We start from the raw sequence: 56,590 nt of genomic DNA, 5'->3' as shown, positions 1-56,590 counted from the left end.
CCAAACGGATAAAGCATGCTGAGGGTGAGATTGTGGCAAGGAGAGATGGTTCGGTAGAACAAAATACCCACAGTGCTGAGATAAACCGTCACTGTGAGCATTAGATTCATAATTGATATTGAAACTTTTACTCAATCAAGATGATTACAGGTAGCTGCAACAGTACTCTGCAATGGCTGTATTACGAATTTTAAAGCTGACATTTGCAGCAAGCTCAAACTGAGTTCCTTCGCTAAATTCTTGCCAAGTGGTCGTTTCTGGTAGTAACACCTCAAAACGGCCGCTAATCACTTCCATAATTTCGCCTTGTGAAGTCGAGAACTCATACTCTCCAGGCTGTACTACGCCTAAGGTTTGCTTACTACCATCGGCAAAAAATACGCTATGACTGGCAACTTTACCATCAAAGTAAATATTGGCTTTTTTAGATACTGACACTTGCTCGAGTAAACTCATTATTAATCCTCTTTAAATTGGCTTGAGGTGAATTTATATGCATATTTAATAATTTTCAATGCATTGTTTGTCGTGTGGATGTGCGTATTGAATATAAGTTGATGCTAACGTTCGGTTTATAACGTGTTTTCCACTATATCATTTTGTTTGAAATGGTCGGTATGGCTTGGCTGTCATTTAAAGTTATTAATCATTTTTCTATTTAAAAATAATTGGTTGGCAGCATTTCGGTGAACTTTTGATGAAAATAGTCTGCGTCGCTTTGTTTAGCTGAGATTCTTCTCCTATAGTTTTAGGGCAGATTTAATTTTGCAAAAAGTGAATGAATGGAATTAGAAGCGCGACAAGGAGTCTCACCATGGGTTTTACTCGTAAAATTCAGCTGATCAGTTTATTGATTGTCCTACTACCCCTCATATTTGCTACTGCGATAGTGACTTACATTGCTCGGGATGAGTTATTTGCCGAGGCTCAGTCTCGTTTAGTGGCAGTTCGCGAGATCAAGCAGCGACAGATTGTCGGTATGTTTCAGGACTTTTCAGATAACTTGCAGGCCGTCAGTGCGGTGATCGCCAGCCAAAAAAGCCTCGATACTATCTCCGATCTTGATGAGACCTTAAAGTCGTTAAATAAGTCTTTAGGGTTCTATGATCTGTTCATCATTCGGGATGATGGCACTGTGTTTTACACCGTCGCGAAGGAGTCGGATTTCGGCACCAATCTTCGCAATGGGCCTTATCATGATTCGGGATTAGCGCAGTTATTCAATAAGGCTTTGGGGTCTACTGGTACTGTATTACTGCAAGACTTCTCCGCATACGCCCCTTCAAATGGCCAACCGGCAGCATTTATTGGTCAGTCGATTCAATTCAATCAGCAAAGATTGGTGGTGGCGGCTCAAGTATCAATTGACCGCATCAACCGAGTTATGCAGATCCGCGAAGGTATGGGACAAAGTGGCGAGACCTATTTAATTGGCCCCAATAATCGCATGCGTTCTGATTCTTTTCTCGATCCCATTAATCGAACTGTTACGGCTTCGTTTGCGGGAACGGTAGCTCAGAATGGTGTTGATACGCTGGCGGTAAAGGAGGCGCTGGCTGGTAAATCGGGTGTGATGCAAGTGAATGACTATAAAAATAATCCCGTTTTATCCGCTTATTCTCCCGTTGTTGAACTTGGCTTACGTTGGGGCTTGATGGCTGAAATTGATGTGAGCGAAATCGCTGCGCCGGCCTATCGAATGCTATTTATCGGCTTATTTGTTTGCGTGGCGGCCTTAGTGCTGGCATTCGCTGCTGCTAAGTTAGTCACAGGATTTGTGTTGAAGCCACTCGGCGGTGAGCCTGAGGACATGTGCAATTTGACCAGCATGATCGCCTCTGGGGATCTCACCCATAATCTGCCCCATGTTCAAACGGATAATCATCTGATGAGCTGGTTGGCCCGGATGCAAACAAAGCTCAAAGAAATCATTAGTCAGCTGGTGGGCGTTGGACATGAACTCGAATCCGCCGCTGAACAAAATTCTGCCGCTATGACCCAAGCCGATTGCAGTATTCAGATGCAGGCGAAAGAAACCGATATGTTAGCAACCGCGGTCGAAGAAATGAGTTATGCCGCCGCGGAAATCAGCACTAATACGCTTAAATCCTCCGATGAAGTGTCAGCCTGTACCCATTCGAGTGAAATTCTTTCGCAAAATTTAGCCAGTACACGTAAAAGCTTGAAAGTGACCTTGAGCAGTTTTGCGACCATACATCAACAGGTGGGCAGCCTTGAGGCCGACAGTCAGAAAATCGGTTCGGTATTGGCTGTGATTAATGCGATTGCTGAACAAACGAATCTGCTGTCACTTAATGCGGCGATTGAAGCAGCGAGAGCTGGTGAACATGGTCGTGGCTTTGCCGTAGTTGCCGATGAGGTGCGCCAGTTAGCAGTTAAGGTTCAGTTGGCTACTCAGGATATTGGTCAAGTGTTAAAAGGCATTCAACAGCAATCTGGCGTGTTGGCGCTGCATAGTGTGACTTGTACAACTGAAGCCTCTAAAACCGCAGAAGATGCCGATGGCATGCAAGCCGCAGTGGATGACATCGCTTTACGTTTAGAAACCTTAAAGGCATTAATGATCCAAACCGCCACCGCCGCGGAGGAGCAAACAACGGTTTCGGCAACGATTGCACAGGGGATTGCTGGCTTGAGCGTGGCGGCGGAAGAAAATAGCGCGGCGATCAGCCAAGTGGCGGCGAGTACGCGCAGTTTGTTAGGGTTAGCGAATCAGCTTGGTTTAACAACGGCACAGTTTAAGGTGTAGGTATTTGCGCTGTATTTGCCGTGTTCAACCTTAGTTGATGCTGCAAATATGACTGAGCTGGATGTTACACATCCGCCAGAAATGGATTTCTGGCGGATATTTTTATTGAGACTTCAGTTGTTTATTCCATGAGAGAGCATTAACGCTTACGCCAAATTGTCATTTCGGAGATGGAATGTTGGAATTTACGTTTTGTCTCGCGGATGACGAAGGGAATCTCCTTCACTGCGACCAGCTCAAATTGGCCGATCAAGGTTTCGGTCAGGCCATCTAAGGTGGTGAAGTTCTCTCCTTTGACTTTAACGCCACCGAGCCATTTATCCTTCGGCGTATAATCCTCAAGCCAAGTGTATGGCGAAGCAATCACAAGGTATCCACCTTGATTAATCCGCTGGGCAATACTGGTTAAAAAGTGCTTAGGATCGTTCAGTCGGTCAATAAGGTTCGAGGCATATACTAAGTCATAACCTGTGTAGAGCGGCTTTAAATTACAGGCATCACCTTGCATAAAGTTGACCTTTTTCGCCTCAAGCTCATATCCAAGTTTCGCGAGACTCGCACTCTTAAATTCCTGTAAGTCGCCCTCAGTACGTATGGTGTAACGTTTTTCACCTTGTTCAGTCAGCGCATAGGCCTGTTGAATAAAGCGCGCCGAAAAGTCGATACCATCAACATGATCAAACACTTTTGCCAGTTCAAAACTCGCTCGACCTACGGAGCAGCCGATATCGAGGGCTTTGGCGGTATGGGTAAGTTGAATTTCACTGAGTGCTTGCTGCACGCCATTGACGCAGAAGTTAGCAACCCCGAAATATTCGGCACCATAGTGGAATTCAAGGTATTGGGAAATCAGTTCATCAGTTTCGTACACATTGACCTCGGCCATTTGGGCGGGATTTTGCGTGGATTCCACATAGCGGAAGCCTGCGTGTTGATAAAAATGTCGACGAAACGCATAGCGTGACGAAGCAATGGCTTCATTACCTGTGGAGATCCACGAGCCACCTTTGATGAGATTATGCTTACCATCGAAGGTGGGGGTAGAAAAATCATCATAGAGTGGATGCACGGCAAAACCGTTAAAGCCGTCGATTGCGGTTTCTGTCCATTGCCAAACATTACCGACAATATCGAAAAAGCCATTATGTTCGAAGCGATTCACTGGGCAAGAAGAGGCGTAATAAGCCAAAGCAATATTACCCGGCACTTCATGCCAATCGGGCGCATCGGCGGGTACATTCTCGCGTAAGATGTACCATTCTGCTTCCGTTAATAGGCGAATATTGCTTTGCTCTTGTTCGGTTTTCCAATTACAGAAGGCCTTAGCTTCGAGTTGATTCACTTCTACAGGCCAGTTTAATGGCAGCGGGATTTCTTCCGCTAAGTTACGTTGCCACCATTTATCTTGTTTTAAGCGCCAAAAACGCGGCATTTGAGCTTGAGTATAAGCGAGCCAAGCTTGACCTTCTTCATTCCAAAATTGGGGTGAGCGATAGCCGCCAGCTTCGACGAATGCGAGGTACTCTTGATTCGAGACTAAGAATTTAGAGGCCTTAAAGTCGACAACATTAAAGATTTTATGGCCGTATTCGTTGTCCCAGCCGTAGGTTTCATCTTGTTCAGTTTTACCTAAGGTCACTTTCTGCCCTTTTACTGCCAGTAAACTGTTGGCTTCGGCGGCGGTGAAGTCTTGGCACGCAGCCCAGAGGCTGTTGGGCGCGACATGTTCCAATGGCAGTTGGCGGATGATCACCGATGAGGTTTCTAAGTGAATTCGCTCATGTTCAATGCCCATCAAAATGATCCAAGCTGGGCTGTCTTGAGTGATCGGCAGCGTTAGAGGCATTTCATCAATCACGCGATTGACGACAGCATTAACTTGTTGGCGATAGCTGCGCACTTCTGCCACGTTCGGCCATGGGTAATGTTGCTCGTTCAGATCGTCCCAAGACATCTCATCGACACCAATGGCAAACATGGATTCGAAGTTGTCGTTTACCCGTTCGTCGAGAAATTTGCCGAGTTTGAGTTTGTTGATATAGAAAGTGGCCGTATGGCCAAAATAAAAGATCAACGGATGGCGCAGCGGCTCGGCTTTGAGGTAATAGGCGCTATCTTCTTGGATCAAATCAAACAGTGACTCGTACAGAGCCCATGTCTGATTAAAGTACTGCTTAAGCTCTAGACGCTTTCCTGCCTCAGTTTCACCAATTAGCTTAAGGGTTTGAGGGGGTTGCGTTATGGGCTTATCCATAGGCAAGTAAACTCCGTATTTATCGGCCTGCGGTGCAAGCATGGGAACATGAATCTATCGTGTGTGACTCTATACGCGATTACTGGGCTCAGGATCACTTTGTCAGCTTAATGTGTCGATTTGATTTACAAACTAACAGAAACACGAATTGAGTCCAATATCAGCCACTGGCGCTAAAACATCTTGGATATGACCTGTAGAGTTAAGATTATCTTACAAAGGAAGTGAGCACTGCGTTTTGTGATGCCAGCCTTTTTAGGATCAAAATTATTTTATCCCTGAAGAGTATTTTCTCTGTCGGGGTTAAGGCAGAATGATCCCGTCCGTAAAATTATTATGCAGGATATAACGGGATGACAATTAACGCATTATGGATACCCGCCTGGTACGAACTTGATCAATCGATCGTAGTAGGTGTGACTGAGGAGTTTGTCTTTCATAAGACTGTCGCAAACGAGGCGTTAACGTTTTACAGCGGTGCAAAGGGGAGCGATGCCGCTAAGGCAACGGGAACCATTTCGGCCATTAAACATAATGTCTTGGGGGACATTGAAAGTGTCGATGCACAGGGGCTCGATTATACGCTGGTATTGCAAGATGGACGGCGTTTGTTAGTCAATGCTGAGGAACATCCAGGATTGATTTATGAGTGGGTTGATGACAGTTGGCAGCCGTCAGATATGGTCATCACAGATTGGACGTTGGCAGTACAATTTGCGTCTTTATCACCATTGACGCCAATAAAGTAATTGAAGATTTATGGTTAAGTAACTAAATAGGTAAGTGCAGTTAGCGCTCGGGATCTGACGTTGACTGCACTTTTACTAGTTCTGCAAGTTGTTGGTATTCTTTTTTAATTTCTGCGACATATACATCGTGAAAATCCAGCTCATTAAACTCATCAAGGCAGAGCTGGTAACGGCGTAGCTGCTCAGCTTTTTCCTCGGCTGTATCCCATCTTTCCATTAGCATAGCGTTTGATTCCATTCATAAATTTAATTCCTTCTAAACTTCACATATTTTAACGACAGTTATTGCTATTTAACTGAGCAGGTTGGAAGTTTGTTGTATGCATTTATGCCGTTGGGCGTCATGCAATATAGAAATCTATTTTAAACAGAGGGTTGAGCTGAAATAGTCAGTTTTACCGTATGGTGATGGACTTTTCTCCTTATCTTATTCGGGACAAATGCTTACACAGGCGTCAGCCATAGCCTGATGGTGCTGCTATCTTGATGATTGGATTGTACCAGTGAGCATTTTGCTCTAGATTGATATTTCTTTGTTTTCATCTTCTGGCCTTGAGTCTTCTTTGCCCTTTGGAGCCGCGTAATGGCGAATATTCTGTTAGTTGCCAATCTCAACTGTGATCGGATTTTACTGCTTGATAAACCTTTAAAAACAGGTGGGCGTTTCCATTATCAAGATGGTGGACAAAGGCTCGGTGGCGGCGGGGCAAATACCGGATTAGGTTTAGTTTGGGCAGGGCATAGCGTCGCCTTGGTGAGTCAAGTTGGCCGTGATGACATGGGAGATTGGCTCATTGCAGAAGCCAGCACTCAAGGACTCGATTGCCGCTTAGTGCAGCGCCGAGCCGGTAACACTTGCGAAATGTTACTCGTGATGACGCCAGACGGTGAACGGACGATTATTCGGCCACAAAGACCCATATTTGAGTTATCAGTGCCGCCGAAATGGCAGCCATGGGATGCGTTATATTTTAATACTTCCGCTGAAGGCACTGTTAGTTGGGCAAAAACAGCTTTAGAACATTGCCTAGTGGTCGCGCAATTAGCCAAGGATGATAGGCAGAGACCTTGTCATATTTTGCTGGCCTCTATGAGCGATATGCAGGGGAGGTGTGAAGCGGCATTCTGGGAGTATGGTGTGAGTATTGCTGGCAATTCATTAGGTTATTTTATTGTCACCGATGGCATCAGTGGGGCTAAGGTTTACACGCACGATCAAGTGCAGCATGTTGCTGCTATCCCTGCCACTGTTGTTGATACCACGGGCGCTGGAGATGCCTATGCGGCGGGACTTATCCATAGTCTATGCACTGGTCAGTCGATTACCGAGGCGATGGCTGAAGGCGCTGTTTGGGCGGCATTTGCGGTGGCAACCGATAGTTCTATTCCGGGTGAGGCACTGAAACAGTATTTAGAGGCGAAGCAAATAGCATGATAAATCTGCGGATGAGCCGTTTGAGTCATCTTTCTGTCATACGGCCTTGCTAGAGTATGTCTTGTGGCGCATAGCTCTTGTCCCTTAACGTTTTCTTGTGCTTTTCTCCCATTTATTGGTTAGTATGTTTTTTGCCTCGTTTCCCCAACGAGGCATTTTTTTGCTCAAAATAAAGTTATTCCATCGCAGAACATTCATAAGGTTGAAATGTTGTGCGGCCATGGCGCAATTGCGTTAACATTTATTCAACTAAAATAGTTATCGTGACATTAAAATAATAAGCCACTCAAGGTGTTCTGTAGTCTTTGGAGTTGAGAATGGGCAATAACGCTTGGAATGATAAGAATAAATTTATTTGGTTGCTCTCTGTTCTGCTTTTGGTCGCCTTTTTAGTGACCAGTGGTATCAGTTACAAGGTGGCCCATGACTCACTGAGTCAACAAATCGAGAGTAATACCCTACCACTCACAAGTGACAATATTTACTCTGAAATTCAGCAGGATCTGCTGCGACCTATCTTTATTTCATCCTTGATGGCGCAGGATACCTTTGTTCGCGATTGGACATTAAGTCACGAGCAAGAGCCAGAAAAGCTGATACGTTACCTTAAGGAAATCCAAGAAAAATACGATACAGTCACCAGTTTTTTTGTGTCAGAAAAGAGCCGAAATTATTACCACTCCACGGGGATTTTAAAACAAATCCAAGATGTTGAGCCTGATGATGCTTGGTACTTTCGAGTGCGATCTTTACCCGAATCAGAGCATTATGAGGTTAATATTGATGCTGATACGGCGGACCGCAGTAAAACAACCGTTTTCGTGAACTATAAAGTTTTTGATTTTGAAGGCAAATTTATAGGCGTTACCGGAGTGGGTTTGGCGGTTGAAAAGGTTAAGTCCCTCATCGAACTTTATCAAAAACGTTATAACCGCCGAGTGTTCTTTACCGATAGGCAGGGCAATGTCACCTTGCATGGCGATGAATATGATGGAGCAGATTCGCTGCAAACCAGCTTAGGGCTTGAAAATTTATCGACGCGTATTTTAACGAGTCCAAGTGCGGCTTTTAGCTACCAGAGAAATGGCAAAACCGTTTATCTCAATAGCCGTCTAGTCCCCGAATTTAAGTGGTATTTGATTGTTGAGCAGGAAGATGCGCCACAGGAACGCGAGTTACTGAATACTTTTTGGGGCAACTTGGCGTTAAGCCTAATGGTGACTCTTGGGATTTTATTCATCTCTAACATGACCTTAGGTCGTTATCAACGCAAATTAGAAGTGATGGCGTCTACCGATAAGCTCACTGGCGCCGCTAACCGTCAGGTGTTTGATGGGTACTTTAGGCAGGCATTAGATAAAGCTAAGCTGACACAATCGCCGATTTCAATACTCTTGCTGGACATCGACCATTTTAAAAAAGTGAACGACAGCTATGGGCATGGGATTGGTGATTTAGTATTAAAAACCATGACGAATATGCTGCGTGGCGCGCTGCAGCAACAGGATATCTTATGTCGTTGGGGCGGTGAGGAGTTCTTGATTTTACTTCCGGGGATGGATTTAACCCGAGCGGCAGAACTGGCTGAACAGATCCGTGAGCTTATTTTTCAGCGGGAAATTAAAGTGAATGGCTTACACATTTCTATTACCGTTAGTATTGGCGTTGCTGAGCATCAGGCGCAAGAGCCTGCGGAAGATCTGATCAAGCGTGCCGATCTGGCCTTGTATCAGGCTAAAGAAGCCGGTCGAAATCAAGTGGTGTTAAATCATTCATAGATTTAGCCTCGTGCTTACTGGCGGCAAGATTGCGCCTACTTTTATGAGTTATTGAGCGAGTTGATTGTGTTACTGGCGTATCGCAGTTTACACTCTGGCGGTAATGCGAGATGGGTTATGGATTGGGAGTTGCAGATGTCAAAGTTGTTGATCAATAAGTTATCAGGATTGTACTTAGGAACCCATCTTCAAGACATGTCCGGTGTTGCTACTGGGATTGATGGCAAGCAAGCGGCTCAACAACTGCTAGTACATGTTAGCCATGTAGACGGGGACGCACAGGCCGATCCTAAACACCATGGCGGACTCGATCGCGTGTTACATCATTTTCCCCGCGAGCATTACGGCCAATATCGTCGTTGGGATTTAATCACTCAACTCGAAGATGCGCCCAGTATGGGAGAGAACATCAGTACCGTTGGGCTGAACGAAACCCAAGTTAATATTGGTGATATCTTACAAATTGGCGCCGTAACAGTGCAGATTACTCAGCCACGTTCACCTTGCTTTAAGTTGAATCTGCAATTTGGGCACAAAGAATTTGCCCTCGCCATGCAGCAGAGCCAATTATGTGGTTGGTTTTATAGAATCTTAACCCCAGGGATTATTCAGTTAAACGATAAGATTGAGTTGGTTGAGCGCCGCACGGACATCAGTGTTGCTGAGGCCATGTCACTCTATTTCTCGCCAACGTTTAATGCCAGTGCCTATGATCGTTTAGCTTCCTGCGAGGGATTAGCGCTGAGTTGGGTTAATAGCCTACAACGCCGTTTAGCATTACAGACAGTAGAAGATTGGCAAATGCGTTTATATGGGCCGAGCGGTAAATAAGTATTTATATTCATAATGATAAAACAGGGATGACCTTATGATTGAACCCGTTACAAAAAGTGATAAAGATTTTGGCTTACTGGTATACGCCTCAAGCTTTGTTGGATACCTAGTGCCGCTGGGCTCGATTCTTGGTCCTTTGATTATCTGGCTAATGAAGCGTGAAGAGTCCGCATTTGTCGATCAATGTGGCCGCAGTTGTTTGAACTTTAAATTGAGCCTGCTGATTTATGTAATCATCAGCGGCGTACTCGCTTTGGTCGGGATAGGTTTTATCTTTTTAGCCATACTCGGCATATTCGATTTGGTGTGCACTGTGCTGGCGATTATTAAGGCCAGTGAGGGTAAGGTATATAAATATCCATTAACGATTAAATTTATTGCTATGGATTAATCGCCTCTTTGAATTAAAGAAAAACGCCTTAGATGTTTCCATCTAAGGCGTTTTTTATGGTGTAAGTTTAAGGTTTTACACCTTAAACTTGGCCACTAAGGTATCTAAGCGGTGTGACAGTTGATTCAAGGCTAAACTCGCCTGTGCTGCCGCTTGTGCAGTATTGGCTGTACGCTGAGTAATATCGTTGATTTCTGTGACGTTACGGTTGATGTCCTCCACAACTGTGGATTGTTCTTCCGTTGCCGCAGCAACTTGGATGTTCATGTCGCTGATAAGACCAATGCGATCGCTAATACCAATCAACGATTTGCTGGCTTCATCGACGGCCACAACACCCTCGTGGGAGCGGGTACGACTCTGGGCCATCGCATTAACCGCGCGGCTGGCTTCCGATTGCAACTTGTCGATCATGCCTTGCACTTCATTGGTCGATGCTGCGGTGCGTGATGCTAAGTTACGTACTTCATCGGCGACGACAGCAAAACCGCGTCCAGCTTCACCGGCACGTGCCGCTTCAATTGCCGCGTTGAGGGCTAACAAGTTTGTCTGTTCAGAGATAGCGCGGATCACATCTAAAATCCCACCAATGGATTTAGTGTGAGTCGCGAGGGACTCAATCACTTCACCTACTTGGCCAACGTCCTTCGACAATTGGTTAATGGTATCGCGGGCACGGGTTACCACAACTTGGCCGCTGCTGGCTTCAGTATCAGCATCTCTTGCAGCAACCGCAGCTTGGGCGGCATTACTGGCAATTTCGTTAACCGTCGCGCCCATTTCATTAATGGCTGTTACCACCATCATAGTGCGATCTTTCTGCTCGTGGCTGTCTTCTAAGGTTTGCTGTGCCTGATTCGACACATCCTTAGCGGAGAAACCGAGCTGTTCGCTGGTTTGCGCCACTTCGATGACCGAATCTTGGATCTTGCTGATAAAGCTGTTAAATCCTTTAGCGAGCTGCGCAATTTCATCTTCACCATTGACGGGTAAGCGTTGGCGTAAGTCACCTTCACCTTCGCCTATGTCGCGGAACATAGCGGCAACTTGGGCTATGGGGCGGCTCACAGAGCCCGCAACAGCGATAGCGAGGACGATAAAACCCGCAGCAATAATCAGCGTCCAGATTAAGATCTGATAAGCGGCTTCGGTTAATAGCGCAAACACTTCGGCTTCTGGCACTTGTGCCACTAAATACCAATCCATAGATGCGATATAGCTACTGGCAACCAGCATGTTTTCGCCATTGATCTTGGTTTCGATAAGATTGAAATCGCCACGGTTGAGTAAGGCGCTTGAGTTTGCATCTTGATATAAGTTACCTAAGTTGCTCTTACCAATTTGACCCGTATCTGGGTGGAGTTTCACTTCACCTTTAGCATCAACTAAGTAAACAAATCCCGTTTCCTCAATCTTAAACGAGCTTAGTAAGCGCACCATATCATCGAGTGATTTAGCGAGCCCAACTAAGCCACGACCATTGGGTTGTTGGTAGTTGATGAAGAGTTTGACTTCGCCGTTGGCCTCAGTGAATACGTTCAACATACGTTCTTGGCCACTGTCGCGGTAACCAAAAAACCAGCCATCCTGCGCGGGGGTGAGCACGCGCAAAAATCCATCCTGAGTGTAATAGGCGGCAGTTTGTCTGTCGGCGTAGGAGGCTTGCGCTAGCTTATATTGACGCGTGATGTCTTTCAGTTGAGCAACCACTTGGGTTTCTTGGGCCTGCGGTCTGCCATCTTCGAGCCATTGCAGTAACATGCGGCTGCTGGCCAATTGCTCTGCAGCATTCATTAAAGTGGAGATGTCGAGATCGATCTTATTGCGGATCTGCATCATCAAACTCGGCAGTTCCGAACCTAACATCCGTTGTTGTACGACATTTTTAGCGCTACGTTGGCTTAATACGCCGACGAGTATGGTCGACAGCAGTACTGCAAATGTCACTGTTAGCAGAATTTTCTGCTTAATGGTGAGGTTATTAAATATCATAAATATCAATATGCCTGTGTTGGACTGTTTTGCGTTATCGGTCAACGCACTCTTGTACGGTAAAAGATTATCGGACAGGAATGTGAAAAATTAACCTTAGTCTAGGCCGAATGCCGAATAAAACAGCGTATAAAAAACTTATTTGGCTTAACCCGTTGGTCTTGCAGTAGATCTAATTATGTAGAGTATAGATGGAAATGAGATGGTGATTGAAAACGAACTCTTTTTTGTGTGGCAATTGTGGCTAATGTCGTAGCTAAGGGCAAGCAAAAAAAGTGAGATATTTGTGTCAAAGATGAAAAAAAGGCGCTCTATTGAGCGCCGTTATTAACATTTGTTGGCAACTAATTACATGTTGGGATAGTTAGGACCACCACCGCCTTCTGGCGTAACCCAAGTGATGTTTTGGCTAGGATCTTTAATATCGCAGGTTTTGCAGTGAATGCAGTTTTGCGCATTGATTACAAATTTAGGCTGACCCGCCTCTTCGACAATTTCATACACACCAGCTGGACAGTAACGTTGTGCTGGCTCATTAAACTGAGTCAGGTTGATGCCCAGTGGAATGCTGCTGTCTTTAAGACGTAAATGGCAAGGCTGGTCTTCTTCATGATAAGTGCTCGACAGATACACTGAGGACAGTTTATCGAAGCTAAGCTTGCCATCGGGTTTTGGGTAATCAATCTTGCTGTAAGCGCTCACTGAGGCCATTTGTGCATAGTCTGGGTGTTCATCACGTAGCGTGATCGGGAACTTTCCACCAAACCAGTTTTGATCTATGTAATTAAATGCGCCGCCTAAATAGGTGCCAAATTTATGCATCGCTGGGCCAAAGTTGCGCGATTTATGCAGTTCTTCATGCAGCCAACTTTCTTCGATATGAGTCTGGTAACAGTCGAGATCTTTACCGCCTTCAACACCCGCCATCATGGCTTTGCCTAAGGTTTCTGCCGCAACGATACCGCTCTTCATCGCAGTGTGAGTGCCTTTGATTTTCGCGAAATTCAGAGTCCCAGCGTTACAGCCTATGATCAGGCCGCCAGGGAAGCTCATCTTAGGAAGCGAGTTCAAGCCGCCTTTAGTAATCGCACGGGCGCCGTAACTGAGGCGTTCGCCACCGGTTAAATACTTTGCAATCACAGGATGAGTTTTATAGCGCTGGAATTCGTCAAATGGACTCAGATGCGGATTCTTGTAGTTCAAATCGATAATGAGGCCGACAGCAATCTGGTTGTCTTCCATGTGATAAAGGAAGCCGCCGCCCGATGCGCCCTCAGTTAATGGCCAGCCACCTGTGTGCACCACTTTGCCTTGCTCGTGTTGCTCGGCGGGGACTTTCCAAATTTCTTTGAAACCTAAGCCGTAATGCTGGGGTGTTTTACCATTATCTAAATGGTATTTTTCGATCAGTTGCTTGCCTAAGTGGCCGCGGCAACCCTCGGAGAAAACAGTATATTTAGCGTGCAGTTCCATGCCGGGCATAAAGCTGTCTTTAGGCTCACCATCGGCGCCTACTCCCATATCGCCAATCAAAATACCTTTAACGCTGTTATCGACGTTAAATAGCAATTCACTGGCGGCAAAGCCGGGGAATATTTCGACACCCAGTTCTTCGGCGCGATTGGCAAGCCAGCGGGATAGATTACCGACACTGATAATAAAATTGCCGTCGTTGTGCATGGTTTTTGGCACAAAGGCATTAGGCATCACTCGGCCGTCGGTGGCGGAGCTGAGCAGGTAGATTTCGTCGTGGGTGACAGCGGTTTTCACTGGGGCGTCTTTTTCACGCCAGTCGCTGAACAGTTCGTCTAGCACTTTTGGCTCGAACACTGCGCCTGACAGAATATGCGCGCCCACTTCTGAGCCTTTTTCGACCACACAGACGGTAATTTCTTTACCTGAATCCTGTGATATTTGCATTAATCGACACGCGGTGGCCAAGCCTGCTGGACCTGCGCCGACGATAACAACATCGAATTCCATTGATTCGCGTTCCATCAGTTCACCTCTTCCTTCACGTTTCCCCGATTTTTATCGAGTGTTGTAGTTTGTAAACGGGCGTTTTATTGCTTGTACCACCTTACCTGAAAATAAGATAAGGTCACAGTGGATTAAGCGGCTGTTTAGTCTAATTCAGTACAAATCTTTAGGTGAGGACTGTCACAGATTATTCACGCTAGCGTGATCTAGGTTAATAAATACCTGTTTAGGGGTATAGCTAGTGAGTACTTTCGGCCTATAATCACCGGTGACGGTTCTCCGAGCTTGCCTACCTAAGTCGAAAGATATGGAGGTGTAGCCGTGGTAATAATGCCACCGGGGTGGGATAAGAAATGCTCTCACCTCCCACACTTGGAAAGGTGATCATGTCTCAATTACAAGACAGCTTTGGTCGAAAATTTCACTATTTGCGGATGTCAGTCACTGACGTTTGTAACTTCAAATGCAGTTATTGCCTCCCCGACGGTTATCATCCTGACGGCAAGCCAAAATTTTTATCTCTCAATGAGATAGAAAACTTAGTCTCTGCATTTAGCCAGGTCGGCACCCAAAAAATCCGCATAACAGGCGGCGAACCCACCCTGCGTAAAGACTTTACCGACATCATCCGTGTCGTCGCCGATAACCCGCGCATTCACACCATAGCGACAACCACTAATGGCTATAGACTCGAAAAGCATGCCAAAGAATGGTTCGATGCGGGCTTGCGCCGTATCAATGTGTCTGTGGATAGTTTAGATCCCAAAATGTTTTACCAAATCACCGGCGAGAATAAATTCGACGAAGTGATGCGGGGGATCGATGCTGCCTTGTCGGCGGGTTTTGAGCGCGTAAAAATCAATGCCGTCCTGCTTAAAGGCTTAAACGATAAAGATTTACCGCGCTTTTTGCATTGGATTAAAAACACGCCAATCGATTTACGTTTCATCGAGTTAATGGAAACGGGTTTAGGCCGTGAGTATTTTGAAGCACATCATTTAGCGGGCGCTGACATTAAAGCGCAGTTACTGGCGGATGGTTGGCAATTAGATACGCCGAGCGCCGATGATGGTCCAGCGCAAAACTTTAGCCGCAGTGATTATCAAGGTCGTATTGGTTTGATCATGCCCTATGCGACTAACTTCTGTGCCAGCTGTAATCGCTTGCGCGTATCGGCGAAGGGTAAGTTGCACTTGTGCCTCTTCACCGAATCCGGTGTCGATTTGCGTGATCTGCTGCAGCATTCTAGCCAACAAGCGGAATTAATTGAGCGTTTGCACGGTCAACTAGCCCAGAAGAAAGCCACCCATTACTTGCATCAAGGCATTACAGGTGTCACTCAGCATCTCGCTTCTATTGGTGGCTAGCCCGTATTTAGGTTCTTCACCGCCGCCGCTTTAGCGCGAGTATAAGCCCAATTTCCCTTGCACTTTGTTTTGTCCTCAAACGAAAGGATCGCTCCAATGAGCAATGTATTTACCCATATTAATGCCGATGGCAACGCCCATATGGTCGATGTCACCGAAAAAGCCGTTACCGAGCGCGAAGCTCGTGCAGAAGCGTTTATCGAGATGGCGAGCACGACACTTGAGATGATCATGAGCGGCAGCCACCACAAGGGTGATGTGTTTGCCACTGCACGTATTGCGGGCATTCAAGCCGCGAAAAAAACCTCAGATCTTATCCCTTTATGCCATCCACTGATGTTGACTAAGGTTGAAGTCGATTTAGAGGCGCAGCCCGAACATAACCGCGTGCGTATCACTAGCCTGTGCAAATTGTCCGGCAAAACAGGCGTAGAGATGGAAGCCTTAACTGCGGCCTCAGTGGCAGCATTAACTATCTACGATATGTGCAAAGCCGTGCAAAAAGATATGGTGATCTCCCAAGTTCGTTTGCTAGAAAAACGCGGCGGCAAGTCGGGACATTTTAAGGTTTAGCGGATCAAAAACGAGAGAAGACTATGATTAACGTGTTGTTTTTTGCTCAAGTTCGAGAATTATTGGGCACTGCTAAATTAAGCCTAGAGGCGAGCGAGCAGACACAAACCGCCGAAGCGTTACGTGCGACGCTGGCCGCCACCGATGATAAATGGGCCAAAGTATTAACCTCAGACAAATTGCTGGTAGCGGTAAATCAGACCATCAGTCAATGGGAGACGCCTGTAAACGATGGTGATGAAGTCGCCTTTTTCCCACCCGTTACCGGAGGTTAATATGCGCTTATTACCCGCAGTTCGAGTGCAAGAAGTCGATTTTAGTGTGGCCGACGAATATCGGCAGTTAGCTCAAGATGATAGCGATGGTGCCGTAGTCACTTTCGTCGGTAAAGTGCGTGATTTTAATGATGGCGCCGCGGTGACTGACTTAACCTTAGAGCACTATCCGGGCATGACAGAAGCCGTGCTAGAACAAATCGTTGTCGAGGCGCGCAGTCGCTGGCCACTGAACAAGGTCACTGTTATCCACCGCGTGGGCACTATGGCCTTAGGTGAGCAAATTGTATTTATCGGCGTAACCAGCGCCCATCGCAAAGCCGCCTTCGCGGCCTGTGAATTCTTAATCGACTTTTTAAAAACCAAAGCGCCATTCTGGAAATTAGAAGCGGGCGAGCAAGGTAAAAGCTGGGTTGAGGCGAAAGATGCCGATGAACAAGCTGCCAATCTGTGGCAACACAGAGACTAGTTGCAGCAAAAATACGCGCAGTGGCAAGGCAGCTTGCTAGCTCTACATTAACGCAAACACGGCACTGAGGTGACCCAATGCAGAGTTTGACCCGTTTCTTCCACTCCCTTGGTTTTGCATTGCTTTTTTGTTTGGCGGTAGTGCCATCGACCAGTCGCGCAGCGGATAATGCGCCGATTCCAGCCATCGCCGCAGCGGCTAATATCAAGTTTGCCTTGGATGACATTGTTAAAAACTTCACCGCAGAAACGGGTCTCAAAGTACGGGTTTCCTATGGTTCATCAGGAAATTTTGTCGCGCAAATTCAACACGGTGCGCCGTTTGAAATGCTGCTGAGTGCCGATGAGCGTTATATTGCCGAGCTGAACAAAGTCGGTTTTACCCAAGGCGAGGGCGTGCAGTATGCTGTTGGCCGTTTAGCCTTAGTCGCCCCTAAAAATTCGCCGCTCGCACTAGATATCGAACTCAATGGCCTAAAAGCATTATTGACAGCGGGCCAGCTAGAGCGCTTTGCGATCGCCAATCCTGACCATGCTCCCTATGGCGAACGTGCCCGTGAGTTATTGAAAAAACTCGGGTTATGGGATGAGCTGCAAACTAAGTTGATCTTAGGCGAAAACGCCTCCCAAGCGGCGCAGTTTGCGATCAGCGGCTCGACTCAAGGCGGAATTATTCCTTTATCACTGGCAATTGCGCCGCAGTTTCAAGCCCTCGGTCATTATTTAGCTTTACCCACAGATCTCCACGGTCCGCTGAATCAACGTATGGCGTTAATGCCTAATGCGAGCTCAACCGCCGAGCGTTTCTACCAATATCTACAGTCAGACGCCGCCCGCGCCGTATTCACTCAATACGGTTTTGGTTTGCCGGTAAGTTAAGGATTCCAATGGATTGGCAGGCGCTGTGGTTATCGGTCAAACTCAGCAGCATCACAGTCTTGGTGCTGATCCCCCTTGCAATTCTCGCGGGGCGAGCCTTGGCCTACCGCCAATTTGTCGGTAAATCTTGGGTCGAAGCGCTGATCATGGTGCCCTTAGTGTTACCGCCGACCGTGATTGGCTATTACTTGCTGGTGGGGCTCGGTAGTCAGAGTTGGCTCGGACAATGGATAGAGCAACTAACTGGCCAGCAGCTCGTGTTTCATTTTTCAGGCCTGGTTATCGCTTCTGTGTTCGTCAATATCCCTTTCGCGGTGCAGCCGATCCAGCGGGCCTTTGAAGCTGTGCCGAATGATGTCCGCGATGCCGCAGCGTGTTGTGGTATGAGCCGACTTAAAATATTACTTAAAATTGAATTGCCTATGGTGTGGCCGGGTGTGCTAACCGCGCTGGTGTTGTGTTTCTCCCATGTGCTCGGCGAGTTTGGCGTAGTGCTGATGATGGGCGGCAATATCGCTGGCGAGACTAAGACAATTTCGATTTCTATCTACGACAGTGTGCAAGCCTTCGATTTTAATGCCGCAGGCACTATGTCATTAGTGTTATTACTGTTTGCGGTAACGGCTTTGGCGCTCACTACCAGTTTGTCACGGCGTTTAGGAGGTCAGCGTGGCGCAAATCATCGCTGATCTGCGGTGTCAGATCCAAAACCATAAACACATTAAACTCAACGCTGATTTTCGCTGCAAGGCTGGCGAAGTGCTCGCTGTGGTGGGGCCGTCTGGCGGTGGCAAAACGACCTTGCTACGGATGATCGCTGGGTTGAATCATCCCGATACGGGACAAATCCATTTTGGCGATCGGCCTTGGTTTGATGATAAAGCGCGTATCGCCTTAAGCCCGCAGCAACGCCATATCGGTTATATGCCGCAGCATTTTGGCTTATTTCCGAATCTCACTGCCTTAGAGAATGTAGTCGCTGGGCTTGATCATATCCCCAAATCTGAGCGTATTGTGCGCGCTAAAGATTGGCTTGAGCGAGTCAACCTACAAGGTTTACCTGATAGATTGCCGGCGCATTTATCTGGCGGTCAGCGTCAGCGTGTTGCGCTTGCCCGTGCACTTGCCCGCGAACCTTCAGTGTTATTACTCGATGAGCCTTTCTCGGCAGTTGATCGGGAAACCCGCGAGCGTTTATATCTCGAACTGGCGCGCCTCAAAGAGCAGTTACTCTGCCCAGTAATTATGGTTACTCACGACTTAAATGAAGCTTTGTTGCTGGCTGATTCGATGATTTTGATCAGCCAAGGGAAGATGCTACAGCAGGGCGCACCTTTTGAAGTGTTGTCGCGGCCACGCAATGAAGCGGTAGCGCGGCAGATGGGGCTAAGGAATATTTTCGACGGTGAAGTGGTATTTCAAGACAGCACTAAGAACATTACTTGGCTTAAGTTTGGTGAACAGTTAATTGCCTGTGACTATGGCAAAGATCGCCCTGTGGGAAGTCGAGTTCGTTGGGTTATCCCCAACCAAGGCATTCGGTTTAATTCGATTTCCAAAGGGCGTTTATGCCGCAGTTTTAATAAGTTAGATGTCACGATCGACGCCATGCTGGTGATGGGTGAGTCGGTTCGCCTTATCTGCTATGTCACGGGGACTCAGTTACAACTTAACACCGAAGTCTCGCTGCATTTTGCCCAAAAGCTTGCACTCACTAAAGGAATGCAAACCACAGTGGCACTCAAATCCGAGCAAATTCATATTTTGGAATAATGTGATATCGCACTCTAATGACGTTTTTTACCCAGTAATCCAATCCAAAATGTTCCTTCCAACAGCATGCCTAAGATGATAAATGCAGCGGCGCTTGTGGCGCTGCCGTAGGCATAGGCGCCTAATGCAGCAACGAGTAACAAGCTTAAACTTATCCATCGTATGACTGGTTTCATATTCGCTCCGATTAAAAAATGCCATTACTTGACGCTTGGTTATCAGACTGACTTTAGTTGAGTGCAGCCTAGTTGCCAATCGTACTTTTTAATGACCCAGATAGACTAAAATACCCGCTAAAATTCAATCAGCTTGATTTTAAATGGCTAAATTATGGTTTTTCACTGGAAATGTCATACTTCAAAATCCCCAGATGATCAAAGCTTAATCTTGTTTCCATCGGTGTTTCAGCTGGTATTAGGTAGACTTAACAGATTAGCCACAAGATGATTGAGTGTTTGGCTTAAAAGCTAATAACTTAGGTGATGTTCAAAGGTTTTTTTGATCCATTTATGACCCAACCTGAGTGAAGGCTTATGTAAGGTGATGCTGTATCCAGTGGTAGATTATGGGGGATTAGCTTGGAATCGCGCCCAGGGACAATTGGTCCCATCGACTTCTAACTGATTGTCTCATAAGATACAAACTTAGCTGATTTATATGGAGGAGCCATGAGACTATGGTTGCTAGGATTCATGTTGGTATCTGGCGTCGCAACAGCGGCTCAGAGCATGTATTCGATGTTTGCGGGTGGAGACTATGTACCGCCGCTGAGCGTTATGCAGCAGATCGAAAAAGGGTTCTCCGGCGTGATTGCCGAATTTAATATGGAAGAGCAAGAGGGTGAATTAGTCTACCAATTTGAGTTGATTAATCCCTTGGCCAATTCTATAACGCGGTTTGAATATCGTGCCCGCGATGGTAAGTTGCTGAAACAAAAGGCGAGTAAAGTGAGCGCGGATGATCTCGGTGAGGTTGAGGCGACACGTTTGATCGCGGCAAAAGATCAAACATTTTCAGGCTTAATCGCTAAGGCCACTAAAGATCACAAAGCCTTCTTAACCGAGGCAAAGTTAGATCACGACTTAGGTATCAGTTATTTAGAACTTAAGCTGCTAGACGATACGGGTAAGTTTAAATTGGCTTTTGATGTCGAAAATTTACGCCCGTTACCTTTACTCAAGTGGGATTGAAACATCTAAGTCAATCGAGTGCTCAAACGAGTATTTAGGATTGAGGAGCGCAACATACAGATGAAAATACTTTTAGTTGAAGATGATGCGACGACGATTGATTACATCGTCAAAGGATTTCTTGAGCAGGGCCACAATATCGAAACGGCGAGCGATGGCCACCAAGGTCTGTCACTCGCCACGAGTAGTCAGTACGATCTCGTGATCCTCGACCGCATGTTACCCCAGCTCGATGGCTTAAAATTACTGGCCGCCTTACGGGCAACGGGCAATCAAACCCCAGTGCTGATTTTATCTGCCTTAGCGCACGTTGATGAGCGAGTGAAAGGCCTGCGCGCGGGCGGCGACGACTATATGACTAAGCCGTTTGCTTTCTCCGAGTTATTAGTGCGCGCTGAAAAACTCATGCACCGAGGTCAATCTGTGCCAGTCACCACAGATCTTGTTGTCGGTGGTTTGAAGATGGAGTTACTGACCCGTAATGTGACCTTAGACGGGCAAGAGTTGATGCTGCAGCCAAAAGAGTTCCAGTTACTTAAGTATCTAATGGAACATGCGAATCAAGTGATTAGCCGCACCTTGTTGTTCGAAGCAGTGTGGGATTATCATTTCGACCCACGCACGAACGTTATCGATGTGCATATCGCAAAATTACGCCGTAAATTTGAAGAGTTAGGCCATGGCGAGCTTATCGAAACCGTGAGGGGAGCGGGTTATCGCTTACGACAAAGGCATTAAGCCTTACCAAAGCAGCGCCTGGCGCATCACAATCGTCTTTTCGACCTTAGTGACGGTGATCATTGGGGCGCTGCTATTTGCCCTCTATCGACAGCTGATCATCGAGCAACAGTATCAAGTGACTCAATATTTAGAGTCAGAGACCCAACGTTATCAGCAACTTGCCCTAACGGTTGATCGCCGTAGTTTTGCCGCTCAAATCCGCGCCGCCGATCCACAAACCGCTCTGATCGCTTGGCGTAATAGCTACGATATGGTCGGTGCCTTGAGCTTTATGCCCGAAGGCATGCCCATGCTGCCGCAAACGCGAGATTTCCCCATCTTAACCGGTGGCCCAGATAAGCTGCATATTCTTACCGGCGGGCTGGTGATGACCCGCTACGGCCCAGTGTTGATTGCGACCCGTACCGATAACTTAGCGACATTAATTGATAAGTTTATCAGCGCCGCAGCGACAGCCGTGATGCTAACCATAGTGTTGACCTTAGCGCTCGGCTATCTGTTTTCTAAGGCGATTTTACGTCGATTAGTACAATACAACCGCTTGAGTGAACAGATTGAACGCGGCCACTATGATACCCGCTTGCCCTTGAGTTGGCGTCAGGATGAGTTTGATATGTTGGCGCTGCAGTTTAATAATGTGCTGGATATCCTCGAAAATAACCTGATGGCAGTGCGCGGCGCGACCGATAATATCGCCCATGATTTACGTACTCCACTGTCACATATCCGCATTGGTCTTGAAGAGCTGGCGAGTAAACCCAGCAATGAGATTAGCGAGGGTTGCGCCATTTTGACCGAGGAGCTCGACCATTGTTTAGCGACATTTGATGCCATGTTGTCACTCACGCGTATCGAAGAAGGTCAGCAGACGCTCGATTTGCAGGAGTTAAGCCTAGCGCAACTGTGTACCGATTTGTTGGACATGGCCGATGCCGTGGCAGAATCCAATGAGCAAACCTTGAGTTTGTCGCTGTTGGCTGACCATAAGGTATTTGGTGATAAATACTTATTATTCCAAGCTTTATATAATCTCGTCGATAACGCGATGAAGTATTCTGGCCAAGGTGCGCGGATTGAAATTATCCAATCAGGCCCGCAAATTCAGATCCGCGATAATGGCCCCGGTATTCCCGACGACAGTAAAGAAAGAGTGTTCGAACGCTTAGTGCGCCTCGACCCCAGCCGGCATTTACAGGGTACAGGTTTAGGATTATCTATGGTCAAAGCGATTCTCTCACGGCACAATGCCAAAATTAATCTCACGGATAATCATCCCGGCTTAGTGGTCACTATTAAGTTTTAAGTCGATGATCCGCATTACAGCGTCGAGAACTCCATGTATCGAATCATAGCCGATGAGGCTGACTTCCTTATTATCTCCAAATCAGCCAAAGTGCATTTTCACAGTCAGGACGGAACAGCGGGCGTAGTGGCGCAGGCTGAGCAAGATCTGGGGATTAAGCTTTTTGCCGTGCATAGATTAGACACGCCCACGTCCGGTCTGTTGATTCTGGCCAAAAGCGCCGTCGCTGCCAAGCAATTTACTGAGCTATTTACCGCTCATAAAGTGCAGAAATATTACCTCGCCCTCGCGAAAGGCAAGCCGAAGAAGAAGCAAGGCTGGGTGATTGGTGACATGGCAAAGTCGCGGCGTAGCATGTTTAAACTGCTGCGCACTAAAGAAAATCCGGCGATTACGCAGTTTTTTTCATTGAGTGTCAGCGAGGGATTACGTTTATATTTACTGAAACCCCATTCGGGTAAAACCCATCAATTAAGAGTCGCCTTAGCAAGCTTAGGTGTGCCGATTTTAGGTGATGATTTATACGGTGGCGCGGTGGCGGATCGTTGTTATCTGCATGCCTACTGTCTGCATTTTCGCTATGGCGATGAAGCGACTGGCTGGCGTGATTATGCGTATAGGGATGTGCCGACTCAAGGTGAACATTTTGCCGCTGAAGGTGTGACTGAAGCGCTGATTGAGTGGTCTGAACCCGATACTTTGGCTTGGCCAGCGAAAGGGGATTAATACGAGTCGCGTTATTTTTGCGTGAGGCTAGCAAGATTTTGCGAAAGCCTAGCAAGCTTGGCAAATACGATCTCGGCCCTCAGATTTGGCGCGGTACATGGCTTGGTCCGCTTGCATGAGTAGCTTGTCTGGCTGGCATCCTTGATAGATAGTGGCGTAACCTAAACTGGCATGGATTTTTATCGTAACACCTTGCCAGATAAATGAATTATCCTTAAGTACTTGATGCAATTTCTCGGCAACGGCTCTGGCAGCGGGTGCATCGGTCGCGGGCAAAATCACCAGAAACTCCTCACCACCGTGACGACATAGGGCATCATTTTCACGTAATACTGATCCAAACAGTCTCGCCGCCGTCAATAGGGCGAGATCACCCGCATCGTGGCCGTATTGATCGTTAATCTCTTTAAAATGGTCAAGATCCAATAAAATCATACTGTAAGGCACATTATCCTTTAGCCAGCGTTGATGGATATTGTTGAGAAACTTATGCATAGCCCGCCGATTCCACAGGCCTGTGAGTTGATCCCGCTCCGCTAACATACGGATTTTGCTGACGAGTCGCGTCATGGCATTTCCTATCATCACGATATTGATTAATAGGGTTAGAAATACATAAAACCACAGTACAGGTATCGCTTCTTGGGTGTGCATGGCGATAAATATCGGGCTTTCTTCGGGAGACAACAGGGCGATAAAGATACGAATGGTAAAAATACCCACCATGGCGACTAAAGGCATTACCATAGCGATGGCGACTCGGTTACCTGTATCGCGTTTGATGGCCTGATAGTTATCCCGCGTCAGCATGGTAAAAATCAGTGCGGCGCAGGCGGAGAAAGCAACGGCTAAGGTGCGTTCGGAGCTGAAGTTGGGGGGAACCGAGAGCATCACACCTGCTGTGATTGCTAAGAGAATAAGGTCAGATTTAACGCTGGGACTCAGTCTGAAGAGTGCCTTAGTGCCCCAGCGTAATAGGATGAATCCAAATAAAATCGCCATATCGGAGCAGAACCAAAAAAGGTAACTAGAGGCTTCGGAGCGTTGGCTGTTGAGTATGATGCCAAGGAGGACGAACAAGTTCGCTAGAGAAAAGCGCATACTGGCCTGAGTGGCAATCTGTAAGGGTTTAGCAATGAGTCCCCATGCTACGGCTGCGGTGCTGGCCAGTAGGCAAATAAATTTGATGAGTAATAGGGCTTGGGGATCAAATATCATTCTTTTACTTCATATTTTTCTTTAACTATAGATGCTTTTCGGCATTTTCGGTTGAAGTTTATAGGATATCTTAATCTGTATTTATTGGTAGGAGGCGGGCTGTATCCTCTTTTGAATTTATGGCGATATTAAGTGCCTTTATTTAGAGAATAACTTGGGTTATTTGCTGTCTTGTAAGCTAAAATGTTTGCAAATTCTGAGTCTTCCTGCGAAGTTAGACCCTGTTTATTCGCCTACAATCTCCGTTTTAAGGATGCCCTGTTATGGATACAAATAAATTACTCTTAGTCATTATTGCGATTCTATTGCCTCCTGTTGCCGTATTTTTGAAGGCAGGAGCGGGTAAAGATCTGCTGATAAACATAGTGTTGTGTTTACTGTTCTGGTTCCCCGGTTTATTACATGCACTCTGGGTCGTGACCAAGGCATAAATTGCTTTCTTCCACACAATAAAAAAGCGCAATTTTATTGCGCTTTTTTATGCTTCAAAATGAGCCTTTCACTTAGAAAGGCAAGGTGTAGCCTATTGTCGCAGTACGTCCCATGCCTTTGAAATAACGATCATTTGTACCCATGGTTTGTGAGTAATAATTGAAATAATCCTTATTAAACAGATTTTGCAGACCTAAGCTCAGGGTGCCAGTGTAAAGCGGCATAGAGAAGGAAGCATCGACTGTGGTATAGCCATCAAATTCCGCATACTTGTTGCCCGCAGCATTTTTAAAGTCGCGGTCCATGTAGTAGTTGGCTTGAACGCGGGTCGACATGTCATTATCGAAGTTATGGGTCCAGAACAGGTTGATACGGTTTGGCGAAATATTCGCGCCATCGAGATCGGTATCGACTTTGTTATCACCATTTGAATCGTATTCGCCCTGTTGAATGGCGATGTTCATACCGAGATCATCATTGCTGGTGAGGTAGGCGGTAACATTGGCTTCGATCCCCTCGATCACGCTTTTTTCCCGCTTCACATCGTAGAAACCATCGCCATTTAAGGCTAAACGTGAGCCAAAATCAGTGGCCGAACGATAATACGCAAACTTAGCGCTTAAGTATTTACCTTGGTAATCGGCGCCGACTTCGACGTTATCTGTGACGATCGGCGTGAGCGCCAATGAGTCATCTATGCTGGGATTGTCGCCGGGGAAGCTTTTACCATCACGCAGAATACGGCCGATATCCGGCATACCAAAACCTTGGTTATAGCTGGTATAAACGCGAATGTCTGGGGTGATTTTGTAGGAGATACCGACGTTGAATAAGGTTTCATCGAAGGTGGCCGAACCGCCTGCAATTTGCTTGTTGCCCGCACCCCATAGGGTTTTGTAGTCATCGACACTCAACTCGGCATGCTCGTAACGAACACCGGTCGATAAGGTTAGATTTTCAATTAAATCATAATCTAACTGCAAGTATGGCGCGACGTTGTCATAGGTGCTTTCCGGAACCCACGAAAAACCCGTTTTCACTAAATCTTGCTCTGTGGTATCGCGGAAAAGGTCGACACCGTAGGCCGCATCAATCCCTGAACCCGCAATATCTTTAGCAATCAATGAGCTTTTTAAACCCCATTTAACTGAAGCATTACGCGATTGCTCGTAGTATAAGCTTTCGCCTTTACTGCCGACACCGCACTGGATCACTTGGTCGCTACCTTCGAAGGATGGATCGTAGAAACTGTCGAAACAGCCGCCACCATAAACCGCTTTAAAATCTTGATTAAAGAGTTGTAGGTTAAGTTGTTGGCCACCAATGTTGGCGTGGGTGTAAGTCAAACTGGTGGTGGTCACTTGGTTGTTAGCCGCTTCCCATGGCTGGGTTTCTTTAACTGCGCCCGTGGGCACGCCATTGGGTTTGTCGCCAGCAACGGGCATCCAATCGCCATTGTTGTCTGCGGTGTAATGGTTAACCATTAACTCAAGGCGCGACTCGTCGAAGTTGTGGCCAAGCTTAATGAAGAAGTCGGTGCTTTGGCTGTCCATCGACTCGCCTTGAGTCGTATCCACACCAACGACATTATGGTTGGCATCATAATAGACGCCATTATTGCGGTAGCTAACCGAACCTATCATGTCGATAAATTCTGACTCGCCAGAAAACGCATAGCTGGCACCAAAGCTTAAGCCATTGGATTTCATCGAATCAGGAACTGTCACATCGAAACTGGCAACCTGTTCGCTGTCACCCGTCGGTTTTTTAGTGATGTAATTGATGATGCCGCCTTGGGCACCAAGACCGTGCATTGCATTGGCACCGTGAATGATTTCGATACGCTCAATCATGGCTGGATCTATGGTTTGACCCGAGCGACCCCCACTGCGAAGTGGGTTTGATTGCGGTACGCCGTCGATCATGATCAGCGGCGGACGACCACGCAGGGTTTCGCCTGTGTTACTCATCTTCTGGCGGCTTGGCGAAAAGCTCGGAGCCAAGTTACCGATAATGGTCGACAAATCTTTAGTGGTACGGAACTGTTCTTCTAATTGGGCGCGGTCGATGATAGTGACGGTATTGGGAATTGAGCTGGGGGATTTATCCATCCGACTCGCGGTGACAGTTATTCTTTCAATATCTTTGTTTTTATTCGTTCCCGCATCGGATGTTTCTTGTGCCACAGCGGATTGGGTGAGTGCCGCAAAGACGGCGAGAGCAACAAACGAGGTTTTGAACGTCATATAACTTCCTGCTAAGGGGTGGATTTGCTACACCGAATTCCTTGGCATTAGATTCTTCCGTTAAACAACATTGCAAATGATAGTGATTTTTATTCTGACGCGATTTTAGGGCAGGAATTACGGCTTGTCTAGTTGTGTATTCGCGGAAATTGCGCAATTTGGCGGCAGTATTCAAAATTGCGACACAGGACTCGGTATCGAGATTTAACCCCGAGGGTTACCTAGTGCGAGTTCGTGTCGGTAAGATAGTGCCTTATTTAGCGTTTAGCATGGCTTTCTCTATCTGATGGTTTGGTCGCAAACTTGATGACTTGGCTTGAAAACGCGGTTTGTTAACTAGGCTTGTTAATTTGGTTAGCGTTGGGCGTGGGTTTGATGGCCGGAGGCGATCTGACTTAGTGCTTTCGATTGTCTGGCGTGCAGGTGGAAGGCTATAATCGCGCCCCTTTATTCCGTATCTGCATTGGTGCCTTGATGAACCGCAAAAAGAAGATAAACCAAACCTTGAAGAGCAAGGCGAAAAAGGCCAATGCCAAACTGCAATCGAGCAATAAACCTAAATACATTGCGAAGGCGGATAGGGAATCATTAGCTGCAGAGGCCGATACCGAGTCGCATGCAGTGGATGCTGCGGCAGTTAACTCTGTGACTCTTGATAGCGAGTCTGCTGAATCATAAGTCTCCGTTCATTTCTTCGTATAATGTGTCGGCCATGCTGGCATTCAGTGAGTTTGCCGACATGGCGAGTTGCTGAACCCTCATTTGTAGTTGATATTGTCGCGAAGCCGCACTGTGACTCATCACCTAAGTCTTAGTGTGTTTCTAAGTAGGTGATGGGGTTTTGATAAAAGGCCTTTTTATATCCTTGGGTTGAAGTATCTATCAGCCAAGGTTTAGGCAATAAGCTCAAAATGGAATAATGCAAATGTGGCGGTTTACCTTGAGCGTTACCCGTATCGCCGACAGTACCCAGCGTTTCACCTTGGTGGGCAATTAATCCCGTTGTTGATTCAATTTGCGCTAAATGGGCGAAGTAATGAATTTGCCATTTAGGACCTAGACCAACGACCACATTGCCTCCTTTAAAGAAGTCGCCTCGATAGAAGATCAGCATAGGCGTTGGCGCAATCACGGCGGTGTTTTTGGCGGCGAAAATATCTATCCCCTTATGTACGCCCGATGGGCCCCAAGGTTCATACCAAAAGGTTTGGCTGTTCCAATCTTTACTGCTGGCGCCTTTTACCGGGATCACCGGTGACTCAGGGATCAGATAACCGCCAAGTAGCAGTAACGCGAGTGCTAATCCAACATATGTTAACTTCATTTTTTATCCTGCATTAAGCCTTAGTGCTTTTCTCAAGCTCTAATGAAAATCACTGAATTCCTGCCAATTTACGGGGTACTGCAAGCGCTCAGATGCTGAAAGTGACAGCCAATAGGGGCGCCAAAAATAGTTGCACCAAAAATCGATATTCCCTTGAAGACTGCCGAGTGTATCGGGATCGACATCGGGAAAGCTGTCCCAAGGGTGAGGTAAAGTCGATTTGAACGCAATCAGTTGTTCTAATAGTGCTTTGTCGTTGGTGATTAAACTGACGCAGATCCCCGCAAAATCGGCATATTGGTGGAGCTGCAAGCTGGTCGCTTGGGTAGTATGGATTATCAGACCATTAAAGCTGGCGGCATGTTCGGGCAATACCGCAAAACCTGCATTGCCAATCAACGTATCTAAGGTTTGCTTGCCTTCTAAGGTCAGTAAGCCGTGAACTTGATAGGCATAAATATCGGCCTGCAATATTGGCGTCACTAGCGGATAGGCTTGGTTTGTCGGCAAGTCGATGTCGGGCATTTGCGCTGGATGAAAAATGGCGGCTAAGTCAGCTTGTCGCTCTAGTGGGCTGTTGCCATGAAAGGCGCTATGAAGATGTTTTTTTAGCCAAGTGAGCACAGACATGAATGCGACCATATAAGGTGAATGTTAATTGATCATGGCGTTTCTAAAGATTCAAATCACCAATCTACTTCTTGTTCCCGCGATTTTATTCATCCGCATATGGCCAGTCTGAAGCATTAATACCGTTAATTCAGTTGGATATTAAAAATGACAAGGCAAGCGATTTTATGCCTGTAACTAAGCTGTCGTCTAGGGTTTAGCGTTAGCAGGAAGAAGCTTAATACTTAAGTTGTGAGCTTTTGAGCGCCGACAAATGGGAATCTGTCGAATGGTAAACCGCAGTGGCTCTCTTTTGTTGGAGAGCCACTGATTCAACGTTTTTAAGCGTACTGATAAAGGTTTAGATACACGAGCTGATAAGAGTTCAGCTTAAAACTTATCTGAACTCATACGCGCCGGAATGATTTCAAACTCGGTTCTGTCTTTGGGTAAATAGGCTTTCCACCAAGCGTGATTCAAAGCTGGGCTATGGGCTAATTCACTCAGGTTGATCCCTTGACCAAATTCCGGCGTAAGCAGCGGCACGTCATAGGCCTTGGCGGCTACGGCTATGCGTTCCAATGGCTCGTACCAACTATGTAGCGCGAGATCGAAGCTGCTGTTATGTATCGGAATTAAGTGTCGTCCCCGCAGATCTAAATGCGCCCGCAGTGATTGCTCTGGTTGCATGTGGATATTTGCCCACATCTCATCGTAGGCACCTGTTTCTATTAAGGTTAAATCGAAAGGCCCAAGTCTGTCGCCAATCTTTTTAAAGCCGTCGAAGTAACCGGAATCACCGCTGAAAAACAGTTTTAGTTCAGGGGACTGAATAACCCAAGATGCCCACAGGGTTTGGTTTTTGTCCGTGATACCACGGCCCGAAAAGTGCTGTGCCGGCGTCGCGGTAAAACTCAGACCCGCATGTTGGGTTTCTTGCCACCAATCGAGCGCGACTATCTTGCTGGCAGGCACGCCCCACGCGAGCAAATGTTTATCTACGCCCAGTGGCACGATAAATTTTTGCGTGCGCTCGGCGAGGGCTAAAATGCTGTATTTATCTAAATGATCATAATGATCGTGGGACAAAATAATCCCTGCGAGCGCTGGAATATTATCGAGTTCGATCGGCAACTCGTGGAATCGTTTTGGCCCAAACATTTGGCTTGGCGAGGCGCGTTTCGAAAACACAGGATCGGTTAACCAATATTGACCGTTGAGTTGTAACAGCACTGTTGAATGGCTGATTTTATACAGCATAGGTGTTGCATCCGCAGTGGGGTTTAGCTGCATTTTTTGGATTGGCAGTGCTTGGTTTGGACTCTTATCAGGAATGCTTTCGGTCATGTAACGCCATAAAATAGAAAGTAAATTACCTTCACCACTGTGGGTATTGGGAGCTTCATTGCTGAATGTGTCACCCTTAACATGGGCCGAAGTCTTAGTATTTGCGTCAGTTTTTGTTTGAGTGGCCATGATAAAGCTCCCGAGTCGTAGTAAGGTCAAGACAATCTTAAATCGCATTTACAATATCAAAAAAAAGTAAACTACACAGTGTAGTTTACATGCGGCGGTGTAAAAGTAAACTGGATAGTGTAAAATGTCGACAAATGATTTTTATGGCGTAGGAAAACATGGCAGACAAACCCATTAAATTGACAAACTCTCAGCAGAAACGTGTGGCGATTCTGCGTGCCTCGCGGGAAGAGTTTATGGTCAATGGCTTTGTGGGTGCCAGTATGGACAGGATCGCCCAGCGGGCTAATGTCTCTAAACGTACTGTGTATAACCATTTTCCGAGCAAGGAAGTGCTGTTTGATACCACAACCACAGAGTTGTGGGCGCGGACGAAAGAAGCGGCGACCTTAGTTTACAATCCGGCGCAGAGTCTTGAAGATCAGTTGCAGCAAATTGCGCATCGATGCTGGGCTTTGTATCAGCAGCCTGAGTTTCTTGATGTGGCGCGGGTGGTGATGGCAGAGTTTATTCGCTCGCCTGTCCAAGCGACTGAAGCGATGGAGAAGCTTGCGAAGCAAGAAGGTGGACTCGAAGCTTGGCTTGCGGGAGCGGTAGAACACAAGGCGCTGAATATCGACGATATTGCAATGGCATCGACTCAGTTTTGGGGCATGTTTAAGGCGTTTGCATTCTGGCCTAAGCTGTTCCATATGAAAAATAATGATGAGCACCAGCAAGCGATTATCGACGCCAATATCAAGATGTTTTTGGCCATGTATCGCGCTTAAACCTAGCGTTTAATCCTATTCAACATAAAGGCCGCATCGCGGCCTTTATTATTTGTGAAATACAGACTAGAGCAAGGCTGTCGCCAGCAGATAACCGACGGTCGATGCGGTACCCACGCCGATAAAACCTGGAATGATAAAGCTGTGGTTAATAATGAACTTACCTATTTTAGTTGTGCCTGAACGGTCAAAGCCGATACAGGCCAGATCGCTTGGATAAGTAGGTAGCACAAAATACCCGTAGCTTGCAGGGAGGAAAGCGATCAAGAGTTTTGGATCGACCCCTAAGGCGAGGCCCATAGGCGCAATGGCAGTCAGCGCGGCCGCTTGGCTATTAACAAGCTTAGAGATAAGGAACAGCACTAAGGCATAGGTCCAAGGCTGGCTTTGCACCACGTGGGACAGGTTTTCTTTAAGCACATCCATATGGCTGATGAAGAAAGTATCACTCATCCACGCCACCCCAAATACTGAGAAAATCGCCACCATGCCCGCTTTAAAGACGGGTCCATTAGAAATGTTTGTCGGTTTGACTTTACAGGTCATAAGGATAAATGCCCCCGCAATTAACATCATCATCTGGATGACTAAGTTCATCGATAATAAGGTCGTTTTCCCTTTAACTTCAAAGGCAGGGCGCAGTTCACTAAAGGAACCTAGCAGCACCACAGCGGCGATAGCCGCAAAGAAAATCCCCGTTGCCCAGTAAGCTTCCTTAGGAAAACGTTGGTTTAGCAGGGTTTCGCTCTTGTCATAGATAAAAGCTCTTTGGACAGGATCTTGAATCCGTTCTTGGAACTCTTCGTCTTTATCTAAATCTTTACCGCGACGTAGACTCCAAAGCGCTGCGGCCATGACGCCGCAAAGCGATGCAGGTACTGACACCATTAAAATTTCGAGCAGATTGTAGGCGCGGCCTACACCTTGTTGCGATGCGAGAATCGACACCATAGACACAACCGCTACCGACACGGGCGAAGCACAAATTGCCATTTGCGAGGCGACGGATGCCACAGCCATTGGGCGTTCTGGGCGAATATTTTTCTTCAGCGCGATATCGGAAATAATTGGGAACATAGTGTAAACCACATGGCCTGTACCGCACAAAAAGGTGAGTGTCCAAGTGGTCAGCGGCGCCAGAATGGTGATGTATTGTGGATGGCGGCGCAGTAGGCGCTCGGCAAACTGCATCATCACATCCAAACCGCCCGCGGTTTGTAATACGGCCGCACAGCCGATCACCGCAAGAATCGTTAGCATAACTTGTACTGGCGGTTGTCCCGGCGCTAAACCGAAGACAAATATCAGTAAAAACAAACCTATGCCGCTGATGAGGCCGAGTCCCATACCGCCGTAGCGGGTACCCAGCAGCAAGCAGCCGAGTACGACAATAAATTCCATTAAAATCATTTTGATTTACTCCTGCGGAACCTGCCGCGCTATTTGTATTAGGACTATCTGTATTTGGCGTTATTTTGCGAGGCGATTGATTTTGATAACTTGCGCTGGAGCAAGGTGTAAATAAAAAGTGGCATTAGAATTTTCATAAATTTGAGCTAGCGCTAGAAACGCATGGCGATAAGTTGCATTCTGGTTAACGAGTTTTACGGAAAGGGCTAAGACTTAGCGCTCGCTCCGTTTACAAGAACGATAACAATACTCAAGGATAAGCCCGTGAAACCTGCCACCTTTAATACCGAAGCCTTCGATGATTGGATCCGCAGTCGCTTTGTGGAACTCAACTCAGAGCTAGAACAGCTTTATTATCAACAAACGGACCGGGCCAATGTGCTCGATATTGGCGCAGAAGCTAAGTTGGCGCTAGAGAGCGAAGGCCGAGGATTGATTAAGGCCTTGCTCGATGAGGGGAATACCGACGAAGGGTTCGACAGTGCCTTTGATTTACTCGGTAACGTGGGGCTATACATGGCAGCTTGTCGACGCCATGAAATTACTGAGCCCTCACGGGAAACCACCTCACCATTAGCCGAAGCCTCCGCGCTAGCCATGCACATTGGCGCTTCAATAGGTGTCACGCCGCGCTTTGCCACTGCGCATTTAACTACCCATAATCGTGCCCACAATGGCATTTATAAACGCTTTACCGATCTGAGCGCTGAAAAGCTGTTTGTGGATTACAACACTAAAGGCATTTTGGCCTATAAACGCGCTGCCGATGCGTTATTGAAAATCCAGCCTTTGGGCATTTCCCATCCTATCAGCCACGATTTACTGCGGGTCGCCAAACAGGCATTGCAGGATGTGATTGAGTCGAACACTCAATTATTCAATCGATTAGATACGGATCGTTTCTTTTACTGTGTTCGCCCTTACTACAAACCTTATCGGGTGGGCTTGGTTATTTATCGCGGCGCCAATGCAGGGGATTTTGCGGGGATTAATGTCATCGATTTAACGCTAGGTCTTTGTTTCGCCAATGAGGCTTCCTACTCGCAAATGCTGGTGGACAAGTTTTTATACATGATGCCTGAGGATCAACAGATATTGCGCGAGTGCATGCGTCGGCCGAATTTGATGGATGACTTTCTGCAGGCAAAAGACTGCTCAACCCAAGATTGGTATCAAGAAAACTTGCGACTCTTTATTGAAGTCTGCGAATTACATGGCGAGACTGCGATTCAGCACCATAATGAGTTAGTGACTAAATATATTGCCGAGCCTTCGACAACGATGGAGCAGCAGCATTTAGCTAAGGTCACCGCCAGTGGTCCGCCACTGCATGTGCTACTCGGTTCATTGGAGCGACTCAGAGATAGGCGTGCCGCCGCTCAGCGCAGCGACATCCGGACGCGTTATGATGAGATTAAGAAACTGAAAGAGAGTTTGAGATAACACTATGTTTGCAGACTATAAAAAGGACTTTTACCTCGCGGGTCCAGGATATCTATTGAATCATTCCGTCGGTCGACCGTTAAAATCGACCGAACAGGTCTTCAAAGAAGCCTTTTTTGCGCCTTGGCAGGAGTCGGGGCGCGAACCTTGGGGTCAGTGGCTGAGTGTGATTGATGATTTTACTTTCGCCTTATCTAAACTGTTTAACGGCCACCAAAAGGACTTTTGCCCTCAGGTTAATCTCTCCAGTGCGCTGACTAAAATCGTCATGTCACTCGAGCGATTAAATCGCGAACACGCCGTTGTGTTAATGAGTGAGATTGATTTCCCCAGCATGGGTTTCGCCCTTAAAAAAGCACTGCCTGCCAGTTGCGAAGTACGTTTTATTCCTAAAGGGCTCGATATCACTGACCCTAATGTGTGGGACGCGCATATCAGTCGTGATGTGGATCTGGTGTTTGTTAGTCATGCTTACTCGAATACTGGGCAGCAAGCGCCATTAGCCAATATTTTTACCATAGCCCGTGAGCGAGGCTGTTTGAGCTTAGTGGATGTGGCGCAATCGGCGGGGATTATTCCGCTAGATCTCGCGCGCCTACAACCTGACTTTTTAATCGGGTCGAGTGTGAAATGGCTCTGCGGCGGCCCTGGTGCAGCCTATCTTTGGATTAACCCTGCCATTTTGGATCGTTGCCAACCTAAGGATGTGGGGTGGTTTAGCCATGAGAATCCGTTCGAATTTGATATCCACGACTTTCGTTATCAGCACTCCGCAATGCGCTTCTGGGGTGGAACGCCTTCAATCGCCCCCTATGCCATTGCCGCTCACAGTATTCATTATCTGGCGGGTTTAGGTGTCTCCTTGCTGCGTAAATGTAATCAGCAGTTGATTGATGCTGTGGCGCAGGAGCTTGAGCATGAGTTTGTATCGCCACGTGATGTTGAGAAGCGCAGCGGTACACTGATTCTACAGTTTGGTGGGCAACAACATAAAATCATGACGGCATTAGCAAACGCGAATATTAGCGTCGATGCTCGCAGCATGGGGATCCGGATTTCGCCGCATATCTACAACGATATGGCCGATATCAAGCTGTTACTTGATGTGATAAAAGCAAATCGCTAACTTAAATGATTTAAAATGGCTTACTAGGCTAGGTTGTACTACGTAACTGCAACTAACAAGGCATAACTAACAAGACACAACACTCAGGGAGGCAAACCGCGACATGGTCGTTCCCGTATGTCGGCGTTAACTCACCGTCACACAGGCAACTTGAGGTTATTTATTGGGTGCGATCATGCTTAAATCTTGTAGTCATAGCGGCAGACCATAGGTCGCGGGGTGTGGAGCTTGGGATCGCTGGGCGTGATCGCTAAATCTGCAGGTAGCATAACAGTATCGATGATCAACGCACTGCTCATATCAACGAGTGTCAGTGGGATGGTAAAGAGCAGCAAGGGCGGGGCCGCCAACGCGGAGATAATCATACACTCCTCGCCATTATCAACAGCCGTTTGCACACTTGAGAAAGAATGACCCCAAGTTGAATCTTCTCCCATCCTCGACGTTATCGTTGCACATCCCGTGAGAGAACAGCACACGACCAACCAAGTCAACCAACGCATAACCACTCCATTGTTTATATGTGAAAAACTGCATTGCTTCGGTATGATCTACTCACTTGATCAACTGAGAGCGTTAGTGATGTGGAACCAGATCAGGTTTCATTTGACGCCAACCTGTTCTGTTTCAACAGCTTGGCATTCTAACTATATGATTATATCTGTCAATTATTCATCAACAGAAACGAGATACAACTAAGCTCAATAACCTAGTTGTTAACGGCGACTCTTGTTTTGGATAAGTATTAAATATTGAGGTTTGTATGCCGTGCTCTTGCAGAACTCAGATAAGTTTTGAACATACTCTTTAAAATCAGTCTCCACTTCCCTCGCTGGCCATCTAGCTACTTTTATTACTTTCCTTAAAACTGTTTCAGTAAATATTCGCTTGAGGGTAGGCCGAGAGCATATTATGTTGCTGATTTAAAATGGATGACTGGATTTACGCTTGGCGATGCCCACGCTACAAGTAGAGTCTACCGAGAGGTAACAGGATGAACAATAAAGCAGCGCCGCAGCAGTCGGCGTCGACAGAGCAAGAGACACAACCGTTGGACGACAGTCGGTATGAAGACCTGCCGCGCAGTGAGTTCCTGCAATTACCCCAAGAGGAGCAAGACCGGCTCAATAAGCTACGTCAGCAGCGGGTGCGTGAGGCGCCCACCCTCTATGAGTGGGATATTAAGGTAGCGACCGTGTATGGCATAGGGTGGCTCGTTGTCATTATTCCCTGCGGGATAATGGTGCTGATTGGCTTGGTGGCGCACTGGTATGAGTCTGACCAATGGTATGGTTTTTTTTTCATGGCATTGATTTTTGCGCCATTTATCCGCTACCTCTGGTTGGCCGACAAACAGTACCATTATCGGCTCACCACCGAGGGGTTAGTTACCACCTATCATGATGCTATTCCGGATGCTGCCTACGCGGTAGTGCGGGGGCTGGCTTGGTTTGGGGTGGTGGTTTGTATTGTCGGGGTGGCTTTTTTAGGCCCTGCAGCGCTGGTTGGTGCAGGTGGAATGGCTCTGGGGGCATTTTTCTTTACTGGTTTTAAAAATGTAGAGACTACTTACGAGAGTCCTGTAAAAAATGGGCATCGTCATTTGATTAAGGTAACGCGGAATCGTCCATTTATTGCCTGCCAATCGGATGTACGAACAATGGGCTTACGTGCAAGTATTCGTCTTCATTGCCCATTGGATAAGATGCACACTATCTTGTCATTACTGATGACGCAGTTACCTGATTCTGAAATCCGTGTATTTAAAAATGAGCGCGTGTTAGATGGCGTACCATTTGCGTCATTTGAGTCAGGCAAACCTGCCCAACTATCAGATTTTGCCCCTGACAATACCCAGCCCAGTTAACGTTTTTTCTCGCGCCTGTTATTGGCGCGAGATTCGGTGTCCATCAGTGACAGCTTTGCTACCAAGATGCTGACAGGCCTGTTTGTGCTAGGGTGGCGCCAATTACGATCATTATTTGGATATAGGCTAACAAACCTTTAGCGGCAAGGGCGAGAAGACATTAAGTATGAGCCGTGTGGGTAGGTTAACGATGACCGTGCAGTCCGTGGGTACAGCAAAGGAATAGCTATATGAATAAGAGAGCTGCGCAGCAGTCGGCGTCGACAGAGCAGACAAAGCAAGAGACACAACCGTTGGACGACAGTCGGTATGAAGACCTGCCGCGCAGTGAGTACCTGCAATTACCCCAAGAGGGGCAAGACCGGCTCAATAAGCTACGTCAGCAGCGGGTGCGCGAGGCGCCGACCCTCTATGAGTGGGATATTCGGGTAGCGACTGTCTATGGTCTATTTTGGTTAACCTTCCTGATCCCGTGTGGCTGTTTAGCACTTATAGGGAGCTATTTGCTATCTGGCGATACTAGCTTGGGTATGGGGTTAATCATCATGGCCCTAATAATGTGCCTATCTGCTCGTTACCTCTGGTTTGCAGACAAACAGTACCACTATCGGCTCACCACCGAGGGTTTAGTTACTACCTATCATGACGCGATTCCGGATGCTGCCTACGCGGTAGTGCGGGGGCTGGCTTGGTTTGGAGTGGTGGTTTGTATTGTCGGGGTGGCCTTTTTAGGTCCCGCAGCGCTGATTGGTGCAGGCGGAATGGCTCTGGGGGCATTTTTCTTTACTGGTTTTAAAAATATAGAGACTACTTACGAGAGTCCTATAAAAAATGGGCATCGTCATTTGATTAAGGTAACGCGGAATCGTCCATTTATTGCCTGCCAATCGGATGTACGAACAATGGGCTTACGTGCAAGTATTCGTCTTCATTGCCCATTGGATAAGATGCATATTATCTTGTCATTGCTGATGACGCAGTTACCTGATTCTGAAATCCGTGTATTTAAAAATGAGCGCGTGTTAGATGGCGTACCATTTGCGTCATTTGAGTCAGGCGAACCTGCCCAACTGTCAGATTTTGCCCCTGACAATCCCAGCCTAGTTGAATAAAGCGTGGACACTTAACAATAATGGCGCGGTAGTTAACTTCCGACTATATAGGTGGTTTTATGCCGCCCCCTCGTTTAATTTAGATCAGTTTTTAACCATCTATCTCTATTGTTGCTGTTGTCTGGCGTGCCTTCTCTGAATGATAAAAGAGTGGTTGGCGATGATGCCTATGTAGAGAACAACGCGATGATTGAATCAGAATAAAAGTTGTATATACCTTCAAAATACAAAAAGCCCCGATAGCGTTGCTATCGAGGCTTTTATATTTTCTGTATCAATTACATAAAGCGAGCCAGTTGTATAGCGCTAGCCATTACAGGCTGTAGTACATTTCAAACTCAAGTGGGTGAGTTGTACGTGCTACGCGCTCAGCTTCTGCTGTTTTCAGTACGATATAAGATTGGATGAAATCTTCACTGAACACGCCGCCTTTTGTCAGGAACTCATGGTCAGCTTGCAGGTTTTCAAGGGCGTTTTCTAATGACGTTGCCACTTGTGGGATTTCAGCCGCTTCTTCTGGAGGCAGATCGTACAGATCTTTGTCCATCGCTTCACCTGGGTGGATCTTGTTTTGGATACCGTCAAGACCGGCCATCAGCAGCGCTGCGAAACCTAAGTATGGGTTGGCATGTGGATCTGGGAAACGCGCTTCGATACGACGGCCTTTAGGGCTTGGTACCACTGGAATACGGATTGATGCAGAGCGGTTACGGGCAGAGTAGGCCAACATAACAGGTGCTTCAAAGTGTGGCACTAAACGCTTGTAAGAGTTAGTGCTTGGGTTAGTGAAAGCGTTCAGCGCACGAGCGTGCTTGATGATACCACCTATGTAGTACAGCGCCGTTTCACTTAAACCCGCGTATTTGTCGCCAGCGAACAAGTTAACACCGTCTTTCGCCAGAGATTGGTGAACGTGCATGCCGCTACCGTTGTCGCCAACGATGGGTTTAGGCATGAAAGTCGCCGTCTTACCGTAAGCGTGTGCCATGTTGTGCACTACGTACTTCAGAATTTGGATTTCATCCGCTTTCTTAGTTAGCGTGTTGAAGCGAGTTGCGATTTCGTTTTGACCCGCAGTCGCCACTTCGTGGTGATGCGCTTCAACCACTTGACCCATTTCTTCAAGCACTAAACACATAGCGCTACGTAGGTCTTGTGATGAGTCAACCGGTGCAACTGGGAAGTAACCGCCTTTAGTGAATGGACGGTGACCTGTGTTGCCGCCTTCGTAGCTAGTGCCTGAGTTCCAAGCCGCTTCTTTAGCATCGATCTTAACGAAACAACCTGACATGTCAGTACCGAAACGGACATCGTCAAATAGGAAGAATTCTGGTTCTGGTCCAATCAATACAGTATCAGCGATACCAGTAGAGATCAGGTAAGCTTCTGCTTTTTTTGCAATTGAGCGTGGGTCACGGTCGTAACCCGTCATAGTACCGGGTTCAAGAATGTCACAACGGATCAGCGCTGTGGTTTCTTCGGTGAAAGGATCCAGTACGAATGTCGTTGGATCTGGCATCAGTACCATGTCTGATTCGTTAATGCCCTTCCAACCTGCGATAGAAGAACCGTCAAACATTTTGCCGTCTTCGAAGAAATCAGCATCTACCTGATGAGAAGGAATAGATACGTGCTGCTCTTTACCTTTAGTGTCGGTAAAACGTAAATCAACGAACTTAACTTCTAATTCTTCAAGTTGCTTTAAAACTGATTCAACTGACATTCTCAAGCCTCCGGTAGGGTAAAGGGATGCCCCTTCTATAATCTTTTAACTCAAGTGATTTATCTTGAGCCAAACTTACGAGCTATAAAGCGATATCCATGCCAATAATTTAACTTACTGATTAACATGGTTTAAAATCTTTGTTGCACTTAATTGGATTCGCGTGTGCACCATAATGGTGCTTTTGTCTGTGGCATTTTGGTGCATTACTCCATTTTGGTGCGCACTGAATTGATTCATGCAAAGCTAAGTTTCAAAGCATAAGGTTCAAAGCATAAGGTTCAAAGCACTAGTATGCATCGCTTATGTGGCAGTGAGATGGCAATCGCGCCTTGGCTCACAGGGAGGACTACATAAGGATAGCGGCACTGAATCTAGTAACTATTTCAGCACTATTCTGGACTATTTTCTCTGGGCGATTTCACCGCCGCATAGTTGTCATAAAACCACTCTAGTCTGTTCAACTATGCCATGCATTCTCAATTCAATAGTGGTTTATTATCATATTATTAGGAAAGAGTTCGTTCTCATGTGCAAAATGTCTTTGCTGTTCACAGGCCAAGTGAAATAAGTGATGCGTAATAAAGGTATTGCGTGACAATGAAGTGAGTCTTAAAGGCATTCAGTTTTCGCGGTCATAAATGCCAATATCAACGCCCAGTTAAATCTGCGCTAGAAATTATTGCTGTTTCACGTCGAGATGATTTTGTCACGTGAACATCAATTTGATTGATGTTTAAATCAGCAGAAATACTTTGCGTCTAGATTATGAAAAATAGTAAATTCAGCTGTTTAACTCGGATTTTTCCTACGAATATGGCAATTGAACAGTGCTTTAACTGTGACATTAGCGGATTTCACTCAATGGAATATTGGCAGGAATTAGTCAAGGATCGGCGGATTGTTTTATAAGTGTTCAAAAATAATCCTGTGCGCCAAGGCCGCTCTGGAGTAGAATGGCACGCTTTTTATTATGGTGGGTCGAGTTAGGACACTATAACGAATTACTGAAATATCCCTATTTTTGTTTGATGGTAAGAGGTTTATCCGTGCTAGAGAATTTACGTAACATCGCCATTATTGCACACGTTGACCATGGCAAAACGACCCTGGTAGACAAGTTGCTGTCACAGTCAGGCACCCTTGCAACCCGAGGAGAAGCTACTGAGCGGGTGATGGACTCCAACGATCTTGAAAAGGAACGTGGGATCACGATTCTGGCAAAAAATACTGCCATCAAGTGGAACGACTACCGTATCAACATCGTTGATACCCCTGGCCACGCCGATTTCGGTGGTGAGGTTGAGCGTGTTCTGTCTATGGTTGACTCAGTATTATTGCTAGTTGATGCCGTTGACGGTCCAATGCCACAAACTCGCTTCGTAACGAAGAAAGCGTTTGCTCAAGGCTTAAAGCCAATCGTTGTTATCAACAAAATTGACCGCCCAGGCGCGCGCCCTGATTGGGTTATCGACCAAGTATTCGATCTGTTCGATAACTTAGGCGCAACTGACGAGCAGTTAGATTTCCCAATCGTTTACGCTTCAGCGTTAAACGGTTTTGCAACTTTAGATCCAGATGTTGCAAGTGAAGACATGACGCCGCTGTTCCAAACTATCGTTGAAAAAGTATCATTCCCTGATGCTGACTCAGAAGGTAGTTTCCAGATGCAAATTTCGCAGCTGGATTACAACTCATACGTGGGTGTTATCGGTATCGGCCGTATCAAGCGTGGTAGCATCAAAACTAACCAACAAGTCACTATTGTTGGTGCTGATGGCAAAACCCGTAACGGTAAAATGGGCCAAGTATTAGGTTACATGGGTCTAGAGCGTACTGAAGTTGAAGTTGCCAACGCAGGCGATATCGTTGCTATCACTGGTTTAGGTGAGTTGAAAATTTCTGACACTGTCTGTGCTGCTGGTGCTGTAGAAGCGTTACCTCCATTATCAGTTGATGAACCAACTCTGACCATGACGTTCCAAGTCAACACTTCACCTTTTGCGGGTAAAGAAGGTAAGTATGTGACTTCACGTAACATTCTTGAGCGTTTACAACAAGAATTGGTCCACAATGTGGCACTGCGTGTTGAAGAAACTGAAAGTCCAGATCGCTTCCGCGTATCAGGCCGTGGTGAATTGCATTTATCAATCTTGATTGAAAACATGCGTCGTGAAGGTTATGAGTTAGCTGTATCACGTCCAGAAGTTATTCTGAAAACCATCGACGGTGAATTGTGTGAGCCATTCGAAACGTTAACTGTTGACGTTGAAGAAGAAGATCAAGGCACAGTGATCGAGAAGTTAGGTACCCGTAAAGCTGAAATGAAAGACATGCAGCTTGATGGTAAAGGTCGTGTACGTATCGACTTTATTATCCCAAGCCGCGGTTTAATTGGTTTCCAAACTGAATTCTTAACAGCGACTTCTGGTACAGGTCTAATTTACCACTCGTTCGACCATTACGGTCCACACAAAGGTGGCGATATCGGTCAACGCGCTAACGGCGTATTGATTTCTAACGCGACAGGTAAGGCTCTGACATTCGCACTGTTCGGTCTACAAGACCGCGGTCGTCTCTTTATCGGCCACGCTGCTGAAGTGTACGAAGGCCAAGTTGTTGGTATCCATGCTCGCTCAAACGATCTGACAGTTAACTGTCTGAAAGGTAAGCAGCTGACCAACATGCGTGCTTCAGGTACTGACGAAGCGCAAGTGCTGACTACGCCAATCACAATGACACTTGAGCAAGCGCTTGAGTTCATCGATGATGACGAATTGGTTGAAGTAACACCTAAGAGCATTCGTGTTCGTAAGAGACACTTGACTGAAAACGATCGTAAGCGCTTTAACCGCGGTTAATGCCAGCCTGTTGATTCAGGTGGCACACCCTTAAGGTGAGTCAATCGGTTTAAAAAGCCCTGCATAGGAAACTATGCGGGGCTTTTTGTTGGGGCTGATTTGGTCATGGGTATGCCGGCGATTAATTCAAACTGCTGAATCTTGAGATCTTGTATTACTCCTTATCGATTCACCATACGCAATTGCGGCAAGATCTTGTAAGGAGATATCTAACATTTAGTATGGTTCCGCTTAGGTCTTGTGCAAATTCATTGTCGAGTGAACAGCAGGCATTTTTCCCTGTCAGTAACTTCCTGGGTAGCAGATAAAGTTCTTACTAAAGCGACGGCTTAGCCTGTCATCGTGGAAGGAATAAATTTTAATATATTCGTCAAAAAGTGAACGGATCAGTTGCTGTCGGTCTGGCTGTATAGGGTTAGCTATAAAACCATTTATCTGATATTCGCATAGGAATAGTATCAGCGATAAGATTGAGTGATTTACTAACTGTAATCAATATTCTGGTGTATACATTAAAAACTGCAGATAGTGATATAAACCATTATCTGCAGTGTGCTTCGTTAGATTGGCAGTGCTTTGATGCTATTTAACCCAAGTATTGTTCAAAACTGCTTGCTGTGAGAGTTGAAATTCAAGCTTTAGCTGTTCTGCATACTTAGGTGCCTGATTCTCAATAAAGTCTACACTTTCATTCTCAGATATGATTTTATCTCCAGCGATTAAAAAACTACCTGAGTTGGTAAATGCGCCAAGCAAGTCGCCTTTTACTACAATACTATAGGGTTTTCGTTCCCTATAAAGAGAGCGACCAACTGATGCAAACTCGTCATTAAATCCGAGCAAATCAAAAGCGGTAGGTAAAATATCTAATTGGCTTGCGAGTATTTTATGTCGTTTAGGGGGAATATTTTGCCCAGGACGATAAATCCATAACGGAATATGGAATGCGCTTTCTAAGCCCGGCGTTTTCGTTTTGAACAAAGTGTGATCTGCCAAAATCATAAAGGTTGTATTTTCGTACCAGTCCTGTTTTGATGCTTCCGCAAAAAATGCTTTAAGAGATTCATCTGTATATCTAACAGTATTCAAAAAATCGGTGAATGTATCTTGTCCATATGGATAAACCTGTAAATGCTTCGGTGTTTCTACATATGGCATATGGGTGGTACCTGTAAACGAAAAACTAATAAATGGCTTAGTTTTTTCGTTTGCTAATTCGAGTGTTTTCATCAACATCTCATAATCCCAACCAAACTGTGCGCCATCAGGATCGGGGTAGTCAGTTCGTGTTATTGGGATATCACTACGTCCAAGATATTGCTGAAAACCAGCATAGTTGGCTATCGAATCTAAACGAATCGAGTCACGTTTTGAGCTTTGCAGCATTTGGGTTTGGTAGCCATGAGCTTGAGCAATATTACCTATTTTTGTAAGGCGTGATAATTCCAGTCCTCCTCCGATATAACCAACACTCTCAAGGGGAGGTATGCCAAACAAGCTCGCTTGAACACCTAAGTTACTGCGTTGAGCAACAGCATAGAAATTATCATAAACCTCAGCTTTTTTTGACAGTTCATCTAAAAATGGTGTGACTTTATAGTCTGAACCCGATAATCCATCTATATAAGCATAGCTTAACGCTTCTACCAAAATGATAACTAAATTTCGGCCATTGGGTGTATTCTCTGAGAATTGGCTTACGTATGGATATTTATATGCTTCATCTTCTGTCTTATTTAGCTGTTGTTTAAGCTCTTCGGAATTAAAGAATTTATAATCAGTACGCTTGAAGTTTTGAGTAGTTCCTTTGCCACCTGTATAAATACCATTTAAAATTAAATTAGCTTGCTGCTCACTTTGGTTTTTATATGCATCGATAATGCCAAGTGGCTTTCCATGCAAATTTAATCCTCGTAGAAATAATATCAAGATGGGGATCGCAATAACAAAAACGCCAATTTGTGATGCTAGAGTCTTATGGTTTTTATTGTGGTAGAAAAATAGTCGGTATTTTTTCACCAGCAAAATAATTATTATGGCTATAGTAGCAACGCTAAATATCGTTAACGCGAAATGATCTTTCATTAAAAATGGTAATACAAAAGATGTTTCAGTCATTAACAATGGTAGATCGCTAAATGTGTGTCTATTTACTACACCAAAATAAATAAAATCTCCAATAAGTGCGAGTGTAGATAGCAATAGCATTATTAAACCAAGCTTTAAACCCATATTTTTTATGAAACAAGTAATGCGGCCACTTCCTGGTACTAATATTAGCAATGTAGGTATGATCATGACATAAGCAGTAGTCATGATATCAAAGCGAAATGATGTAAATATCACCGTGAGTAAATCGAATGTTTCTTTATAATAATCGTGATACACAATGTAATTCGCAATGCGAGAACAATTTAATATGAATAGCATGGAAATATATAGAAACAACACGCTGCGAAATTTACTCTGTTTCATACGATAAATTTTTTCAATGACTGTTTAAGGAGGTGCATAATAACACACCAACTTAGACTAGTTCAAAAGCAAACCTATACTCAGCTAATGCCCAACTCTATCTATTACTTGGAACAGTTCCATGCGGATATTGTCGGGTGTTTGGCTGTGCCAGAAGCCAGCTAAGTAAGCGCCAAGCGGTAGGATAAATAATGCGATAAGCACTAATGCGAGTAATCCCTTATGGCCGAGTCTGTGGCCAGATTTAAGCCCTAGACCAAGGGCGGCTGATTTTGGACAAGCGGCGACGCAGCGCATACAGGCCTGGCATTCATCGCTGCGCACCGTAGTCTTAGTGTGCACTATGATGTTTGCCGGGCAGGCGCGGGTGCACTTATCGCATTTCATCCCTTTTGCCTCGATAAGGCAATGCTGAGTATCACGGCGGATTTTTAATGGGCTCGCAAAGCTTAAGATCCCGAGCATGGCACCATAAGGGCACAAGTAACGGCAGAATCCCTGACGGCGCCATGCGGCTAAGGCAAGGATCAGCGCAAACACAAACAGGGTAATCAGGCTCGGCGTCAGAAAGAACAGTGCCATTTTTAAGTCGGCAATCTTGTGATAATTACCTTCGAGATAATAAGGAATCGACTCACTTGGCATGCCAATCACTATGTAGCAAAGGCCAAGCAGCAATAAATACTTGAGCATTCGCAGTGGCCAATCGAGCCAAGCGGGTGGTGTTAGTTCTGATTTAATAAAGCGTTTTCTAACAGCATACAAATATTCCCCTGCCAAACCTAATGGGCAAGCCCAACCACAAAATGCCCGCTTACAAAGTAATCCTGTGAGCAATACCGCCGCTAACATCACCGCGGCTGCAGGATGGGTTTGATCCCACAAATTTAGACTGACAATGGCCTTCAGTTCAATGCCGCCGGCAATCGGCAGGAAAGCATCGACCACATCGGGGCGCATTAGCCAAGGTGTAATTCCTTGCTTAAGCAATACGGTATTGATGGTGTATTGCACGGCAACCAGTAAAAGCGATAGCGCTAAGACATGTTGAGTGCCTTCCCGCAGAGTATTGTTCTTAATCTCACCTTTGAAGGAGTCAGGTGCAAATTTATGTCCTACTAACGCTAAAGGTAGCGCAATAATCAGTCCGAGTGCTAAAGGCCAGTAAAGGCTGATCGCGACGGCGCTGACACTGAGTAACAGTGTTACGACAGCACCCCATTTCTGGCCGCTCCAATAGCTCAGTGAGGCGAGATACATGAGTGCCAACATCAGAGTAAGTGATTCGATAAAAGTCATAGTGATGAATACAGCAAATGAGTAACGAGTACAGTGTCTGAGTGATGAGCTGATAATAAGTTTTTGAGTACTAAATGAAATTGTGCGGCAGGTCTAAGATTGGTGCTATCAATCCACTAAAGCGCGCCATAGCTCACAAAGCCAAGTGTTTTGGGCTTGCACAAATAAAGTATGGCTTGCAGGGACAGCGAGCGAGGTCACACAAAGCATAAAAAGCCCCAGCAATTTAGTATGCTAGGGCTTAGGAGTTAAGTAGCAGCTTTGGTTCAACTTTTGGATTTTTCGAGTGACTCGATAAATTTGTTCGACTCATTAATCGATTTGTTCATCTCTTTAATCAGGCCCGAAATATCGGTTTGCAGACTTGCAAATTCGCCTTTGATCGCACCAATGGCTTGGGCGTTCAAGTTATGCTTGAGATACAGCATGTTGTCTTTCATGGCGGTGAGGATGGGCGGCATTTTTGATTCGGCGCGGTGCATGCTTTTGATCAATTGTTCGTAGGCGCGGCGGGTTTCTTTGAGCTTAGCTTCACTGTTACGGCGCAGGCTGGTTTTGCTGATCTCGCCAATTTCATCTTGCCACTCATCGAATAACGCTTCGGCCACATCTTCAACTTTCTTGATGCGGTTGCTGACGTTATCTGCGGCGCTTTGGGCCGATTCGTATTCATCCTTAGCCTTGTTATAGGCTTTTTCTAGGTTGCCGCCATCGTGGTTGAGCAGGGCTTGCATCTCTTCGAGGGCCGAGCTGAACTCTTTTTGGGCGTCCTCTTGGGATTCTTTCGCGTCTTTAACTCTGTCGACCATAATATCGCGTTTATGGTAACCGACCTTTTCCATCGCGCCGTAATAGGCACTTTGGCAACCACTGAGCAGGAGGCTTGCGGCAATCAGGCCTGAAGTTATCAGTCTTTTCATTGGGTATTCCGTCACTGAGTGAATTGAAATTAATCGGCCTTAAATCGGGCCGCATCGATAATGCTCCACAGATGAAAGATAGCACCTATTACCGCGGGCACAATTAGCCACCAGAGTGCATAACCCACCACTGTGATAATGAAAAATAACAGTGCTGCCATAATGCGGCCTTGTAATAGTTGGCCTAACCCAGGGAAAAATAGACTAGCAATAGCGGAAATAACGTTACCCGCAGATCCTTGTTGAGACATCAATTCACTCCTTAGACTTGTAAATTAAGTGTTTATTGTACGAAGATAACGAGTCTATACCAACAGAATCAAGAGAAACCCGTGACTAAGAAGATAGAACTGGCACAAATTCGCGTCTTATTCCTCGGGATCTGGCACTTCCTGCTGCATTTGCAGCGGCGTTTAGTGGAAGATCAGATCAATATCCGCGCCGGACATTTGGCCTATGTCACGCTATTGTCACTTGTGCCTATGGTGGCCGTGACTATGTCTATGTTGTCCGCTTTTCCTGTGTTTAAAGGCATACGTGGGCAGATAGAAGGCTTTGTTTATCAGAACTTTTTACCCGCCGCCGGCGATACTGTGCAAGTGTATATCAATGAGTTTGTCGCCAATGCCTCTAAGGGCACAGCTGTCGGGATTGCCGCTTTAGTGGTGGTCGCTATTTTGCTGATTTCCGCCATCGACAAATCCCTCAATAACATTTGGCGTACTAAAGAGAAGCGTTCTGTGGTGGTCGCATTTTCTATGTATTGGATGGTCATCACTTTGGGCCCTGTTTTGGTGGGGGCCAGTTTGGTGGCGACTTCCTACGTAGTGTCATTGAAGGTTTTTGACGGTCAGTTGTCGGGTGTGGTGCCCGTGTTTCTTGAGCGCTTGCCCATGCTGTTTTCAGTTGCGGCATTCTTGCTGTTGTATATGGTAGTGCCTAATCAAAAGGTGAAGTTTCTACATGCATTATTAGGGGCGATTGTCGCCGCAATCTTGTTTGAGTTAGGTAAAAAAGCCTTTGCCTTGTATGTGACTCAGTTTCCGAGCTATGAAGCTATTTATGGGGCTTTAGCCGTGATCCCTATTATCTTTGTCTGGGTGTATTTATCGTGGATGATAGTATTACTCGGCGCGGAAATTACCGCGGCTATGCCAGAGTATTTAGATTATGAGTCGAGCTCCGATGAGGATGAAACGGATCTAGATGGTAAGCCTTTACAAGACTGCCAAGATAATCAGCCTGTAACCTTAACTTCGGCAGAAGTAGATGCACTCAAGGCCGTGGCGAAATCGGAATGACATCCCTAAACGGTTAAGTAATGGCGATGACACCTAATGCCTGAATCAGTGCCCGAATCCTTTCCCCCTTTTATCCGCCGCGACTGGTTTAGCGTTGGCAATGGTCAGCAATTACATCTGGCGCAATACGGTAATCCTCAAGGTATCCCGCTGTTGTATTTGCACGGTGGTCCGGGAGCGGGTTGTTATATCGGTGATTTAGCCTTATTTAATGGCGAACAATATTGGATTTTGCTGTTAGATCAACGAGGTTCTGGACAATCCTTGCCCTTTGGCGATTTAGCCCATAATCATCTTAATGGTTTGATCTGCGATATGGAGGCGATTCGCCTTGCGTTAGGTATTGAGCGCTGGTGTTTAGCGGGCGGCTCCTTTGGGGCCACATTAGGCTTAATTTACAGCGGATTATTTCCCGAACGGGTGATAGCGCAAGTGCTGTGGGCGTTATTTATTCCGTCTAAAGAAGGCATAGATTGGCTCTATGGCGCTGACGGCGCGGCAAAATTGCAACCAGCGGCTTATCGACTCTTCAGTGGTAATGCGCCTGTTGCGCCATCGCTGACTGAACTGCTGGATTTGTACCATCAAGGTTTGACATCGGCCGATGAAAACCTGCGGCACCATTTTGCGCGGCGTTGGGTTCAGTGGGAGCTAAAGCTCGCGGGGGCGAGATTGGTGTTGCCAAGACTGTTACCCGACCCAGTATTAGCGTTAGCGGATATCGAATTGCACTTTGCTCGGCATGATTACTTCAATGCCATGAGTGTGTTGCAGCGCGTGACGCCTAGGGTGAAGGCGCGTAGTGTGTTATTGCAAGGAATGCAGGATGCGATTTGCCCAGCGGCGCTATTGCGCGATTTTTTGGCTGGGTTAGAGCATGCTATTACGATTCAATCTGTTGCCGACGGTGGACATATGCTTAATAGCGAGTCGTTGTTTTTGGCGGTCACAGCAGAAATCCATGCTATGTGGTCGTGGATACATCAAAGGGAAATACAATGAAAACATTGCTCATCAGTGCCAGTTTACTCGGATTAACTGCCTGTGCCGCCACGGCGCCCTCGCAAACCAGCGCGATTGACCCAGTGGTGGCTCAGGAGGTCGTGGCACCCGTCGCGCCCAAAGTCGTTGAACTGGGTGGACTGACCAATGAAGCTGCCGCAGAGCGCTTGTATCAAGCGTTGATTAACGCTAACTACTTGGCCACCAAAGTTGCGCCGACGAAAGTTGCGGTGCAGTTTGGCGATAACCAGTTTTTGCTTGAGCCGAGTATTAATTCTGCGGGCATTGACCGTATTTTATTGAATCGTTTCTATGCCGTGCATCCGCAATTACAGGCTAGCCAAGAGCTGCCTGTGGTGATTGGCACTTTGAATCAAAAGCTTAATTTTGCCAAGTTCGTGTTGCTGGACCAAGGCGCTGTGATCCAAATACAAGGCACAGTCACCTTTGCTGACCGTGTTGAAATCGAAGAGTTACGTCGTTTTATGCTGTGGACCAATGGCGGTTTGGCACAAGTCGCGCAATCCCTGCCAGATGGCATCGATCAATATATTCGTCCTATCCCGCTCATGCAGCAAATGGTTCCCGTTAAGCCTTAATCTAAAAAGGAAAAGTTGTGATTGCGTTAATTCAAAGAGTGAGCCGCGCCAGTGTGGTTGTCGATAATCAAACCATAGGTGCAATCGATAAGGGCCTGTTGGTTCTGCTGGGCGTCGAGCAGCAGGATACCCGCGAGAAAATGGAAAAACTGGCAACTAAAGTGATGAGTTATCGCGTGTTTTCCGATGAAAATGGCAAGATGAATCTCAACCTAGAGCAAGTCGGTGGCTCTTTATTAGTGGTGTCGCAATTTACCTTGGCTGCCGATACGGGCCGCGGTCTGAGACCGAGTTTTTCGGGCGCAGGTACGCCAGATCAAGCCTTGGCACTCTATGAAGAGTTTGTCGCATTTTGCCGCGCTAAGGGCGTGACCACAGAAACCGGACAATTCGGCGCTGATATGCAAGTGTCCTTAGTCAATGATGGCCCTGTGACTTTTAATCTGCAGGTGTAGCTTCTTATCGCGCGAGTGATTGCGTTAGCTATTGTGCTAGCTATTACGTTAGCTATTACATTAGTCATCGCGTGGTTTTTCTAGGGGATAGAGTGTTGAACTTATTCGGTGTTAGCTGTGAAGAGGGTTGTATCGAGGTAAATGCACATGGATGAATTACTACTTACTCAATTACTCACTCAGTTACGCCAGACGTGGCACAGTACTATTCCTGTTAGTGAATTTATGCAGATTGCGCCACTCGATTACTGTGAAGGTGAATTTCGAGTCACTGCGCCGATAGCGCCCAATATTAATCTGCATCAGACCATGTTTGCCGGCAGCATTTATACCTTGATGACCTTAACTGGCTGGGGCGCTGTGTGGCTGAACCAGCAGTTAGCTGGCGTTGCGGGTGACATTGTGCTCGCCGATGCCCATATTCGTTATCTCGCCCCAGTGACTTGTGATCCTGTGGTAACAGTGCAATGGCCAACTGTGGATCTCAGTCCGTTGCAAAGAGGTCGCAGAGTGAAAGTGAAGTTAGCTGTGCAATTGTATTGTGATGCTAAGCTTTGCGCTGTATTCGAAGGCCTGTATGTCAGTGCGCCGAAAGCGAGTTAATTTATAGCGCGTCGCAACAACCTATAACCTTTCTAAAAAATCGAAGTGAATCTCAAATTTTATCCACTTTATTTCTTTTTTATGGGCGAATACACTAGCGTAATAGAGTTGAGATATTCCATCTGACTCTGAGTCATTTACCTATTTTCGGAGCAGATTATGTCTAAAGTCTTAATTTTAAAATCAAGCATTCTTGGCGGTTATTCACAATCTGCCGTGTTAATTGACCACTTAGCTAGCCACTGGGAAACCCAAGGCGCCGCTATCACAGTACGTGATTTAGGCGGTAAAGACGTGCTGCCTATGGTAGACGGTGAAATCGCTTCTGGTTTACGTGGTGGTGCAGAATTATCGGCACGTCAGCAAGAAATGCTCGCATTATCAGATACCTTAGTTGCTGAATTAAAAGCGAACGACACTATTGTTATCGCAGCGCCTATGTATAACTTCACTATTCCGACTCAACTTAAAAACTGGATTGATTTCATTGCCCGCGCTGGTGTGACTTTTACTTACACTGAAACAGGTCCAAAAGGATTAGTGGAAGGTAAACGCGCTGTATTAGTGACGACCCGTGGCGGCGCTCACAAAGATGGCCCAACGGATCACGTTGTACCTTACTTGAAAACGGTTTTAGGCTTTATTGGTATCACTAGTGTTGAAGTGGTTTACGCCGAAGCGCTGAATATGGGGCCTGAAGCACACGACAAAGGCATGAGCGAAGCGAAACACAGTATCGATCAGCTGAAGGCTTAATCGTTCTGTTGCTTTAGTTGAGTCATTTGATTTAGCTGAATAAATAATGCCAGCCGTTAATGGGCTGGCATTTTTGTATGTGCATTTCAGCTAAGCACGCTTGGCTTAAGTGGTTAGGTTTGAGCGGCAGGACTCGAAAGTCGCAGGCTTAGCTGTTTATTCGCAAAGGCTGCAGCCTTTAGCAAGGGCGCTAGTCTCAACATAACGCACCTTAGTGCTGGCTTGGTCGCGGTTACGACTGATGCTAAAGCGTGCAGGGCGTTCAGTTTCATGCGGCTTTTCAGCAGGGTTAACCTGTGCGGCTTCAAGCTGTAACGCTTTGGCATGATTCGTTTTATGCATACATCACCTCGCAGATATCTAAACTATCATTACATGCAGATTGTTGCCGAACAACCAAGGTTTAAATTAGCTTGGTTGGCAGCAGACTAAATCTTTAAGCGAACCACCATTCACCACGCAGCCAAAACCATTGGCCTTGAGGATATCGCAGCCTTTTTGCGCTCGAATACCCGCGCCACAGTAGAGCACGAAGGGATGCTGTTTATTGTCGACTTGATGCAACCATTGGTCGAGCGTTGGCAATGGCACATTAATGGCTTGGGGCAAATGACCGGAGGCAAATTCCTCTGGTGAACGCACATCAATCACCCGTGCGCCTTGCTCAATCAATTGCCAACACTTTTCGCCCGATTGACTGCCGGATAACTTAGCCAGTAAAGATTGAAACATAGCATTGCTCCTACCATTAGAAAATTTTCAATAAGTTTATTCTAATGAATTGGCGAGTGCAAGCGTTGCAAATTATCGGTAGTAATGGTTTGCTCTTTGGCGTTGTTGGTACTCGAACTCTGCATTACTGGCGTTAGATAAGCTGCTACAAGCTAGATTCACTGCCTCGTTGATAGTGAATGATGTCGTGGAAGACCACGGCTTGGTCGTTGAGATTGCGATAGCCATGGGGTTTGTCGGCCGCAAATCGCACTGCTTCACCTTGCTTGAGCGTTTGCCACTGTCCATCGACTAACACTTCCATCGTGCCGCTTAATACAATGACATGTTCAGTGACGCCGGCTTCATGGGGCTCAGAAAGCCGCTCATAGCTTGGCAGCAGGGTGAGTTCAAACATCTCAAAACCAAAGCGATCTTCAAAGGGAAACAGTGAGGCAACTAACATGCCGTCGGTGGCGGGTTGTTGGCGTAACTCGTCGGGCTTACGGAATACAGCGCCTTGGCTCTGGGGCGTGGGTTCGAGAAAGGTCGAAAGCGAGATATTGAATCCACTGGCAATTTTCCACAGCGTCGCAATGGTTGGGCTTGATTCACCGCGCTCGATTTGTCCTATCATGGCCTTGCTGACGCCCGTTTCTTGGGCGGCTTTATCTAAACTCCATCCTTTTTGGTTACGAAGTGCTTTGAGTGTGGTGGCGAGATAGCTGTTTATCGTCTGCACAATGGCCCCATCATTTTTATAAAAATTTAGTTTGTACGTTATAACGCACAGGTGCTATCTTGTCCATCTCGTACGTTATAGCGCACGCAGGTAATCTTGTTCATTTTATAAGTTATAGCGCACAGCGTGGTGGCGACATTAATTGCAGAGGAAGGGAGTGAGTATGTGGCGAGATGCATGGAGTTTGTCAAAAATATCAGCGGGTTTTATTGCGGTATTGGTGGGTTATAGCAGCTCGGCTGTGATTATCTTTCAAGCGGCGGAAGCTGTGGGGGCGACATCAGCCCAAATTAGTTCATGGCTGTGGGCTTTAGGTGTGGGCATGGGCGTGACCAGCATAGGATTATCGCTTTACTACAAGAATCCTATTCTAACGGCTTGGTCGACACCGGGCGCAGCGCTAATGGTGACCAACCTAGCGGGATTGAGCGTCAACCAAGCCATAGGCGCGTTTCTGGTGAGTTCGATTTTAATCACCCTTTGCGGGGTGGCAGGCTGGATGGATAAACTGATCCGTATCATGCCGCGGTCAGTCGCTTCAGCCATGTTGGCGGGGATCCTGCTGCAATTTGGCCTAGGGCTATTTCAGGCGATGCAAACCCAGCTGAGCCTCATATTAATCATGCTGTTGGTGTTTGTCGTCGTTAAACCTTTTGCGCCGCGCTACATCATCTTGCTGACCTTGCTGGTGGGCATAGGCATGAGTTTTCAATTCGATTTGCTCAAGCTAGATGCCTTAGAGTTGCAACTGGCTATGCCGCTGTGGACCACGCCTGAGTTTTCGCTGGCGAGTGTGATTGGCGTGGCGCTACCGCTGTTTGTGGTCACTATGGCCTCGCAAAATATGCCGGGCGTCGCTGCGCTGCATGGTAATGGTTACAGGCCGCCCATCTCACCTTTGATCACCAGTACAGGGCTAATCGGGGTCATTCTCGCGCCCTTTGGCGGTTTTGCCTTTAACTTATCCGCTATTACAGCGGCTATTTGCATGGGTAAAGAAGCAGACCCGAATCCGGCGACCCGCTACTGGGCGGCGGTATGGGGCGGGGTGTTTTACTTTATCACTGGGTTACTTGGCGCCACTGTGGTTGGTCTGTTTTCCGCTTTCCCGAAGGAATTAGTACTGGCCATCGCCGGATTAGCGCTGCTTGGCACTATCGCCAATAGCCTGACTGCCGCATTAGCTAAAACCGAAGATCGCGAAGTCGCTGTGATCACTTTTTTGGTCACTGCATCGGGTTTTAGTGTGCTGGGCATCGGCAGCGCATTTTGGGGGCTGTTGCTTGGGTTTATTATCCATTGGTGGAACGGGCACAGAACTGCAGCTGTGGTTAAGCGAGCGAATACTTAACTGCAGCACAGCGCCTTAGAGATGAATTTCAAAGACTAAGGCGCATGTTTTTTAAATTTTCTTCGTCATAAACACGCTATTGGGGTCGCGTCGATAATCGGCAAAGGGGCCGCAGCTTTCAAAACCAAATTTGCAGTAGAGCAGGCGAGCTGGGTTGAAGAAGTCCATCGAACCTGTCTCTAGACTCAGACGTTTGACGCCAGCGCTTTTGGCATCGTTAATCAAGTGCTGCAATATTTTAGACGCTATGCCTTGCTGTTTATAGGGCGCGGCAGTGCGCATGGATTTGATCTCGGCGTGCTCGGCATCTAACCATTTTAGTGCACCGCAGCCCGCTAAATTGTTGCCATCCCACAGGGTCCAAAAGCGAATATTGGGTTGACGCAGGCCATCAAGATCTAATGCGTGAACGCTTTCAGGCGGTGAAGTTGCCCGCATATCGTCGAGGTGTTCTTGCAGCAATGCCGCTATCTCTGGCCCTTTAAGGTCATCTAAGGTGATTTTCATGGCTCTTATGGTGGATTTCATGGCAGATCGGGTGCTCCCTATTATTTTGGCTTATCCATAATGGCGTCATCGCTTTGTCATCTGTTTGCCAATGCGCCGTGGTGGATAAGCAAATGCTAGGCCAAGCGTTTTTAGCTTTAGCTAAACGCAGAATCAAAGTCAAAGTCGTGGGGCTTCACCCCCTGATTTTTAATCAAGAGTCGACCAAGGAGAACTGCTCGTCCTATCAAAAACGTCCATGTTAAACTGCCAGCTCGATATCCCTATCTCGCGCTCAAAGCGGCCGCTGGCCTTCGGCCTTGGATGCTCCAAGACGCCCCCAACGGAGTTGAAAGCCCCTTGTGCTCATTGACAAATTTGCTATCGCTTCCGAAGGATGCGCTTTACATCCATGTAAAGCACCCCAGTTCGGCAATCCTTGCCTCTCGCTCATAAACGCGAAAATCATCGATTTTTATTCGCCCCTGCACCTGCGAAAGCTAGTCGGTCATCTATGACCGAACTCACGCAATTTGTCTATTCGCCCTGCGGCAACTCCGAGGGGATGGTGTATTCCTTAGGCTCAGGTGTTATTGGTAAAATTTTGAATGAAAAAAGTTATGTCTGTCCGATCTTATTTTTATGAATCTCGTTAAAGCAATTTTAGTCAGTACAGATTGTAGACAAACCCAAAGTGCATTATGTTGTTGATTTAAAATGGATGATGAGATGGACGCTCCCTAATACGGCGTCAATGCGCCAAACTGATGTTGAACCATACAGTTACTTAAGGAG

54 protein-coding genes and 1 riboswitch are annotated in these 56,590 nt (G+C 46.5%); of the genes, 32 read left to right on the top strand and 22 right to left on the bottom strand.

Annotated features, from left to right (window positions below):
• Positions 1-144 precede the first annotated feature (144 nt).
• Positions 145-456, bottom strand: coding sequence for a pyrimidine/purine nucleoside phosphorylase (gene ppnP / locus Q4Q50_RS19050; protein ID WP_283630669.1), 312 nt, complete (start codon positions 454-456; stop codon positions 145-147).
• 358 nt (positions 457-814) lie between these two features.
• Between ppnP and Q4Q50_RS19045 the strand changes: the two genes are divergently transcribed.
• Positions 815-2,770: a methyl-accepting chemotaxis protein gene (locus tag Q4Q50_RS19045; RefSeq protein WP_311900637.1), complete on the top strand. Its 1,956-nt coding sequence runs from the start codon at positions 815-817 to the stop codon at positions 2,768-2,770.
• A 139-nt stretch (positions 2,771-2,909) separates the two neighbouring features.
• On the opposite strand, the gene ovoA is transcribed toward Q4Q50_RS19045, so the two are convergent.
• On the bottom strand, positions 2,910-5,024 hold the full coding sequence (ovoA, locus tag Q4Q50_RS19040; protein ID WP_311900636.1) for a 5-histidylcysteine sulfoxide synthase: 2,115 nt from the start codon (positions 5,022-5,024) through the stop codon (positions 2,910-2,912).
• 353 nt (positions 5,025-5,377) lie between these two features.
• Between ovoA and Q4Q50_RS19035 the strand changes: the two genes are divergently transcribed.
• A complete protein-coding gene (locus Q4Q50_RS19035; RefSeq protein ID WP_311900635.1) occupies positions 5,378-5,773 on the top strand; it encodes a hypothetical protein in 396 nt (131 codons plus the stop codon).
• A 40-nt stretch (positions 5,774-5,813) separates the two neighbouring features.
• Here the strand turns inward: Q4Q50_RS19035 and Q4Q50_RS19030 are convergent, their stop codons facing one another.
• Positions 5,814-5,996, bottom strand: a complete 183-nt coding sequence (locus Q4Q50_RS19030) for a hypothetical protein (RefSeq protein WP_006079747.1) — start codon at positions 5,994-5,996, stop codon at positions 5,814-5,816.
• 360 nt (positions 5,997-6,356) lie between these two features.
• On the opposite strand from Q4Q50_RS19030, the gene Q4Q50_RS19025 reads away from it, so the two are divergent.
• The 4 genes from Q4Q50_RS19025 (at position 6,357) to Q4Q50_RS19010 (ending at position 10,211) form a co-directional block, all read left to right on the top strand.
• On the top strand, positions 6,357-7,208 hold the full coding sequence (locus Q4Q50_RS19025) for a PfkB family carbohydrate kinase (protein ID WP_311900633.1): 852 nt from the start codon (positions 6,357-6,359) through the stop codon (positions 7,206-7,208).
• A 317-nt stretch (positions 7,209-7,525) separates the two neighbouring features.
• Complete coding sequence (locus Q4Q50_RS19020) at positions 7,526-8,986, top strand: sensor domain-containing diguanylate cyclase (RefSeq protein ID WP_311900632.1); 1,461 nt, start codon at positions 7,526-7,528, stop codon at positions 8,984-8,986.
• A 135-nt stretch (positions 8,987-9,121) separates the two neighbouring features.
• Entirely contained in the window at positions 9,122-9,817 is a 696-nt protein-coding gene (locus Q4Q50_RS19015) for an MOSC domain-containing protein (RefSeq protein WP_311900631.1), read from the top strand.
• A 37-nt stretch (positions 9,818-9,854) separates the two neighbouring features.
• A complete protein-coding gene (locus Q4Q50_RS19010) occupies positions 9,855-10,211 on the top strand; it encodes a DUF4870 domain-containing protein (protein ID WP_006079751.1) in 357 nt (118 codons plus the stop codon).
• A 75-nt stretch (positions 10,212-10,286) separates the two neighbouring features.
• Here Q4Q50_RS19010 and Q4Q50_RS19005 read toward each other — a convergent pair whose 3' ends face one another.
• Both Q4Q50_RS19005 and Q4Q50_RS19000 read right to left on the bottom strand, forming a co-directional pair.
• Positions 10,287-12,203 (bottom strand): methyl-accepting chemotaxis protein, encoded by a 1,917-nt coding sequence (locus tag Q4Q50_RS19005; protein WP_261271728.1) that lies wholly within the window; start codon positions 12,201-12,203, stop codon positions 10,287-10,289.
• A gap of 348 nt (positions 12,204-12,551) precedes the next feature.
• Complete coding sequence (locus tag Q4Q50_RS19000) at positions 12,552-14,201, bottom strand: electron transfer flavoprotein-ubiquinone oxidoreductase (RefSeq protein WP_006079753.1); 1,650 nt, start codon at positions 14,199-14,201, stop codon at positions 12,552-12,554.
• Positions 14,202-14,448: 247 nt separating this feature from the next.
• Positions 14,449-14,582, top strand: a riboswitch (molybdenum cofactor riboswitch).
• Between Q4Q50_RS19000 and moaA the strand changes: the two genes are divergently transcribed.
• From moaA to Q4Q50_RS18965, 7 genes are all read left to right on the top strand, one after another.
• Positions 14,570-15,550 (top strand): GTP 3',8-cyclase MoaA, encoded by a 981-nt coding sequence (gene moaA / locus Q4Q50_RS18995; RefSeq protein WP_037392248.1) that lies wholly within the window; start codon positions 14,570-14,572, stop codon positions 15,548-15,550. (Overlaps the previous riboswitch by 13 nt.)
• A 96-nt stretch (positions 15,551-15,646) precedes the next feature.
• The gene (gene moaC / locus Q4Q50_RS18990; RefSeq protein WP_006079755.1) at positions 15,647-16,123 is read left to right on the top strand and encodes a cyclic pyranopterin monophosphate synthase MoaC; all 477 of its coding nucleotides are present in this window, start codon (positions 15,647-15,649) and stop codon (positions 16,121-16,123) included.
• A gap of 23 nt (positions 16,124-16,146) precedes the next feature.
• Positions 16,147-16,398 carry a molybdopterin synthase sulfur carrier subunit gene (gene moaD / locus Q4Q50_RS18985; RefSeq protein WP_311900628.1) on the top strand — a complete coding sequence of 84 codons (252 nt, stop codon included), beginning with the start codon at positions 16,147-16,149 and terminating at the stop codon, positions 16,396-16,398.
• Position 16,399: 1 nt separating this feature from the next.
• Positions 16,400-16,867 carry a molybdopterin synthase catalytic subunit MoaE gene (moaE, locus tag Q4Q50_RS18980; RefSeq protein WP_259574404.1) on the top strand — a complete coding sequence of 156 codons (468 nt, stop codon included), beginning with the start codon at positions 16,400-16,402 and terminating at the stop codon, positions 16,865-16,867.
• Between the two features lie 77 nt (positions 16,868-16,944).
• Entirely contained in the window at positions 16,945-17,745 is an 801-nt protein-coding gene (gene modA / locus Q4Q50_RS18975) for a molybdate ABC transporter substrate-binding protein (protein WP_311900627.1), read from the top strand.
• 8 nt (positions 17,746-17,753) lie between these two features.
• Positions 17,754-18,434 (top strand): molybdate ABC transporter permease subunit, encoded by a 681-nt coding sequence (gene modB, locus Q4Q50_RS18970; RefSeq protein ID WP_011845539.1) that lies wholly within the window; start codon positions 17,754-17,756, stop codon positions 18,432-18,434.
• Positions 18,415-19,518, top strand: coding sequence for an ABC transporter ATP-binding protein (locus Q4Q50_RS18965; RefSeq protein WP_311900626.1), 1,104 nt, complete (start codon positions 18,415-18,417; stop codon positions 19,516-19,518). Before modB ends, Q4Q50_RS18965 begins: the two co-directional genes overlap by 20 nt.
• A 14-nt stretch (positions 19,519-19,532) precedes the next feature.
• Here the strand turns inward: Q4Q50_RS18965 and Q4Q50_RS18960 are convergent, their stop codons facing one another.
• On the bottom strand, positions 19,533-19,694 hold the full coding sequence (locus Q4Q50_RS18960; RefSeq protein ID WP_300481706.1) for a hypothetical protein: 162 nt from the start codon (positions 19,692-19,694) through the stop codon (positions 19,533-19,535).
• Positions 19,695-20,186: 492 nt separating this feature from the next.
• Here Q4Q50_RS18960 and Q4Q50_RS18955 point away from each other — a divergent pair, with 492 nt between their 5' ends.
• Genes Q4Q50_RS18955 through Q4Q50_RS18940 form a run of 4 tightly spaced genes read left to right on the top strand, consistent with a single transcriptional unit; the run spans position 20,187 to position 23,478 of the window.
• Complete coding sequence (locus Q4Q50_RS18955) at positions 20,187-20,708, top strand: hypothetical protein (RefSeq protein ID WP_006079762.1); 522 nt, start codon at positions 20,187-20,189, stop codon at positions 20,706-20,708.
• A gap of 60 nt (positions 20,709-20,768) precedes the next feature.
• A complete protein-coding gene (locus Q4Q50_RS18950) occupies positions 20,769-21,446 on the top strand; it encodes a response regulator transcription factor (RefSeq protein ID WP_006079763.1) in 678 nt (225 codons plus the stop codon).
• Between the two features lie 49 nt (positions 21,447-21,495).
• Positions 21,496-22,752, top strand: coding sequence for a sensor histidine kinase (locus Q4Q50_RS18945; RefSeq protein ID WP_311900625.1), 1,257 nt, complete (start codon positions 21,496-21,498; stop codon positions 22,750-22,752).
• A 33-nt stretch (positions 22,753-22,785) separates the two neighbouring features.
• Complete coding sequence (locus tag Q4Q50_RS18940) at positions 22,786-23,478, top strand: TIGR01621 family pseudouridine synthase (RefSeq protein WP_311900624.1); 693 nt, start codon at positions 22,786-22,788, stop codon at positions 23,476-23,478.
• Positions 23,479-23,526: 48 nt separating this feature from the next.
• Here the strand turns inward: Q4Q50_RS18940 and Q4Q50_RS18935 are convergent, their stop codons facing one another.
• Positions 23,527-24,696 (bottom strand): GGDEF domain-containing protein, encoded by a 1,170-nt coding sequence (locus Q4Q50_RS18935; RefSeq protein WP_311900622.1) that lies wholly within the window; start codon positions 24,694-24,696, stop codon positions 23,527-23,529.
• Positions 24,697-24,959: 263 nt separating this feature from the next.
• Between Q4Q50_RS18935 and Q4Q50_RS18930 the strand changes: the two genes are divergently transcribed.
• A complete protein-coding gene (locus tag Q4Q50_RS18930) occupies positions 24,960-25,127 on the top strand; it encodes a YqaE/Pmp3 family membrane protein (protein WP_006079767.1) in 168 nt (55 codons plus the stop codon).
• 72 nt (positions 25,128-25,199) lie between these two features.
• On the opposite strand, the gene Q4Q50_RS18925 is transcribed toward Q4Q50_RS18930, so the two are convergent.
• Entirely contained in the window at positions 25,200-27,374 is a 2,175-nt protein-coding gene (locus Q4Q50_RS18925; protein ID WP_311900621.1) for a TonB-dependent receptor, read from the bottom strand.
• A gap of 408 nt (positions 27,375-27,782) precedes the next feature.
• On the opposite strand from Q4Q50_RS18925, the gene Q4Q50_RS18920 reads away from it, so the two are divergent.
• Complete coding sequence (locus Q4Q50_RS18920; protein ID WP_311900620.1) at positions 27,783-28,052, top strand: DUF2986 domain-containing protein; 270 nt, start codon at positions 27,783-27,785, stop codon at positions 28,050-28,052.
• A 133-nt stretch (positions 28,053-28,185) separates the two neighbouring features.
• Here the strand turns inward: Q4Q50_RS18920 and Q4Q50_RS18915 are convergent, their stop codons facing one another.
• From Q4Q50_RS18915 to Q4Q50_RS18905, 3 genes are all read right to left on the bottom strand, one after another.
• On the bottom strand, positions 28,186-28,698 hold the full coding sequence (locus tag Q4Q50_RS18915; protein ID WP_311900619.1) for a M23 family metallopeptidase: 513 nt from the start codon (positions 28,696-28,698) through the stop codon (positions 28,186-28,188).
• A gap of 39 nt (positions 28,699-28,737) precedes the next feature.
• Complete coding sequence (locus Q4Q50_RS18910; protein ID WP_311900618.1) at positions 28,738-29,340, bottom strand: hypothetical protein; 603 nt, start codon at positions 29,338-29,340, stop codon at positions 28,738-28,740.
• Between the two features lie 357 nt (positions 29,341-29,697).
• The gene (locus Q4Q50_RS18905) at positions 29,698-30,783 is read right to left on the bottom strand and encodes an MBL fold metallo-hydrolase (RefSeq protein ID WP_311900617.1); all 1,086 of its coding nucleotides are present in this window, start codon (positions 30,781-30,783) and stop codon (positions 29,698-29,700) included.
• 158 nt (positions 30,784-30,941) lie between these two features.
• Here Q4Q50_RS18905 and Q4Q50_RS18900 point away from each other — a divergent pair, with 158 nt between their 5' ends.
• Positions 30,942-31,553 carry a TetR/AcrR family transcriptional regulator gene (locus tag Q4Q50_RS18900; protein ID WP_220591760.1) on the top strand — a complete coding sequence of 204 codons (612 nt, stop codon included), beginning with the start codon at positions 30,942-30,944 and terminating at the stop codon, positions 31,551-31,553.
• 66 nt (positions 31,554-31,619) lie between these two features.
• Here the strand turns inward: Q4Q50_RS18900 and Q4Q50_RS18895 are convergent, their stop codons facing one another.
• Positions 31,620-32,963 carry an anaerobic C4-dicarboxylate transporter gene (locus Q4Q50_RS18895; RefSeq protein ID WP_311900616.1) on the bottom strand — a complete coding sequence of 448 codons (1,344 nt, stop codon included), beginning with the start codon at positions 32,961-32,963 and terminating at the stop codon, positions 31,620-31,622.
• A gap of 264 nt (positions 32,964-33,227) precedes the next feature.
• Between Q4Q50_RS18895 and Q4Q50_RS18890 the strand changes: the two genes are divergently transcribed.
• Both Q4Q50_RS18890 and Q4Q50_RS18885 read left to right on the top strand, forming a co-directional pair.
• Positions 33,228-34,406, top strand: coding sequence for a PrnB family protein (locus tag Q4Q50_RS18890; protein ID WP_311900615.1), 1,179 nt, complete (start codon positions 33,228-33,230; stop codon positions 34,404-34,406).
• A gap of 4 nt (positions 34,407-34,410) precedes the next feature.
• Entirely contained in the window at positions 34,411-35,532 is a 1,122-nt protein-coding gene (locus Q4Q50_RS18885; protein WP_311900614.1) for an aminotransferase class V-fold PLP-dependent enzyme, read from the top strand.
• Positions 35,533-35,711: 179 nt separating this feature from the next.
• Here Q4Q50_RS18885 and Q4Q50_RS18880 read toward each other — a convergent pair whose 3' ends face one another.
• A complete protein-coding gene (locus tag Q4Q50_RS18880) occupies positions 35,712-35,969 on the bottom strand; it encodes a YceK/YidQ family lipoprotein (protein WP_251068942.1) in 258 nt (85 codons plus the stop codon).
• Between the two features lie 557 nt (positions 35,970-36,526).
• Here Q4Q50_RS18880 and Q4Q50_RS18875 point away from each other — a divergent pair.
• Together Q4Q50_RS18875 and Q4Q50_RS18870 are read left to right on the top strand one after the other, a co-directional pair.
• Entirely contained in the window at positions 36,527-37,399 is an 873-nt protein-coding gene (locus Q4Q50_RS18875) for an immunity protein TsiV2 protein (protein WP_311900612.1), read from the top strand.
• A gap of 230 nt (positions 37,400-37,629) precedes the next feature.
• Positions 37,630-38,511 carry an immunity protein TsiV2 protein gene (locus Q4Q50_RS18870; protein WP_311900611.1) on the top strand — a complete coding sequence of 294 codons (882 nt, stop codon included), beginning with the start codon at positions 37,630-37,632 and terminating at the stop codon, positions 38,509-38,511.
• 313 nt (positions 38,512-38,824) lie between these two features.
• Here Q4Q50_RS18870 and glnA read toward each other — a convergent pair whose 3' ends face one another.
• Positions 38,825-40,234, bottom strand: a complete 1,410-nt coding sequence (gene glnA, locus Q4Q50_RS18865) for a glutamate--ammonia ligase (protein ID WP_006079778.1) — start codon at positions 40,232-40,234, stop codon at positions 38,825-38,827.
• Between the two features lie 1,049 nt (positions 40,235-41,283).
• Between glnA and typA the strand changes: the two genes are divergently transcribed.
• Positions 41,284-43,095: a translational GTPase TypA gene (typA, locus tag Q4Q50_RS18860; protein WP_106651716.1), complete on the top strand. Its 1,812-nt coding sequence runs from the start codon at positions 41,284-41,286 to the stop codon at positions 43,093-43,095.
• Positions 43,096-43,677: 582 nt separating this feature from the next.
• On the opposite strand, the gene Q4Q50_RS18855 is transcribed toward typA, so the two are convergent.
• The 4 genes from Q4Q50_RS18855 to Q4Q50_RS18840 all read right to left on the bottom strand — a co-directional run bounded on the left by Q4Q50_RS18855 (position 43,678) and on the right by Q4Q50_RS18840 (position 48,040).
• Positions 43,678-45,570, bottom strand: a complete 1,893-nt coding sequence (locus Q4Q50_RS18855; RefSeq protein WP_311900609.1) for an LTA synthase family protein — start codon at positions 45,568-45,570, stop codon at positions 43,678-43,680.
• A gap of 84 nt (positions 45,571-45,654) precedes the next feature.
• Positions 45,655-46,869, bottom strand: a complete 1,215-nt coding sequence (locus Q4Q50_RS18850) for a 4Fe-4S binding protein (protein WP_311900607.1) — start codon at positions 46,867-46,869, stop codon at positions 45,655-45,657.
• Between the two features lie 266 nt (positions 46,870-47,135).
• A complete protein-coding gene (locus Q4Q50_RS18845; protein ID WP_311900605.1) occupies positions 47,136-47,789 on the bottom strand; it encodes a DUF2959 domain-containing protein in 654 nt (217 codons plus the stop codon).
• A 29-nt stretch (positions 47,790-47,818) separates the two neighbouring features.
• Positions 47,819-48,040, bottom strand: a complete 222-nt coding sequence (locus Q4Q50_RS18840; RefSeq protein WP_006079786.1) for a hypothetical protein — start codon at positions 48,038-48,040, stop codon at positions 47,819-47,821.
• 81 nt (positions 48,041-48,121) lie between these two features.
• Here Q4Q50_RS18840 and Q4Q50_RS18835 point away from each other — a divergent pair, with 81 nt between their 5' ends.
• The 6 genes from Q4Q50_RS18835 (at position 48,122) to azoR (ending at position 52,505) form a co-directional block, all read left to right on the top strand.
• Positions 48,122-49,090 (top strand): virulence factor BrkB family protein, encoded by a 969-nt coding sequence (locus tag Q4Q50_RS18835; protein ID WP_063884972.1) that lies wholly within the window; start codon positions 48,122-48,124, stop codon positions 49,088-49,090.
• A gap of 36 nt (positions 49,091-49,126) precedes the next feature.
• The gene (locus Q4Q50_RS18830; RefSeq protein ID WP_311900603.1) at positions 49,127-50,092 is read left to right on the top strand and encodes an alpha/beta fold hydrolase; all 966 of its coding nucleotides are present in this window, start codon (positions 49,127-49,129) and stop codon (positions 50,090-50,092) included.
• A complete protein-coding gene (locus Q4Q50_RS18825; protein ID WP_311900602.1) occupies positions 50,089-50,691 on the top strand; it encodes a hypothetical protein in 603 nt (200 codons plus the stop codon). Before Q4Q50_RS18830 ends, Q4Q50_RS18825 begins: the two co-directional genes overlap by 4 nt.
• 17 nt (positions 50,692-50,708) lie before the next feature.
• Entirely contained in the window at positions 50,709-51,146 is a 438-nt protein-coding gene (dtd, locus tag Q4Q50_RS18820; RefSeq protein ID WP_011982175.1) for a D-aminoacyl-tRNA deacylase, read from the top strand.
• Between the two features lie 147 nt (positions 51,147-51,293).
• The gene (locus tag Q4Q50_RS18815; protein WP_311900600.1) at positions 51,294-51,749 is read left to right on the top strand and encodes a thioesterase domain-containing protein; all 456 of its coding nucleotides are present in this window, start codon (positions 51,294-51,296) and stop codon (positions 51,747-51,749) included.
• 159 nt (positions 51,750-51,908) lie between these two features.
• Positions 51,909-52,505 carry an FMN-dependent NADH-azoreductase gene (azoR, locus tag Q4Q50_RS18810; RefSeq protein WP_311900598.1) on the top strand — a complete coding sequence of 199 codons (597 nt, stop codon included), beginning with the start codon at positions 51,909-51,911 and terminating at the stop codon, positions 52,503-52,505.
• A 156-nt stretch (positions 52,506-52,661) separates the two neighbouring features.
• On the opposite strand, the gene Q4Q50_RS18805 is transcribed toward azoR, so the two are convergent.
• The 3 genes from Q4Q50_RS18805 to Q4Q50_RS18795 form a co-directional block, all read right to left on the bottom strand.
• Positions 52,662-52,847, bottom strand: a complete 186-nt coding sequence (locus Q4Q50_RS18805; protein ID WP_259483980.1) for a hypothetical protein — start codon at positions 52,845-52,847, stop codon at positions 52,662-52,664.
• A gap of 66 nt (positions 52,848-52,913) precedes the next feature.
• Positions 52,914-53,237, bottom strand: a complete 324-nt coding sequence (locus Q4Q50_RS18800) for a rhodanese-like domain-containing protein (RefSeq protein ID WP_011845563.1) — start codon at positions 53,235-53,237, stop codon at positions 52,914-52,916.
• Between the two features lie 145 nt (positions 53,238-53,382).
• The gene (locus tag Q4Q50_RS18795) at positions 53,383-53,958 is read right to left on the bottom strand and encodes a helix-turn-helix domain-containing protein (RefSeq protein ID WP_311900597.1); all 576 of its coding nucleotides are present in this window, start codon (positions 53,956-53,958) and stop codon (positions 53,383-53,385) included.
• 163 nt (positions 53,959-54,121) lie between these two features.
• Between Q4Q50_RS18795 and Q4Q50_RS18790 the strand changes: the two genes are divergently transcribed.
• Positions 54,122-55,309, top strand: a complete 1,188-nt coding sequence (locus Q4Q50_RS18790) for a benzoate/H(+) symporter BenE family transporter (protein WP_311900595.1) — start codon at positions 54,122-54,124, stop codon at positions 55,307-55,309.
• Positions 55,310-55,360: 51 nt separating this feature from the next.
• On the opposite strand, the gene Q4Q50_RS18785 is transcribed toward Q4Q50_RS18790, so the two are convergent.
• Positions 55,361-55,837 (bottom strand): GNAT family N-acetyltransferase, encoded by a 477-nt coding sequence (locus Q4Q50_RS18785; protein ID WP_259483977.1) that lies wholly within the window; start codon positions 55,835-55,837, stop codon positions 55,361-55,363.
• Between the last annotated feature and the right edge of the window lie 753 nt (positions 55,838-56,590).

Origin of the sequence: Shewanella scandinavica, from assembly GCF_031932065.1 — a bacterium.
GTDB classification, from domain to species: domain Bacteria; phylum Pseudomonadota; class Gammaproteobacteria; order Enterobacterales; family Shewanellaceae; genus Shewanella; species Shewanella baltica.
Note: the sequence above shows the minus strand (reverse complement) of the source record. Positions and strands in the feature narration are given on the sequence as shown.

What these genes read in the sequence shown, in the direction of transcription:
- Q4Q50_RS19020 (WP_311900632.1), top strand. Translation starts at nt 7,526, where the DNA reads ATGGGCAATAACGCTTGGAATGATAAGAATAAATTTATTTGGTTGCTC.
- Q4Q50_RS18800 (WP_011845563.1), bottom strand. Translation starts at nt 53,237, where the DNA reads ATGTTTCAATCTTTACTGGCTAAGTTATCCGGCAGTCAATCGGGCGAA.
- Q4Q50_RS18885 (WP_311900614.1), top strand. Translation starts at nt 34,411, where the DNA reads ATGTTTGCAGACTATAAAAAGGACTTTTACCTCGCGGGTCCAGGATAT.
- ppnP (WP_283630669.1), bottom strand. Translation starts at nt 456, where the DNA reads ATGAGTTTACTCGAGCAAGTGTCAGTATCTAAAAAAGCCAATATTTAC.
- moaE (WP_259574404.1), top strand. Translation starts at nt 16,400, where the DNA reads ATGCGCTTATTACCCGCAGTTCGAGTGCAAGAAGTCGATTTTAGTGTG.
- Q4Q50_RS18930 (WP_006079767.1), top strand. Translation starts at nt 24,960, where the DNA reads ATGGATACAAATAAATTACTCTTAGTCATTATTGCGATTCTATTGCCT.
- Q4Q50_RS19005 (WP_261271728.1), bottom strand. Translation starts at nt 12,203, where the DNA reads ATGATATTTAATAACCTCACCATTAAGCAGAAAATTCTGCTAACAGTG.
- Q4Q50_RS19030 (WP_006079747.1), bottom strand. Translation starts at nt 5,996, where the DNA reads ATGCTAATGGAAAGATGGGATACAGCCGAGGAAAAAGCTGAGCAGCTA.
- Q4Q50_RS18850 (WP_311900607.1), bottom strand. Translation starts at nt 46,869, where the DNA reads ATGACTTTTATCGAATCACTTACTCTGATGTTGGCACTCATGTATCTC.
- Q4Q50_RS18925 (WP_311900621.1), bottom strand. Translation starts at nt 27,374, where the DNA reads ATGACGTTCAAAACCTCGTTTGTTGCTCTCGCCGTCTTTGCGGCACTC.
- Q4Q50_RS18950 (WP_006079763.1), top strand. Translation starts at nt 20,769, where the DNA reads ATGAAAATACTTTTAGTTGAAGATGATGCGACGACGATTGATTACATC.
- Q4Q50_RS18845 (WP_311900605.1), bottom strand. Translation starts at nt 47,789, where the DNA reads ATGAAAAGACTGATAACTTCAGGCCTGATTGCCGCAAGCCTCCTGCTC.
- moaA (WP_037392248.1), top strand. Translation starts at nt 14,570, where the DNA reads ATGTCTCAATTACAAGACAGCTTTGGTCGAAAATTTCACTATTTGCGG.
- Q4Q50_RS18905 (WP_311900617.1), bottom strand. Translation starts at nt 30,783, where the DNA reads ATGGCCACTCAAACAAAAACTGACGCAAATACTAAGACTTCGGCCCAT.
- Q4Q50_RS18830 (WP_311900603.1), top strand. Translation starts at nt 49,127, where the DNA reads ATGCCTGAATCAGTGCCCGAATCCTTTCCCCCTTTTATCCGCCGCGAC.
- Q4Q50_RS18785 (WP_259483977.1), bottom strand. Translation starts at nt 55,837, where the DNA reads ATGAAATCCACCATAAGAGCCATGAAAATCACCTTAGATGACCTTAAA.
- modA (WP_311900627.1), top strand. Translation starts at nt 16,945, where the DNA reads ATGCAGAGTTTGACCCGTTTCTTCCACTCCCTTGGTTTTGCATTGCTT.
- Q4Q50_RS18855 (WP_311900609.1), bottom strand. Translation starts at nt 45,570, where the DNA reads ATGAAACAGAGTAAATTTCGCAGCGTGTTGTTTCTATATATTTCCATG.
- azoR (WP_311900598.1), top strand. Translation starts at nt 51,909, where the DNA reads ATGTCTAAAGTCTTAATTTTAAAATCAAGCATTCTTGGCGGTTATTCA.
- glnA (WP_006079778.1), bottom strand. Translation starts at nt 40,234, where the DNA reads ATGTCAGTTGAATCAGTTTTAAAGCAACTTGAAGAATTAGAAGTTAAG.
- Q4Q50_RS18790 (WP_311900595.1), top strand. Translation starts at nt 54,122, where the DNA reads ATGTGGCGAGATGCATGGAGTTTGTCAAAAATATCAGCGGGTTTTATT.
- Q4Q50_RS19035 (WP_311900635.1), top strand. Translation starts at nt 5,378, where the DNA reads ATGACAATTAACGCATTATGGATACCCGCCTGGTACGAACTTGATCAA.
- Q4Q50_RS19015 (WP_311900631.1), top strand. Translation starts at nt 9,122, where the DNA reads ATGTCAAAGTTGTTGATCAATAAGTTATCAGGATTGTACTTAGGAACC.
- moaD (WP_311900628.1), top strand. Translation starts at nt 16,147, where the DNA reads ATGATTAACGTGTTGTTTTTTGCTCAAGTTCGAGAATTATTGGGCACT.
- Q4Q50_RS18935 (WP_311900622.1), bottom strand. Translation starts at nt 24,696, where the DNA reads ATGATATTTGATCCCCAAGCCCTATTACTCATCAAATTTATTTGCCTA.
- Q4Q50_RS18805 (WP_259483980.1), bottom strand. Translation starts at nt 52,847, where the DNA reads ATGCATAAAACGAATCATGCCAAAGCGTTACAGCTTGAAGCCGCACAG.
- Q4Q50_RS18880 (WP_251068942.1), bottom strand. Translation starts at nt 35,969, where the DNA reads ATGGGAGAAGATTCAACTTGGGGTCATTCTTTCTCAAGTGTGCAAACG.
- Q4Q50_RS18940 (WP_311900624.1), top strand. Translation starts at nt 22,786, where the DNA reads ATGTATCGAATCATAGCCGATGAGGCTGACTTCCTTATTATCTCCAAA.
- Q4Q50_RS18910 (WP_311900618.1), bottom strand. Translation starts at nt 29,340, where the DNA reads ATGGTCGCATTCATGTCTGTGCTCACTTGGCTAAAAAAACATCTTCAT.
- ovoA (WP_311900636.1), bottom strand. Translation starts at nt 5,024, where the DNA reads ATGGATAAGCCCATAACGCAACCCCCTCAAACCCTTAAGCTAATTGGT.
- Q4Q50_RS19025 (WP_311900633.1), top strand. Translation starts at nt 6,357, where the DNA reads ATGGCGAATATTCTGTTAGTTGCCAATCTCAACTGTGATCGGATTTTA.
- Q4Q50_RS18955 (WP_006079762.1), top strand. Translation starts at nt 20,187, where the DNA reads ATGAGACTATGGTTGCTAGGATTCATGTTGGTATCTGGCGTCGCAACA.
- Q4Q50_RS18870 (WP_311900611.1), top strand. Translation starts at nt 37,630, where the DNA reads ATGAATAAGAGAGCTGCGCAGCAGTCGGCGTCGACAGAGCAGACAAAG.
- Q4Q50_RS19000 (WP_006079753.1), bottom strand. Translation starts at nt 14,201, where the DNA reads ATGGAACGCGAATCAATGGAATTCGATGTTGTTATCGTCGGCGCAGGT.
- moaC (WP_006079755.1), top strand. Translation starts at nt 15,647, where the DNA reads ATGAGCAATGTATTTACCCATATTAATGCCGATGGCAACGCCCATATG.
- Q4Q50_RS18915 (WP_311900619.1), bottom strand. Translation starts at nt 28,698, where the DNA reads ATGAAGTTAACATATGTTGGATTAGCACTCGCGTTACTGCTACTTGGC.
- Q4Q50_RS19010 (WP_006079751.1), top strand. Translation starts at nt 9,855, where the DNA reads ATGATTGAACCCGTTACAAAAAGTGATAAAGATTTTGGCTTACTGGTA.
- Q4Q50_RS19045 (WP_311900637.1), top strand. Translation starts at nt 815, where the DNA reads ATGGGTTTTACTCGTAAAATTCAGCTGATCAGTTTATTGATTGTCCTA.
- Q4Q50_RS18895 (WP_311900616.1), bottom strand. Translation starts at nt 32,963, where the DNA reads ATGATTTTAATGGAATTTATTGTCGTACTCGGCTGCTTGCTGCTGGGT.
- Q4Q50_RS18960 (WP_300481706.1), bottom strand. Translation starts at nt 19,694, where the DNA reads ATGAAACCAGTCATACGATGGATAAGTTTAAGCTTGTTACTCGTTGCT.
- Q4Q50_RS18815 (WP_311900600.1), top strand. Translation starts at nt 51,294, where the DNA reads ATGGATGAATTACTACTTACTCAATTACTCACTCAGTTACGCCAGACG.
- modB (WP_011845539.1), top strand. Translation starts at nt 17,754, where the DNA reads ATGGATTGGCAGGCGCTGTGGTTATCGGTCAAACTCAGCAGCATCACA.
- Q4Q50_RS18900 (WP_220591760.1), top strand. Translation starts at nt 30,942, where the DNA reads ATGGCAGACAAACCCATTAAATTGACAAACTCTCAGCAGAAACGTGTG.
- Q4Q50_RS18840 (WP_006079786.1), bottom strand. Translation starts at nt 48,040, where the DNA reads ATGTCTCAACAAGGATCTGCGGGTAACGTTATTTCCGCTATTGCTAGT.
- Q4Q50_RS18825 (WP_311900602.1), top strand. Translation starts at nt 50,089, where the DNA reads ATGAAAACATTGCTCATCAGTGCCAGTTTACTCGGATTAACTGCCTGT.
- Q4Q50_RS18875 (WP_311900612.1), top strand. Translation starts at nt 36,527, where the DNA reads ATGAACAATAAAGCAGCGCCGCAGCAGTCGGCGTCGACAGAGCAAGAG.